This window comes from Agromyces allii (genome assembly GCF_009749385.1).
In the GTDB taxonomy this organism is placed as follows: Bacteria; Actinomycetota; Actinomycetes; order Actinomycetales; family Microbacteriaceae; genus Agromyces; species Agromyces allii.
Window position 1 is genome coordinate 230,687 of record NZ_WBIN01000008.1, and the last position, 55,960, is coordinate 286,646.

Annotated in this window: 53 protein-coding genes (2 of these 53 cut by a window edge); 29 read left to right on the forward strand and 24 right to left on the reverse strand. The window is 72.8% G+C overall.

The genetic code is table 11. The features are described 5' to 3' along the window. Positions 1-415, reverse strand: partial view of an AI-2E family transporter gene (locus GQR16_RS12050; RefSeq protein WP_246200775.1) — the 5' end (the start) only. The gene continues 674 nt to the left of window position 1, outside the view; the window shows 415 of its 1,089 coding nt (coding positions 1-415); the start codon lies at positions 413-415; its stop codon lies off the left edge, out of view. 307 nt (positions 416-722) lie between these two features. Here GQR16_RS12050 and GQR16_RS12055 point away from each other — a divergent pair, with 307 nt between their 5' ends. Then, positions 723-2,114, forward strand: coding sequence for an MDR family MFS transporter (locus tag GQR16_RS12055; protein WP_246200796.1), 1,392 nt, complete (start codon positions 723-725; stop codon positions 2,112-2,114). 7 nt (positions 2,115-2,121) lie between these two features. Here GQR16_RS12055 and GQR16_RS12060 read toward each other — a convergent pair whose 3' ends face one another. Next, on the reverse strand, positions 2,122-2,832 hold the full coding sequence (locus GQR16_RS12060) for an NUDIX hydrolase (RefSeq protein ID WP_170298479.1): 711 nt from the start codon (positions 2,830-2,832) through the stop codon (positions 2,122-2,124). A gap of 258 nt (positions 2,833-3,090) precedes the next feature. Between GQR16_RS12060 and GQR16_RS12065 the strand changes: the two genes are divergently transcribed. Beyond that, positions 3,091-3,924 carry an MBL fold metallo-hydrolase gene (locus GQR16_RS12065; protein WP_157415389.1) on the forward strand — a complete coding sequence of 278 codons (834 nt, stop codon included), beginning with the start codon at positions 3,091-3,093 and terminating at the stop codon, positions 3,922-3,924. 143 nt (positions 3,925-4,067) lie between these two features. Here GQR16_RS12065 and GQR16_RS12070 read toward each other — a convergent pair whose 3' ends face one another. Both GQR16_RS12070 and GQR16_RS12075 read right to left on the reverse strand, forming a co-directional pair. After that, the gene (locus tag GQR16_RS12070) at positions 4,068-4,373 is read right to left on the reverse strand and encodes a DUF1540 domain-containing protein (protein ID WP_157415390.1); all 306 of its coding nucleotides are present in this window, start codon (positions 4,371-4,373) and stop codon (positions 4,068-4,070) included. 360 nt (positions 4,374-4,733) lie between these two features. Further along, entirely contained in the window at positions 4,734-5,141 is a 408-nt protein-coding gene (locus tag GQR16_RS12075) for a DoxX family protein (RefSeq protein WP_157415391.1), read from the reverse strand. Positions 5,142-5,343: 202 nt separating this feature from the next. Between GQR16_RS12075 and GQR16_RS12080 the strand changes: the two genes are divergently transcribed. Beyond that, on the forward strand, positions 5,344-6,429 hold the full coding sequence (locus GQR16_RS12080) for a trans-sulfuration enzyme family protein (protein ID WP_246200777.1): 1,086 nt from the start codon (positions 5,344-5,346) through the stop codon (positions 6,427-6,429). Between the two features lie 30 nt (positions 6,430-6,459). Here GQR16_RS12080 and GQR16_RS12085 read toward each other — a convergent pair whose 3' ends face one another. Continuing rightward, the gene (locus GQR16_RS12085) at positions 6,460-7,722 is read right to left on the reverse strand and encodes an MFS transporter (RefSeq protein ID WP_157415392.1); all 1,263 of its coding nucleotides are present in this window, start codon (positions 7,720-7,722) and stop codon (positions 6,460-6,462) included. A 62-nt stretch (positions 7,723-7,784) separates the two neighbouring features. Continuing rightward, the gene (locus GQR16_RS12090; RefSeq protein WP_157415393.1) at positions 7,785-8,642 is read right to left on the reverse strand and encodes an alpha/beta fold hydrolase; all 858 of its coding nucleotides are present in this window, start codon (positions 8,640-8,642) and stop codon (positions 7,785-7,787) included. Between the two features lie 24 nt (positions 8,643-8,666). Here GQR16_RS12090 and GQR16_RS12095 point away from each other — a divergent pair, with 24 nt between their 5' ends. Then, entirely contained in the window at positions 8,667-9,434 is a 768-nt protein-coding gene (locus GQR16_RS12095) for an EI24 domain-containing protein (RefSeq protein WP_157415394.1), read from the forward strand. A 63-nt stretch (positions 9,435-9,497) separates the two neighbouring features. Here GQR16_RS12095 and GQR16_RS12100 read toward each other — a convergent pair whose 3' ends face one another. The 3 genes from GQR16_RS12100 to GQR16_RS12110 all read right to left on the reverse strand — a co-directional run bounded on the left by GQR16_RS12100 (position 9,498) and on the right by GQR16_RS12110 (position 11,804). Next, a complete protein-coding gene (locus GQR16_RS12100) occupies positions 9,498-10,088 on the reverse strand; it encodes a class I SAM-dependent methyltransferase (protein WP_170298480.1) in 591 nt (196 codons plus the stop codon). An 86-nt stretch (positions 10,089-10,174) separates the two neighbouring features. Beyond that, positions 10,175-11,116 carry a cytochrome b/b6 domain-containing protein gene (locus GQR16_RS12105; RefSeq protein ID WP_157415395.1) on the reverse strand — a complete coding sequence of 314 codons (942 nt, stop codon included), beginning with the start codon at positions 11,114-11,116 and terminating at the stop codon, positions 10,175-10,177. A gap of 106 nt (positions 11,117-11,222) precedes the next feature. Then, positions 11,223-11,804, reverse strand: a complete 582-nt coding sequence (locus GQR16_RS12110) for a TetR/AcrR family transcriptional regulator (RefSeq protein WP_157415396.1) — start codon at positions 11,802-11,804, stop codon at positions 11,223-11,225. A 134-nt stretch (positions 11,805-11,938) separates the two neighbouring features. Here GQR16_RS12110 and GQR16_RS12115 point away from each other — a divergent pair, with 134 nt between their 5' ends. Next, positions 11,939-12,769: an alpha/beta hydrolase gene (locus tag GQR16_RS12115; protein WP_157415397.1), complete on the forward strand. Its 831-nt coding sequence runs from the start codon at positions 11,939-11,941 to the stop codon at positions 12,767-12,769. A gap of 96 nt (positions 12,770-12,865) precedes the next feature. Here the strand turns inward: GQR16_RS12115 and GQR16_RS12120 are convergent, their stop codons facing one another. From GQR16_RS12120 to GQR16_RS12135, 4 genes are all read right to left on the reverse strand, one after another. Beyond that, a complete protein-coding gene (locus tag GQR16_RS12120) occupies positions 12,866-13,420 on the reverse strand; it encodes a hypothetical protein (RefSeq protein ID WP_157415398.1) in 555 nt (184 codons plus the stop codon). 85 nt (positions 13,421-13,505) lie between these two features. Continuing rightward, positions 13,506-14,117, reverse strand: coding sequence for a histidine phosphatase family protein (locus tag GQR16_RS12125; protein ID WP_157415399.1), 612 nt, complete (start codon positions 14,115-14,117; stop codon positions 13,506-13,508). 98 nt (positions 14,118-14,215) lie between these two features. Continuing rightward, positions 14,216-14,656: a VOC family protein gene (locus GQR16_RS12130; protein ID WP_157415400.1), complete on the reverse strand. Its 441-nt coding sequence runs from the start codon at positions 14,654-14,656 to the stop codon at positions 14,216-14,218. Between the two features lie 108 nt (positions 14,657-14,764). Then, positions 14,765-16,294, reverse strand: coding sequence for an ATP-dependent DNA ligase (locus GQR16_RS12135; RefSeq protein WP_157415401.1), 1,530 nt, complete (start codon positions 16,292-16,294; stop codon positions 14,765-14,767). 139 nt (positions 16,295-16,433) lie between these two features. On the opposite strand from GQR16_RS12135, the gene GQR16_RS12140 reads away from it, so the two are divergent. After that, positions 16,434-16,901 (forward strand): heme-degrading domain-containing protein, encoded by a 468-nt coding sequence (locus tag GQR16_RS12140; RefSeq protein ID WP_157415402.1) that lies wholly within the window; start codon positions 16,434-16,436, stop codon positions 16,899-16,901. Between the two features lie 46 nt (positions 16,902-16,947). On the opposite strand, the gene GQR16_RS12145 is transcribed toward GQR16_RS12140, so the two are convergent. Continuing rightward, on the reverse strand, positions 16,948-17,829 hold the full coding sequence (locus tag GQR16_RS12145) for an intradiol ring-cleavage dioxygenase (protein WP_157415403.1): 882 nt from the start codon (positions 17,827-17,829) through the stop codon (positions 16,948-16,950). Between the two features lie 173 nt (positions 17,830-18,002). Between GQR16_RS12145 and GQR16_RS12150 the strand changes: the two genes are divergently transcribed. Genes GQR16_RS12150 through GQR16_RS12160 form a run of 3 tightly spaced genes read left to right on the forward strand, consistent with a single transcriptional unit; the run spans position 18,003 to position 19,417 of the window. After that, positions 18,003-18,620, forward strand: coding sequence for a dihydrofolate reductase family protein (locus GQR16_RS12150; RefSeq protein ID WP_157415404.1), 618 nt, complete (start codon positions 18,003-18,005; stop codon positions 18,618-18,620). Positions 18,621-18,661: 41 nt separating this feature from the next. Then, complete coding sequence (locus GQR16_RS12155; protein ID WP_157415405.1) at positions 18,662-19,087, forward strand: GNAT family N-acetyltransferase; 426 nt, start codon at positions 18,662-18,664, stop codon at positions 19,085-19,087. A 9-nt stretch (positions 19,088-19,096) separates the two neighbouring features. Then, positions 19,097-19,417, forward strand: coding sequence for a hypothetical protein (locus GQR16_RS12160; RefSeq protein WP_157415406.1), 321 nt, complete (start codon positions 19,097-19,099; stop codon positions 19,415-19,417). A gap of 61 nt (positions 19,418-19,478) precedes the next feature. On the opposite strand, the gene GQR16_RS12165 is transcribed toward GQR16_RS12160, so the two are convergent. The 3 genes from GQR16_RS12165 to GQR16_RS12175 are packed head-to-tail and all read right to left on the reverse strand — an operon-like array spanning position 19,479 to position 21,617. Continuing rightward, complete coding sequence (locus GQR16_RS12165; RefSeq protein WP_157415407.1) at positions 19,479-20,081, reverse strand: DUF4232 domain-containing protein; 603 nt, start codon at positions 20,079-20,081, stop codon at positions 19,479-19,481. 29 nt (positions 20,082-20,110) lie between these two features. Continuing rightward, positions 20,111-20,887 carry an SDR family oxidoreductase gene (locus tag GQR16_RS12170; RefSeq protein WP_157415408.1) on the reverse strand — a complete coding sequence of 259 codons (777 nt, stop codon included), beginning with the start codon at positions 20,885-20,887 and terminating at the stop codon, positions 20,111-20,113. Positions 20,888-20,930: 43 nt separating this feature from the next. Continuing rightward, positions 20,931-21,617, reverse strand: coding sequence for an NUDIX hydrolase (locus GQR16_RS12175; protein ID WP_246200779.1), 687 nt, complete (start codon positions 21,615-21,617; stop codon positions 20,931-20,933). A gap of 160 nt (positions 21,618-21,777) precedes the next feature. Between GQR16_RS12175 and GQR16_RS12180 the strand changes: the two genes are divergently transcribed. The 9 genes from GQR16_RS12180 to GQR16_RS12220 all read left to right on the forward strand — a co-directional run bounded on the left by GQR16_RS12180 (position 21,778) and on the right by GQR16_RS12220 (position 35,837). After that, positions 21,778-22,533 carry an endonuclease/exonuclease/phosphatase family protein gene (locus tag GQR16_RS12180; protein ID WP_170298481.1) on the forward strand — a complete coding sequence of 252 codons (756 nt, stop codon included), beginning with the start codon at positions 21,778-21,780 and terminating at the stop codon, positions 22,531-22,533. Positions 22,534-22,744: 211 nt separating this feature from the next. Beyond that, complete coding sequence (locus tag GQR16_RS12185) at positions 22,745-25,777, forward strand: MMPL family transporter (protein WP_246200781.1); 3,033 nt, start codon at positions 22,745-22,747, stop codon at positions 25,775-25,777. Then, positions 25,777-27,807 carry a hypothetical protein gene (locus GQR16_RS12190; RefSeq protein ID WP_157415410.1) on the forward strand — a complete coding sequence of 677 codons (2,031 nt, stop codon included), beginning with the start codon at positions 25,777-25,779 and terminating at the stop codon, positions 27,805-27,807. The genes GQR16_RS12185 and GQR16_RS12190 overlap by 1 nt, the downstream gene beginning before the upstream one ends. Positions 27,808-27,933: 126 nt before the next feature. Further along, on the forward strand, positions 27,934-29,322 hold the full coding sequence (locus GQR16_RS12195; protein WP_170298482.1) for a carboxylesterase family protein: 1,389 nt from the start codon (positions 27,934-27,936) through the stop codon (positions 29,320-29,322). Then, positions 29,319-29,684 carry an iron chaperone gene (locus tag GQR16_RS12200; RefSeq protein ID WP_157415412.1) on the forward strand — a complete coding sequence of 122 codons (366 nt, stop codon included), beginning with the start codon at positions 29,319-29,321 and terminating at the stop codon, positions 29,682-29,684. Before GQR16_RS12195 ends, GQR16_RS12200 begins: the two co-directional genes overlap by 4 nt. A 115-nt stretch (positions 29,685-29,799) precedes the next feature. Continuing rightward, positions 29,800-33,105 (forward strand): Ig-like domain-containing protein, encoded by a 3,306-nt coding sequence (locus GQR16_RS12205; RefSeq protein ID WP_157415413.1) that lies wholly within the window; start codon positions 29,800-29,802, stop codon positions 33,103-33,105. 89 nt (positions 33,106-33,194) lie between these two features. After that, positions 33,195-33,974 (forward strand): DUF2306 domain-containing protein, encoded by a 780-nt coding sequence (locus GQR16_RS12210; protein WP_157415414.1) that lies wholly within the window; start codon positions 33,195-33,197, stop codon positions 33,972-33,974. Positions 33,975-33,978: 4 nt separating this feature from the next. Continuing rightward, positions 33,979-35,196: a sensor histidine kinase gene (locus GQR16_RS12215; protein WP_157415415.1), complete on the forward strand. Its 1,218-nt coding sequence runs from the start codon at positions 33,979-33,981 to the stop codon at positions 35,194-35,196. Beyond that, positions 35,193-35,837, forward strand: a complete 645-nt coding sequence (locus GQR16_RS12220; protein ID WP_157415416.1) for a response regulator transcription factor — start codon at positions 35,193-35,195, stop codon at positions 35,835-35,837. Before GQR16_RS12215 ends, GQR16_RS12220 begins: the two co-directional genes overlap by 4 nt. Before the next feature lie 52 nt (positions 35,838-35,889). Here the strand turns inward: GQR16_RS12220 and GQR16_RS12225 are convergent, their stop codons facing one another. Further along, positions 35,890-36,333, reverse strand: a complete 444-nt coding sequence (locus GQR16_RS12225; RefSeq protein WP_157415417.1) for a VOC family protein — start codon at positions 36,331-36,333, stop codon at positions 35,890-35,892. Positions 36,334-36,369: 36 nt separating this feature from the next. Continuing rightward, positions 36,370-38,853: a hypothetical protein gene (locus GQR16_RS12230; protein WP_157415418.1), complete on the reverse strand. Its 2,484-nt coding sequence runs from the start codon at positions 38,851-38,853 to the stop codon at positions 36,370-36,372. A 207-nt stretch (positions 38,854-39,060) separates the two neighbouring features. Between GQR16_RS12230 and GQR16_RS12235 the strand changes: the two genes are divergently transcribed. Beyond that, the gene (locus GQR16_RS12235; RefSeq protein ID WP_157415419.1) at positions 39,061-39,873 is read left to right on the forward strand and encodes a DUF2306 domain-containing protein; all 813 of its coding nucleotides are present in this window, start codon (positions 39,061-39,063) and stop codon (positions 39,871-39,873) included. A 12-nt stretch (positions 39,874-39,885) separates the two neighbouring features. Here GQR16_RS12235 and GQR16_RS12240 read toward each other — a convergent pair whose 3' ends face one another. Further along, complete coding sequence (locus GQR16_RS12240; protein ID WP_157415420.1) at positions 39,886-41,280, reverse strand: amidase; 1,395 nt, start codon at positions 41,278-41,280, stop codon at positions 39,886-39,888. Positions 41,281-41,347: 67 nt separating this feature from the next. Between GQR16_RS12240 and GQR16_RS12245 the strand changes: the two genes are divergently transcribed. From GQR16_RS12245 to GQR16_RS12275, 7 genes are all read left to right on the forward strand, one after another. Next, positions 41,348-42,016: a TetR/AcrR family transcriptional regulator gene (locus GQR16_RS12245; RefSeq protein ID WP_170298483.1), complete on the forward strand. Its 669-nt coding sequence runs from the start codon at positions 41,348-41,350 to the stop codon at positions 42,014-42,016. A gap of 211 nt (positions 42,017-42,227) precedes the next feature. Further along, on the forward strand, positions 42,228-43,103 hold the full coding sequence (locus GQR16_RS12250; protein ID WP_157415422.1) for a class I SAM-dependent methyltransferase: 876 nt from the start codon (positions 42,228-42,230) through the stop codon (positions 43,101-43,103). Between the two features lie 79 nt (positions 43,104-43,182). Continuing rightward, positions 43,183-43,383: a hypothetical protein gene (locus tag GQR16_RS12255; protein WP_157415423.1), complete on the forward strand. Its 201-nt coding sequence runs from the start codon at positions 43,183-43,185 to the stop codon at positions 43,381-43,383. A gap of 86 nt (positions 43,384-43,469) precedes the next feature. Then, positions 43,470-45,629, forward strand: coding sequence for a LuxR C-terminal-related transcriptional regulator (locus tag GQR16_RS12260; RefSeq protein WP_157415424.1), 2,160 nt, complete (start codon positions 43,470-43,472; stop codon positions 45,627-45,629). Positions 45,630-45,700: 71 nt separating this feature from the next. Continuing rightward, complete coding sequence (locus tag GQR16_RS12265; protein WP_170298484.1) at positions 45,701-47,500, forward strand: alpha/beta fold hydrolase; 1,800 nt, start codon at positions 45,701-45,703, stop codon at positions 47,498-47,500. Between the two features lie 91 nt (positions 47,501-47,591). After that, complete coding sequence (locus GQR16_RS12270; protein WP_157415426.1) at positions 47,592-47,843, forward strand: hypothetical protein; 252 nt, start codon at positions 47,592-47,594, stop codon at positions 47,841-47,843. Positions 47,844-48,027: 184 nt separating this feature from the next. After that, complete coding sequence (locus GQR16_RS12275; RefSeq protein ID WP_157415427.1) at positions 48,028-48,588, forward strand: hypothetical protein; 561 nt, start codon at positions 48,028-48,030, stop codon at positions 48,586-48,588. 30 nt (positions 48,589-48,618) lie between these two features. Here GQR16_RS12275 and GQR16_RS12280 read toward each other — a convergent pair whose 3' ends face one another. Then, positions 48,619-50,181 (reverse strand): carboxylesterase/lipase family protein, encoded by a 1,563-nt coding sequence (locus GQR16_RS12280; RefSeq protein WP_157415428.1) that lies wholly within the window; start codon positions 50,179-50,181, stop codon positions 48,619-48,621. Positions 50,182-50,367: 186 nt separating this feature from the next. Here GQR16_RS12280 and GQR16_RS12285 point away from each other — a divergent pair, with 186 nt between their 5' ends. The 3 genes from GQR16_RS12285 to GQR16_RS12295 all read left to right on the forward strand — a co-directional run bounded on the left by GQR16_RS12285 (position 50,368) and on the right by GQR16_RS12295 (position 53,010). Next, a complete protein-coding gene (locus tag GQR16_RS12285) occupies positions 50,368-50,763 on the forward strand; it encodes a nuclear transport factor 2 family protein (protein ID WP_157415429.1) in 396 nt (131 codons plus the stop codon). 147 nt (positions 50,764-50,910) lie between these two features. Next, entirely contained in the window at positions 50,911-52,236 is a 1,326-nt protein-coding gene (locus GQR16_RS12290; protein ID WP_157415430.1) for an endonuclease/exonuclease/phosphatase family protein, read from the forward strand. Between the two features lie 102 nt (positions 52,237-52,338). After that, a complete protein-coding gene (locus GQR16_RS12295) occupies positions 52,339-53,010 on the forward strand; it encodes a class I SAM-dependent methyltransferase (protein WP_157415431.1) in 672 nt (223 codons plus the stop codon). 37 nt (positions 53,011-53,047) lie between these two features. On the opposite strand, the gene GQR16_RS12300 is transcribed toward GQR16_RS12295, so the two are convergent. The 3 genes in view from GQR16_RS12300 to GQR16_RS12310 are tightly spaced (at most 29 nt apart) and all read right to left on the reverse strand, a layout consistent with a single transcriptional unit that may run on beyond the window. Further along, positions 53,048-54,124: a LacI family DNA-binding transcriptional regulator gene (locus GQR16_RS12300; protein ID WP_157415432.1), complete on the reverse strand. Its 1,077-nt coding sequence runs from the start codon at positions 54,122-54,124 to the stop codon at positions 53,048-53,050. A 29-nt stretch (positions 54,125-54,153) separates the two neighbouring features. Beyond that, a complete protein-coding gene (locus tag GQR16_RS12305) occupies positions 54,154-55,080 on the reverse strand; it encodes a carbohydrate ABC transporter permease (protein WP_157415433.1) in 927 nt (308 codons plus the stop codon). Continuing rightward, positions 55,080-55,960, reverse strand: partial view of a carbohydrate ABC transporter permease gene (locus tag GQR16_RS12310; RefSeq protein ID WP_246200783.1) — the 3' portion only. It continues 58 nt past the right edge of the window; 881 of the gene's 939 nt are visible here — the last part of the coding sequence; its start codon lies beyond the right edge, outside the window — the gene reads right to left on this strand; the stop codon is at positions 55,080-55,082. Before GQR16_RS12310 ends, GQR16_RS12305 begins: the two co-directional genes overlap by 1 nt.

The window sequence follows — 55,960 nt, forward strand, 5'->3', positions numbered from 1 at the left end:
CGATCGCGTGGTCTCCGCCGCCGAGCGCGTTCAGCCAGGCCACGAAGTCGCTGTTGAGCACGTTGTCGCGGATCTCGTCCCAGTTCTCGACGATGATCTTGGTCTGCTCGACGATGATCGGCACGATCGTCGCGATGAGCCCGACGAAGATGCCGATGACGCCGACGAAGACGATGAGGATCGCCGCCCAGCGCGGCAGGCTGCGGCGTTGCAGCCAGCTGACCACCGGGTCGAGGCCGAGTGCCAGGAAGAGCGCGAGCGCGACGTAGAGGAGCACGGTCCCGAGCTGGGAGACGATCCCGCCGAGCAGGATGGCGAGCAGCACGCCGAGCGCGCCGACGAACCCGATGCGGAACGAGCGGATCTTCACCTCAGGGGCGTTCGCCGTGGCATCCGTCGTGATCTGGGTCGCCACCGGCGCTTGGCGTACTCGTGCTCGTCTCCACATGGGAGCGACGCTACGCGTCGGCGCGCCCTCAGGAAAGGGTGCCGCGCCGAAAGCAATCTTACTAACTTGGTTAGCAACTTCGGTGCTAGGATTCCGCGCCGCACGCGCCGGACATCCTCGTCGCGGCGCGGGAAGTCGCGGATGCGGAATGAATCCCGGTCGAGCGCGTTGCTCTTCTGTGTGCCGGCGACCGCGCTCGCACGCGAGGAGGAACGTGACCGACCAGACCGCCGTGGGGTTCCGTTCCGAGCGGGGCCCCGTGCTCATCGCGCTCATGCTGTCGACCGCGCTCGTCGCGATCGAGTCGACGATCCTCGCGACGGCGGTGCCCTCGATCGTCGCCGACCTCGGCGGGTTCTCGCAGTTCCCGTGGCTGTTCTCGATCTTCCTGCTCGCACAGGCCGTCTCGGTGCCCGTCTACGCGAAGCTCGCCGACACGGTCGGCCGCAAGCCGATCATGCTCGTCGGCATCGGCGCGTTCCTCGTGGGCTCGATCCTCGCGGGCTTCGCGTGGGACATGACCTCGCTCATCGTCTTCCGCGCGATCCAGGGGCTCGGTGCCGGCGCCGTGCTGCCCGTGTCGATCACCATCACGGGCGACCTGTACTCCGTGCGCGAGCGGGCCAGGGTGCAGGGCTACATCGCGAGCGTCTGGGCCGCGTCCTCCGTCATCGGCCCCTCGCTCGGCGGGCTGTTCGCCGAGTACGCGTCATGGCGCTGGATCTTCTTCGTGAACATCCCGCTGTGCCTCATCGCGGCCTGGATGCTGATCCGCAACTACCACGAGAAGGTCGAGCGCCAGCGGCACCGCATCGACTTCGGGGGCGCGCTGGTGCTCACCGTCGGGCTCACCCTGCTCATCCTCGCCGTGCTCGAGGGCGGCCAGGCGTGGGCATGGAACTCCTGGCAGAGCATCGGGGCGTTCGCGCTGGCCGCCGCGCTGCTCGCGGTGTTCGTGCTCATCGAACGTCGCGCCGCCGAGCCCGTGCTGCCGCTGTGGCTCTTCTCCCGACGGCTGCTGCTCACGACCTCGCTCATCTCGTTCGGCGTCGGCGCGGTGCTCATCGGACTGACCTCCTACGTGCCGACGTTCCTCGAGATGTCGGCCGGCGCATCCCCGCTCGTCTCGGGCCTCTCGGTCGCGGCGCTGACGCTCGGCTGGCCGATCTCGGCCTCGCAGTCGGGGCGCCTGTTCCTCCGCATCGGGTTCCGCAACACCGCGTTCATCGGGCTCGGCATCGCACTCGTCGGCACGGCCGGCCTCGTCGCCGCGAGTCTCGTGCCCAACCCGATCACGAGCGCGCTCGCCTGCTTCATCGTCGGCCTCGGCCTCGGCCTGGTCGCCTCCCCCACGCTCATCGCCGCGCAGTCCTCGGTCGCATGGTCGGATCGCGGCGTGGTCACGGGCGCGAACATGTTCCTCCGCTCGATGGGCAGCGCCGTCGGCGTCGCCGTGTTCGGCGCCGTCGCGAACGGCATCATCGACCGTTCGGGCCTCGGCGAGCAGTCGGGCGCCGCGATCCAGGCGGCCACCACCGCCGTGTTCATCGGCGTCGTCATCGCGACGGTCGCCACCTTCGCGGGCGCCATCGGCATGCCGCGCGTGCACGTCGACGACGTGGAGCACCGGCCCTCCGAGACATCCGACGCGGTGAACCCGGCCTGATCGCGGGTCAGAACCCGGCGCCCAGCGTGTTCGTGTAGATCCAGGGCAGCCGGTCCATGATGAGCCGGTGGCGCGTGCCGTGCGCGTCGGGGCCCTCGTCGGGCACCGCGTGCGTGCCGTCGTGCTCGGCGTCGGAGTCGAACGCCTCGTCCTCCTGCCAGATGACGGCCGTGCGATCGTCGTTGAACCGCGAGATGTAGGGCGTGATCTCGCCGCTGCCCAGGGCCGCGAGGGCTTCGTCGACGGATGCCGCGTCGGTCAGTCCGTGCACCGTCACCCAGGTCGGCGGCCACAGGGTCATCGCGCCGACCGCGTGCCGTTCGAGCACGTCGATCGGGCGCAACCACTCGGCCTGCAGCACCTCGTCGGGAGCGAGCACGAGCCGGCCCTCGGGAACCCGGGCCGCGAAGAACCACGTGCGGCGGGGCTTGGGCGTGCCGGGCGGCGGGGTCCAGTGCGCGAACGGCACGAGGTCGTGCGGACTCAGCACGAGGCCGACCTCCTCGTGCGTCTCCCTGACGGCCGCCCGCCGAGCCGCGCCTTCGTCGTCGAACGAGCCGCCCGCGGCATCCACCGGTTCGACGACCCCGCCCGGGAACACCCAGGCGCCCGGGAAGCGACCGCTGTGCGGGCGTTCCGCGAGGAGCACCTCGACTCCGCGCTCGCCGTCGCGCAGCAGCACGACCGTGGCCGCGTGCCCCTCATCGGCATCATCCATCAGTGCGTCGAGCTCGCCGGACATGCCCCCCAGAGTAGAACCGTGCGCGCGAAACCGCACCCTGCGACCGGACCCCCGTCCGGGCGGCAGGAGGAGTTCGCGCCCACGGGAGGGCCGATTCCGGGGAACGCTCCTCCCATGGCTCCCTTCCCCTCCCGCGGGTGAGTCCTGCGGCCACGCGAGGCGAGGGCGCCGGATGCCGCGTGCAGGCCGCACCGGCGCGTGCAGGCCGTGCCGGGCCGCGCGTACACTTCGGGCATGGCCGACCCGCTGCCCCACCACGTCCGCCGCGGCATCCGCCCCACGTCCGTCTCGCGACTGGCCACGTGCCTGCTCGCGCCGAACCCCGGACCGATGACGCTCGACGGCACGAACTCGTACGTGCTGCGCGCGCCGGGCGCCGCGGGCGCCGTGGTCGTCGACCCGGGCCCGCTCGACGAGGGGCACCTCGAGCACCTCGCCGCGCTCGGCCCGGTCGAGCTCGTGCTGCTGACCCACCACCACGCCGACCACCGCGACGGGCTCGCACGCTTCGCCGAACTCGTCGGCGCCCCGGCGCGCGCGATCGACCCGGCGTTCTGCATCGGCGGCGAGCCGCTGGTCGACGGCGAGCGGATCGAGGCGGCGGGCCTCGCGATCGAGGTGCTGGCGACGCCCGGCCACACGGCCGACTCGGCGTGCTTCGTGCTCGCCGACGATGCGCCGCACGGTTCGGTGCTCACGGGCGACACGATCCTCGGCCGCGGCACCACGATCATCGCCGACCCCGACGGGGCGCTCGGCCCGTACCTCGACTCGCTCGAGCGCCTGCGCGCGATCGGCCGTTCGTCGAGCGGCCACGTCGCCGTGCTACCGGGCCACGGCCCGGTGCTGCGCGACCTCGGCGAGATCTGCGACGAGTACCTGGCCCATCGCGCCGAACGCCTCGCCCAGGTGCGCGCGGTGCTCGCCGCGCTCGGCGCCGACCCCGCAGACCCGGCCACGGTCGGGCGCGTGGTCGACACGGTCTACGCCGAGACGGATGCCGCGGTCAGGCCGGCCGCCGAGGCATCCGTCCGCGCCCAGCTGGCCTACTTGCGCGAGCACGGCTAGACGCCCCGAGGCGCACCGGCCGATCACCGGGACGGCGCCGCGCACCGGCCTCCGAACACCGCGGAACCCGGCGTGCTCGCGCAGGCCGGGTCCGGGGGTGTTCGTCGGGACGGTTCGGTCGGGTCGCTCGGCGGAGGCGTCGGTCAGGCGACCGCGTAGGTCAGGCAGTCGGCGTCGTCGGACGAGCCCGCACCGATGCGCACCGACGGCGCGGTGCACTCGAGCGAGCTGTTGTGCACGCACTCGGCGCGCTGGCAGGCGCCGACGTGGGTGACGACCTTGTCGAGGCCCCCGCGGGTGCCGAGCGGGATGAACGTGGCGCACTCGGCATCGCCCACCGCACCGCCGATCGTGACGGCCGCGGCGTGGCAGTGCGAGTGGTCGTTGTACGAACAGCCGCTCACCGAACACTCGGCGACGGCGGGCAGTTCATCGAGGGTCATGCTCATGGTGGCCTCCACGTGACTCGGCTGGGTACCGAGATGGTACGCCCGCACCTCCGGGATCCGCCACGAAGAAGTGCCGCTTTTGCGCAGATCACAGGCGGTTTTCTTCTTAGGCGAGGCTCACCTATCCGGATGCCGCGGCTCCCGGGATCGGGCGATTCCGGGCCTTTACCGCGGCGGGCCCGCGCACCAGAATGGGACCACGATCTCGAAGGAGTGCGCCATGTCGACTGAAGCCGTGATCTGGTCGGTGCTCGGAGTCATCGCCGCGGTGGGCGGCATCGGGCTGCTGGCCTCGATCCTCGCCCTGATCCGCGCTCCGCGCTGAGCACGCCTCGCTCCACGCTGAGCACCGATCGTCGCTCAGCCCTTGCGCGGTGACGTCGACCAGATCGCGAGCGCGACGAGCAGCGGCTGGAAGAACAGGCGCACCAACCGCGAACGATCGGTCGTGAGCCCGAACGCGTCGCGGCGCTCGCGCCACTGCGCGAGGTTGCCAGGAAAGACCGCGACGAAGAACGCCGCGACGATCCAGCCGATGCGACGACGCTCCTTGGGCAGCACGATGAGCGCCTTGCCGAGCGCGACCTCGACGACGCCCGAGGCGACGACGACGCCGTCGGCGTCCATCGGCACCCAGGTCGGCACCTGTGCCCGGAACTCCTTGCGCGCCCAGAACAGGTGGCTCACCCCCGCGAACACGAGGCCGCCGGCCAGGAGCCAGCGGGCGATGCTGCGGGGAACCGTGGAGGTGCGTGCGTCTGACGTCATGCTCCGACGCTAGGGCGGCGAGACCCCGCGTGTCACCCCCCTTGCGCCGGGTCGCGCCCGGCCACGTCGGGCCGTCGTCGCCGCGTCCGCCGCTCGTCATCGCGTCGCCCGCGTCGTCGCGGACTCGGTGCCCGGGTTACGCTGGCGGAGCCGCGCACGTCGCTGCCGCGGCATCCCACCCCTGCGCTTTCCGGAGGCCACCGTGCACGATTCGACGACCGCGACGCCCGCGCTGCACCCCGAGACGCGGCTCATCATCGCCGGGCGTCCGCCGCACGTGCCCGACCAGCCGATGAACGTGCCCGTGCACCTCACGTCGACCTACGTCGCGGGCGGCGACCTCGAGTACGCGCGCTACGCGAACCCGTCGTGGACGGCGTTCGAGGAGGCGCTCGGTGGCCTCGAGGGCGGCCGCGCGGTCGCCTTCGCATCGGGCATGGCTGCGATCACCGCGGTGCTCGACCTGGTGCCCGAGGGCGGCACGGTCGTGGCGCCCCGCCACTCGTACACGGGCACGGTGGCGCAGCTCGACCAGCTCGCCGTGAAGGGCCGGCTCTCGGTCGTCTACGTCGACATCAGCGACACCGCGGCCGTCGCCTCCTCGATGGAGGGCGCGGCGCTCGTGTGGATCGAGTCGCCCACCAACCCGGCGCTCGAGCTCGCCGAGATCCCGGCGCTCGTCGCCGCGGCGCACGCGCACGGCGCGCTCGTGGCCGTCGACAACACCTTCGCGACGCCGCTGCTGCAGCGTCCGCTCGAGTCGGGCGCCGACCTCGTCGTGCACTCGGCCACCAAGTACATCTCGGGTCACAGCGACGTGCTCATGGGCGCCGTGGTCGCGGCATCCGACGAGCTCGTGGAGAAGATCACCGCGTACCGCTCGCTGTTCGGCGCGATCCCCGGCCCGTTCGAGACCTACCTCGCACTGCGCGGGCTGCGCACGCTGCCCGTCCGCCTCGAGCGCGCGCAGGCCACGGCCGCCGAGCTCGCCGCGCGCCTGCACGACCACCCTGCACTCGACGAGGTGCGCTACCCCGGCTTCGGCGCGATCATCTCCATCGTCGTGCGCGGCGGCAAGGAGCCCGCCGACCGGCTCGTGCAGGGCACGGCGCTGTGGGTGCACGCGACGAGCCTCGGCGGCGTCGAATCGACCTTCGAGCGCCGCCGCCGCTGGCAGCTCGAGCAGCCGACGATCCCCGACGGCCTCGTGCGCCTCTCGGTCGGCCTCGAGCACGTCGACGACCTGCACCGCGACCTCGTGCAGGCGCTCGACGCGCTCGACGCGTAGCGCGGCGGGAGCCCGGCGACCGGGTCGGGCCTACGACTCCCCCGCACGGCCACGACCGCGGAGCAGTGATGCGGCCGCCGCGCCCACGACGAGCACGGCCGGCATCGACCAGAGCACCGCCTGGTAGTCGGCGAGCACCGGGTCGGCGGGCATCAGCATCGACGGGATCACGGCCAGCAGCCCGCCGACGAGGAAGCACACCCCGTTCACGATGGCTGCGGCGCTGCCGATGTGACTGCCGTCGACGGACTCCCCCGCGACGGTGAACCCGAGCATCTGCACGCCCGAGAACAGGCCGACCGCGAACATGAGGGCGATCGCGACGCCGTGCGAATCGACCGGCAGGTAGATCACGAGGGCGATCGCGGCGGCCTGCAGCAGCAGCCATGCCACGGCGGGCGCCTTGCGGCTGCGCCACCGGTCGGAGACGACGTTCACGAGCGGCGCGCCGACCGCGAGCCCGAGCCACGCGAGCGCGGTGAGCGCGGTCGCGAAATCGGCCGACGCACCCCTGGCCTCCATGATCCGCGGGCCCCACAGGGTGCCGACGGCCAGCATCGTGCCGAACGCGGCACCGGCGAACACGGCCGAGAGCACGACGTCACGCATGCCGAAGCAGTGCCCGAGGTCGCGGAGGATCGCCGTGATCACGTTGATGCGCGGTCGCTCGACCGGGGTCTCCGCGACGATCGGATCGCGCACGATCACGGCGAACAGGATCGCGAGCAGCAGGCCGAAGCTCGCGAAGGCGAGGAGCAGCTGCTGCCAGCTGAGCGCGTCGAGCAGCACGAGGATGACCGGCTGTCCGATCGCGGAGCCGAGGCTCGCCGCCGCCTGCACCAGGCCGAACATCAGCCCGTACCTCGCCGCGGCGAACCACCGGCCGCCGATGTACCCGGCACCGACGAAGCCGAACGACGCTCCGACCGCGAGCACCGCCTGCGCCAGAGCGAGGGTCGCGAAGTCGGTCGTGCCCGCATAGAGGAACGCGCCGACGGCGACGAGCGCCACGGCGACGGCGAGCAGGGGCCGGCTGCCGAAGCGGTCGAGGAGCGCGCCCGAGAAGAACTGCACGAGCGCGAACACCCAGGTGTAGATGGAGGCGGCCAGGCCGATCTGCGCCAGCGTGAGGCCCGCCGACTCCTGGATCGCCGGCGAGACCACGGCGTATCCGGTCTGGATCGCGAACAGCCACACCACGAACGTCGTCGCGAGCACCCAGACGAGCCAGGCCTCGGGGCCGCCGATGCGACTGAGGCGAGGTGCCCGGGCCTGCGCGACCGGATCGCTCATGCACGTATCAAACACCCTCGACGGCCCGGCCGACCGGAGACGCGGCGAGGTGCCCGGCCGACTCAGCGCGCGAGCAGCCAGTCGAGCGCATCGGGCACGACGTCGAGCACCGAGACGTGCCCGTCGTCGAGGCGCATCCACAGGGTCGCGTCGGGCAGGTGCGCGAGCATCCACGACGCGTGGGTCCGCGGCACCACGCGGTCGCCCTCGCCCTGCACGACGAGCACGGGCACGCGCACGTCGGCGAGCTCGAATCCCCATGGCCTCGCGAAGGCGACGTCGTCGTCGATGAGGCCGTCGTCGCCCCACTCGGCGGCGCGCGCGACATCCGCCCCGAGATCCGACCACGCGCCGTCGAGCGCCGCGAAGTCGACGGGCAGGAACTGCTCGGGGTCGAACTCGTCGGTCTGCGCGAAGCGCTCCCGTGCGGCGCGGCCCTCGCGTGCGGCGTGCAGCGCTCCGGGCGCGCGCATGCCCGCGAACCAGTCGAAGCGGTCGGTGAACGGCGCGATGCCGGCGAGGGTCGCGACGCCGAGCACGCGATCCGGATGCCGCGCCGCGCCCGCGAGCGCATGGGGCCCGCCGCCCGACGCGCCCATCGCGTGGAACGTGTCGACGCCGAACGCGTCGGCCACCGCCACGGCATCGTCGGCCGCCGAGACGACGTCGCGGCCGGGCCGCGGCGACGAGCCTCCGTACGAGGGTCGGGCGTACGAGATCACGCGGATGCCGCGCGCGGCCGCCGCGGCGACCACGGGCGCGAGCGGGGCCCCGGTCTGCGGCGAGCCGTGGTGCCACATGAGCACCGGGCCGCCCGCGGCATCCGCTCGCCCGTCGGAACCGCCGGGCGCGACCCCGCCCGTGTCGTGGGCGCGCAGCACGCGGCCGTCGGGCAGGTTCACGTCGATCGAGGTCGGCACCGGGCCAGCATAGGCTGATCGACGATGATCGAACGGTTCCTGCTCGGGGTGCGCACGCTGCTGCGCGGCTTCGGATTCTGGCGCCGGCAGCCCGGTGCGATGCTGCTCGGGCTCGTGCCCGCCGCGATCGTCTGGGTCGTCGTGCTCATCGGGCTCGTGGCGCTCGGCGTGAGCCTGCCGAGCATCACCGTGTGGGCGACGCCGTTCGCCGCCGGATGGGTCGAGCCGTGGGCCTCGCTCACGCGCACGGCCATCGGCGCCCTGCTGCTCGGCGGCGCGATCGTGCTCGCCGCCGTGACCTTCACGGGGCTCACCCTGCTCGTCGGCGACCCGTTCTACGAGCGCATCTGGTTGGCCGTCGAGCAGGACCTGGGCGGCGAACCCACGGGCCGCGGCATCGGGTTCTGGCGTTCGGCCGGCGATGCGGTCGCGTTCATCGCGCTCGGCGTGCTCGTGTCGATCGGGGTGGGCCTCAGCGGCTTCATCCCCGTCATCGGCGGCGTGCTCGCGCCCGTGCTCGGCGTGGTGCTCTCGGGGCGTCTGCTCGCTTGGGAGCTCACCGGCCGCGCGTTCGAGTCGCGCGGCATCCCCGCCGACGAGCGCCGGGCGCTGCTGCGCTCGCACCGCGCGCGCCTGCTCGGTTTCGGCGTGGCCACCCAGCTCTGCTTCATGGTGCCGCTCGGCGCGGTCTTCACGATGCCCGCGGCCGTCGCCGGAGCCACGATGCTCGCACGCGGCGTGCTCGACGACGCGGCGGCGACGGCCGCGGCTGCGCATCCGCCGGTCGAGTAGCGAAGCGTATCGAGACCAGCCGCCTTCGCCCGCACGATGAGCCTCGAGACGGTGCCGGGGCGCCTACTCGACCGGCGAGGGCGCGACGCCCTCGTAGAGCAGCACGGGCACCGGACCGAACGGTATCGAGCGCACGCGAAGGCGACGCACCTCGACGCCGGTGAACCCGGCCGCCTCGAGCTCGGGCTCGGGGTCGCGGTTCCAGTGGCATCCGTGATCGAGCCACGTCGTCACGGGCGTCGCCACGTTCTGCACGAGGCGCTTGAGCGTGCCGCGCGGGGCCGCGACGTGATCGACGAACACGACCCGGCCGCCCGGCACCAGCACGCGGCGAACCTCGGCGACGGCGGCCGCGACATCCGTCACCGAGCAGAGCACGTAGGTGCCGACGACCGCGTCGACCGAGCCGTCGGGCAGCGGGATGCGCTCGGCCGTCGCATCGAGCGGGGTCGTCGTGTGACGCCACTCGCGCGCCCGCTGCGCCAGCTCGGCGCGACGCCCGGCGTCGGGCTCGAGACCGGTCCACGAGACCTCGGGATGGAATGCGCCGAAGTTCTCGCCGTCGCCCGCGCCGATCTCGAGCACGCGGCCGCGCACGCGACCGATGAGCTCGCGCTCGAGGTCGTCGAGGTCGTCGTTGCTGATGGGCTCCACGTGCGGCACGATACCCGCACGCACCGACGGCGGCACCGAGACCGGCGCCTGCACCGGTGCCCAGGCCGACGGCCAGGGCGAACGCCTCAGCCGCGGACCGTGCCGCCCTTGGCTGCGATGCGCTTCAGGAGCGGCGGCTTCGCGAGCACCCAGGCGACCGCCATCACGATGACCGAGAACGCGAACACCGCGAACCCGAGCCAGTCGTCGGCGTCGCGGGCGGTGTACATCTGGTTGAGCTTGCGCACGGCTCCGGTGGTGAGCACGAGCACGACGTGCACGAACACGAACCCGAGGAAGAAGATCATCGTCGGGTAGTGCAGGCGGCGCGCCAGCTTCTCGGGGAACGCCCGCACGAGCGCCCCCTCCGGCGGCCAGACCGACGAGAGGCGCAGGCCCGTGAGGATCGCGAGCGGCGACGCGATGAACACGATCGCGAAGTACGCGATCTGCTGGAGCGAGTTGTAGACGACCCAGGAGTTCTCGGTCGGCCAGTCGAGCGACGCGTACTGCAGTGCGGCCGAGATCGCGTTCGGCACGACCGCCCAGTCGGTGGGCACGATGCGCAGCCACTGGCCGGTCGCGAAGAGCAGCACGACGTAGACGACGCCGTTCAGCACCCAGAGCGCGTCGAGCCAGAGGTGGAACCAGAGGAAGATGCCGAGGCGGCGCGGCGCGCGCTTCGTGCGCGGCCAGCGCGTGTTGTCACGCGTGAAGAACCCGGGAGGCCGCTGCTTCGAGCGGAGCTGGAACCCCGTGCGCACGACGAGCAGGAGGAAGAACGAGTTCAGGAAGTGCTGCCAGCCGAGCCAGGCCGGGATGCCGACGGGCGTGCCCGCGGGCGGTTCGACGATGCCCGGGTAGGTCTCGATGAAGTCTGCACCGCCGGGCGTGCCGCGCAGCCAGCGCGCGACGAGCACGACGACGACCACGGCGGCCACCGAGATCAGCGCGGTCCAGCCGACGAGGCGTCGTCGTTCGCGCACCCAGTCCGCGACGCGGGAGGCCTTCGAGGTGGTCTCGGTCATCGCGCGGTGGAGTCCTTCCGAAGGGGTGGGATGCCTCGACGATAGCGCCGCGACCTGAGCGGCGCGAAGTCGACGCGAAACAGGGTGCCACAGATCAGGAGCGCGTTCAGGCCGCGAGCCCCGCGGCCTGTCGCGCCGCGCCGACGAAGGCGGGACGCACGCGCTCCCAGCCGTCGAGGTAGCCGCCCACCATGGCGGCGTCGCGGAGCAGCACGAGCTGGCCGGCCGCGACCTCGGGGTCGCTCGAGCCGGCGCCGGTGAGCAGCGCCTCGAGCGTGCCCCTGAACCAGGCGCGGTGCTCCCCCACGGCGACGCGCACGCCGCTGTCGGCCTCGGGGTACTCGGCGGCCGCGTTGATGAAGGGGCAGCCGCGCGTGTGCAGTCTGGCGACGTCGTCGGCCAGGCCCTCGATCACGAGTTCGAGGAGCTGCCCGGGGTCGTCGGTCGCCTCGCCCGCGCGGTCGAACGCGTCTCGGATCGTCGCGTCCTCAACCCCGAGGTAGGCCTCGACGAGGTCCTCCTTGCTCGGGAAGTGCCGGTAGAACGTGGCGCGCGTGACGCCGGCCTCGCCGATGATGCGGTCGACGCCGACGGCGTGGATGCCCTCGCGGTAGAAGAGCTCGGAGGCAGTGGCGAGCAGCTTCTCGCGGGCGACGGAGGTGCCGGTAGCGGTCGTTCGTATTGCCATGTTGTAAATGATAGAACGATCTTTCTCTTTTTGCTTGACACGGGCTGTGAATCTGGTCTACCTTGAGATCCATCAAGAAGTAGACCAATCGTTCTACTTACATCGCAGTCAGTTCGAATTCAGGAGAAGGCATCATGACCACCACCGACAAAACCCCGATCGTCCTCGTCCACGGCCTCTGGATGACCCCCAAGAGCTGGGACACCTGGGCCGAGTACTTCGAAGCCCGCGGTCACCGCGTGATCCGCCCGGGATGGCCCGGCATCGACGACCGCGACGTCGCCGACATCCGCTCGAACCCCGACGCGCTGAAGGGCATCGGCCTGTTCGAGATCGCCGACCACTACGAGCGCATCATCCGCGAACTGCCCGTCAAGCCGATCATCATGGGCCACTCGTTCGGCGGCGTGCTCATCCAGATGCTCGCCGACCGCGACCTCGGCTCCGCCTACGTCGCCGTCACGCCCGGCCAGACCGCCGGCATCACGACGCTGCCGCCGTCGACGCTCCGCACCGGCTTCCCGATCCTCTCCAACCCGTTCGGCAAGAACGGCGCCAAGCCGATCTCGAAGGCCCACTTCCACTTCACGTTCGGCAACGACCTCAGCCGCGAGGCGTCCGACGCGCTCTGGGAGCAGTACGCCGTGAACTCCTACAACCGGGTGTTCTTCGAGGGCGTCGCGGCCGCGTTCAACGAGAAGGGCGGCGTCACGCACGTGAACTACGGCAAGACCGACCGCGCTCCCCTGCTCATCATCACGGGCGAGATCGACCACGTCGTGCCGCCGGCCATCGGCAAGGCGATCCTCAAGAAGTACCGCGACTCGGGCAGCCCCTCGCTCGTCGAGTACAAGGAGTACGCCGGCCGCACCCACCGCATCGTCAGCCAGGACGGCTGGCAGGAGGTCGCCGCAGACGCCCTCGCCTGGGCCGAGGCGCACGACACCAACGCCGCCACCGTGTGAGCGGATGCCGCGTCGCACCGCTCGCACCGAACCACACGATGCCCGCACCGGCCGCGCCGGGGCGGGCATCGGCGCGTCGCCGGAGATTGCTGGCGCTCAGGCGCCCTCGGCCGACTGGTCGGCTGACGGGAGCCCGACCAGGTCGGGCACCGACATCGGCACGCGCGGCAGCCACGCCTGCACCTCGGGCCACGCCCGCCCCGTCGGCAGCCGCCGCAGCAGGGCGGCGAGCGAGGCATCGGCCGACGGCCACGGGATGACCCGGGTCGGCGACTCCGCGGCGAGCACGCCCAACCACCAGTGCTTCCACGTCACGGGCAGCACCTCGGGGTGCAGCACCACGTAGTAGTCGGGCACGCTGATCTCACGCCGGCCCGCGGCATCCATCGCCCGTTCGATCTCGAGCTCGAGCACGCCGAACGTCGACTGGTCGTCGAAGAACTCGACCCACGCCGCGGCGACATGGCCGAGCGGATCGTGGTCGTGCACCACGTACGGCGCCGACGTCGACGCCGACCAGCGGGCGACCTCGTCATCGGTCGCATCGGCCAGGCTCGCGGCCTGCACGTTCGCGAACCGCTCGATCGAGCGGATGGCCTGCGACGCCTCGTCGCCGACCACGACCAGGGTCGTGCTGCCCGGTGGCTCCATTTTCGGAGTCTACGTCTGCGCCCCGGCCGTGACACCACCGGCGCGCGATCCGACTCCGAACCGAAACACGGCCGACGCAGGAGGGCTACGCGGCGCGCTCGGCCTCTGCGGCACGGCGCTCGATCGCGACCGCGGCCTCGAGGTACGGAACGCCGCCGATCGAGCGCACATGCCACGCGGCGTTCGCGTACTGCACGACCGAGGACGACAGGTTCTCGAACCGCGGGTAGTGCCGCGGTTCGTGACCGGAGATGGCCGCAAGCGTCTGCCGGATGAACCCGCCATGGGCGACGACGAGCACGTGCCGGCCCTCGTGGTCGGCGGCGATGCGGTGCAGCCCGCGCATGCCGCGCGCCGAGACCTCGTGGTCGGGCTCCTTGCCGGGGATCACCCGGTCGGGCCAGTGCGTCGCGACCTCGCTCCAGCTGATGCCCTCGGCCTCGCCGTACTCCTGCTCGAGCAGTTCGTCGTAGGTGCCCGTGATCGGCAGGTCGAGCGCGTCGGCGAGGATCTCGGCGGTCTCGCGGGCACGGCCGAGCGGCGAGCTCACGACGGCCTCCCAGTAGCCTCCGGCGTAGGCGGATGCCGCGGCTCGCGCCTGCGCACGGCCAACGGCGTTCAGCGGGATGTCGGTGCGTCCCTGCAGTCGTCCGGCGAAGTTCCAATCGGTCTGACCGTGGCGGATGAGGGCGAGCATCGTTCCAGCATATGAGCGTGCGGCTGAGCGGATCCTGCGCACGGGCGCGCGCCCGGAGGTCGTTGCACGACCGTGACCCGGCTCGCCGAACCGGGTGCTCAGTCGGAGCCGCCGCCCATCGTGTTCGTGCCGTCGGAGAGGATCGGCGAGATGAGCCCGAACACGTTGTGGTCGGGGTCGAGCAGGTAACCGACGCGTCCGATGCCCTGCATGTCGTCGAGCGGGAGCGCCTCGATCGCGCCGAGCTCGAGGCCCTTCGCGAAGACCGCGTCGATGTCCTCGACGCCGATCACGATGTCGGCGCCGGTGACGGGTGCGCCCACCTCGGGTTGCGGCCCCATGCGCTGCGTGAGCCCGCCGTTGATGCCGAGGCCCGGTTCGCCGGCGGCGTTGCCGATGGCGCCCTCGCCCGTGTCGATCGACCAGTACGGGATGTCGCCGAACTGGGTGAATCGCCACCCGAGCAGTTCGGAGTAGAAGTCGATGAGCTTCTGCGGCTCCGACGCGTGGATCTCGAAGTGCACGACGAGGCTGGCCATGATCTCCCCCAGTGTCCGGTCGGGCGCGGCCCCCGCCGCCGCCCGATACGCGCAGGGTACGCCCGACGCGCCCCGGCGGCCACCCGCCGCGGCGGCCACCCGCTGCGGCTACCCGCGGAGGAGTGCGCGCAGCGTCTGGATGGTGTCGGCCTCGGCGGCGGGCTTGTCGTCGCGGTAGCGCTTGACGCGCGCGAAGCGCAGCGCGATGCCGCCCGGGTAGCGGCTCGACCGCTGCACGCCGTCGATCGCGATCTCGACCACCGTGACGGGTTCGACGAACACCGTGCTCGCGGTGCGCCGGGTCTCGATCTCGGGGAACCGCTCGGTCTGCCATCGCAGCAGTTCGTCGGTGAGCCCCTTGAACGTCTTGCCGACCATGACGAAGGAGCCCGGCTCGCCGAACTCGCCGACCGGATCGAGCGCCCCGAGGTGCAGGTTCGAGAGCAGGCCCGTGCGCCGACCCGAACCCCATTCGCACGCGAGCACGACGAGGTCGTAGGTGAGCACGGGCTTGACCTTGATCCAGCTCGCGCCCCGGCGGCCGGCGGCGTAGGGCGCGTCGATCGCCTTCACGACGACGCCCTCCTGACCGGCGGCGAGCGCCTCGCGCGACACCCGCTCGGCGACCTCGGGCTCGGCCGTGATCTCGCCGGGGATGCGGTGCTCGGGGGCGATGCGCGCGAGCTCGGCGATGCGCGTCGAGAGCGGCTCGTCGAGCAGGTCGCGTCCGTCGACGTGCAGCACGTCGAAGAACCACGGATGCAGCAGGGTCTCGCGCGCGGCATCGGCGCCGAAGCGCGACATGGTCTCTTGGAACGGTCGCGGCCCGCCGTCTTCGTCGAGCGCGAGCGTCTCGCCGTCGAGGATCACGTCGCGCACGGGCAGCGCGCGCACGACGTCGACGACCTCGGGCAACCGATGCGTCACGTCGGCGAGGTTGCGCGTGAACACGCGGACGTCGTCGCCCCGGCGGTGCACCTGGATGCGCGCGCCGTCGAGCTTGTACTCGACCGACGCCTCGCCCGTGGTCTCGACGGCCGCCGCGGCGCTCGGCGCGGTCGCCGCGAGCATGGGCTGCACCGGTCGCCCGACCACGAGTCCGACGGCCTCGAGGTCGTCGATCGTGCCCGTGAGGGCGAGCAGCGCCGTGGCGCCGAGGTCGCCCTGGAGCATGGCCGCCCGTCGCACGCTCGCGGCCGGGCGGTCGGCGGCCTTCGCGACCGCGTCGGCGAGCACGCCCTCGAGCGCGCCCGTGCGCATCTCGCCGAGCAGCGCCCTGGCGATGAACTCCTGCTCGTCGGCCGTCGCCGCCGCGAGCAGGTCGTGCAGCTCGCGGGTGCGGTCGAGGCTCGATCCGGTTCCGGATGCCGCGGCCAGCCGTTCGAACGCGGCGTCGAGGTCGCCGATGGTCAGCGTGGCCTCGGCCGCCGGTTCGACCGACGCCGTGGCCGACGCGACGCCGCGCCACCCGACGCCGAGCCGCCCCTGACGCGGCTTGCCCACGAGCAGGCCCACCGCGGGCTCGACCTCGTCGGGCTCGAGCCGCGCCAGCACTGCGGCGAGCGCCTCGATCTTCGCCAGCCGCGAGCGGGTCGCGGTGACGGTCTGGGCGGTGGTGACGAGCTCGGCGAGCAGCACGGGGTCAGTCTCGCACCGACCGCCGACGTCGGCAGCGGCCACGGACGGCGGCGCCCCGCCGGACGACGTTCACCGACATCCACTCGCCCGACGAGCGCCGCCGCCACTACTCTGGGCGAACCCGATCTGAGGAGTCGACATGTCCGATCTTCCCGTCTTCAGCGTCGCCGACCTCGAAGCCCAACCGCAGCTCGACGTCGACTCGTTCGTCAACGACGACGCCGTCGACCTCGGGGTCACCGCGATCGAGGTGATCCGCCAGCGGCGGCTCAACCTCGCGGTGCGCATCGTGCTGCGCGGCGACGTCGTGTTCCAGGCGAAGCTGCGCGAGACCGGGCGCGACAACGACGAGTGGCTGGCGGGCAAGGCCGCGGTCGTCGAGCGCTTCGGCGAGCCGTCGCTGCTCGTACGGCGGCGTCACGAGGAGGCCGGCACGCCGTTCGGCGAGCGCAACGACGTCGACCACGACGTGTACCGGGCGCACGGCGGCTCGCTGCCGATCCGGGTCGACGGCGAGCTCGTCGGCACGATCACGGTCTCGGGCGAGCCCGACGTCATCGACCACGAGGTCGCGACCGAGGCCGTGCGCCGCTTCCGCGCCCGCTGAGCCCCGGCGCCCGCCACCGGCATCCGCCCCTCGGAGCCGGCGGGGCTCACACCCCGATCGTGAGCGCCGCCGTGTACCCGGCCGCCGCCGAGCCCGACATGTTCGCGATCTGGTGGATGCCGCCGTCGTCGCTGAACACGTTGTCGGTCGACAGGCTGACCTGCGAGGCGTTGCGCACGCTCTGCTCGTATCCCGCGGTCGCGTACACGGCGTCGTTCGCCTCCTGCGGCAGGGCGATCTGCGAGGTCTTCACGATGGGACCGCTCGCGACGGCCGTCGCGACATCCGAGTAGACCTCGAAGTGGATGTGCGGCCAACGCCCCGTGTAGCAGGCCGGGTAGATCGAGGTGAAGGTCACCGTGCCGTTCGCGTCGGTCTCCTGCACGCCGCGCAGGTAGTTCTCGCTCTCGAGCCCGTTCGAGTAGAGCGAGTAGCCGCCGTCGCGGTCGCAGTGCCAGAGGTACACGCCCGCGCCGACGAGTGCGCTGCCCGTCGCGGCATCCCGCACCGTGAGCGCGATCGTGAGCGGCACGCCCTGCGCCACGGTCGACGACGACCCGAACGACGAGCGGATGTCGCTGCGCACGATGCCCGAGTCGTCGAGCACGTTGACGCCGTTCGAGCCGTCGCCGGGGTACGGGCCGCCGGTCTCGTCGGGCACTTCGTCGAGCGGGCCGGTCGCCGCGGCGCTGGCGCTCGGTGTGGGCGTCGGGGTCGCGGATGCCGATGCCGAAGCGCTCGGCGAGGCGGTCGCCGTCGGCTCGGGGTCGGCCGAGCACGCTGCGAGCAGCGCCGTGAGTCCGACGCCGCCGAAGATTCCGAGCGCGCGCCGGCGGTCGACGAGCGTGCGGATGTCGTAGACGAGACCGCGGTGGTCCTCGTCGATCTCGTCGCCGTGCTCGTCGATCCAGCGGGGGTCGGTCGCCATGTCGTGCTCCTTCCGGCTTGCCCGGGCCGGATGCCAGGGGCGGAATGCCTGCGTGGCGCCCAGTGTGACGCGGACGTCCTGCAACCCCCTGTGGATGTCCGATGGGATTCCTATGATGGTCGCGCCGGACGCCGCACGTGCGGCCGGCCATCCGCATTGCGAGGGAGCACACCATGGGAACCGTCTCGGTCGACCTGTTCATCACGCTCGACGGCGTCTACCAGGGGCCGGGCGGCCCCCAAGAAGACGTCGCGGGCGGGTTCGACGTCGGCGGGTGGCAGGGCGCCTTCCTCGACGAGGAGGCCGGCGGGGCGATCATGGCCGGCATCGAGGGCATGGACGCGCTGCTGCTCGGCCGCCGCACCTACGACATCTTCGCCGGGTACTGGCCGCACCAGGGCGACGACCCGATCGCCGTGAAGTTCAACGCGATGCCGAAGTTCGTCGTGTCGCGCACGCTCACCTCGGCGGGGTGGGAGGGCACCACGGCCTTGGCGGAGGTCGCGGAGGTGCGTTCGCTCAAGGACCGGTTCGACGACATCCACGTGATCGGCAGCGGCGACCTCGTGCGTTCGCTGCTCGAGGCGGGGCTCGTCGACCGGCTGAACCTGTACCTCTACCCGGTCGCCCTGGGCAAGGGCAAGCGACTGTTCGACGGCGAGGGCGACGGCTTCGTGCCGACCGCGTTCGCGCTGGCCGAGCCGCCGCGCGCGTTCCCGAGCGGCGCGATGCTGCTCGTCTACACGCCCGCGGGCCCGGCGGTCACGGGATTCGACATGTCGGCGCAGTAGCGCGGCGAGCGCCGCGACCCCGCGTGCCCGATGATGGGGTGATGCGCCCCGGATTCCGCTTCTCGACCGACCGCGACGACCTCGACCGCGAGCGCGTGCACCACTGGCTCTCGACCGACGCCTACTGGGCGCTCGGCCGCCCGCGCGAGCGGCAGGACGCCGCGATCGACGCGTCGCGCAACTACGGCGTCTACGACGAGGCGTCGGGTGCACAGGTCGCATACGCGCGCGTCATCACCGACGGCGTGACGTTCGCGTGGCTCTGCGACGTGTACGTGGATCCGTCGGTGCGCGGGCACGGCGTCGGGGTCGCGCTCATCGAGGGCGTGGTCGCCGACCTCGAGCCGCTCGGGCTGCGCCGCACGATGCTCGCGACGGCCGACGCGCACGGCCTCTATGCGAAGTTCGGCTTCGAGCCGCTCGCCGAGCCCGGTCGGTGGATGGCGCGCCTCGCACCGACGGAGTAGCGTCGCCCCATGGACGATCGCGAGCGGGGGCTCGAGCGGCTCGACGCCGTCACCGACGAACTCCGAGGGCATCCGGATGTCGCGGTGGGCCGCATGTTCGGATCCGAGGGCTACTCGGTGCGCGGCAAGCTCTTCGCCTTCGTCTCCACCGACGGCCGGCTCGTCGTGAAGCTGCCCGAGGCGCGCATCGAGGAGCTGCGGCTCGACAACATGGTCATGCGCGGCCGCCCGATGCGGGAGTGGGCCGTCGTGCCCTATGCCGACGGCGCCGAGCGGTGGGCGACGATCGCCGTCGAGGCGCACGCCTACCTCGACGAGATCACGCCGTAACGCCGGTCGAACCGGCCTGCGCCCGCGCGCGGCGGGCTGTGGGCGTCGGCGTCGGCGGGCCTCAGCCCGCCTCGACCGCCATCACGTCCATCCACACCGTGCTGTTCGAGCACGCCGGAACCGTCGCCGACACGTCGAACGCGGTGAAGCTGTGCGGCGGGTACACCCGGTAGGCCGTGCCCTCGGCGACCGTGCACGAGCCGGCGAGCGGGCCGCCGTCGGTGCCGATGTTCACCGCCGAGAGCGCCGCGAACGCCGTGCCGCCCGCGGCGATGGTGATCGTCGGCGGGGAGGCGGGCTCCGACTGATCGGCCGGTTCGCCGAGCTGGGCGCCGCTCGCGTCGAGCACCGACACGCCGGGCGCTCCGCGGAGCTCGCACGAGGTCGAGCCGGTGTTCGTGAAGACGACCTGGGAGTTCGTGTGCCCGGCGCTGCCGCCGTCGGGTGCCGTGCGCACCGTCACCTCGAGCACGTCGTCGGCGCACTGCCCGGCCGGCGCGTTCGGGTCGACCGAGGCGGTCGAGGTCGGTGTCGGGGATGCCGACGGCGATGACGCCGGTGACGCCGTCGGCGACGGGCTCGGCGAGGTTCCGGCGCCCGCGCAACCGGTGAGCAGCAGTCCGACCGCGAGCGAGCATGCGGCGACGATCATCGAGGTTCGCATGGGCGCCACGGTACGGCGCGGCGGGTCGATCAGGGCAGAGGCCGGGCCGGGTTGCCCGGGATCGCGACCTGCTCGGCGAGCCACGCGTCGAACGTCTGCGTCGCGAGCACGGCGTCGGATCCTGGCAGCGTGTCACCGCGGCGCATGGCCGCGAACTGCTTGCCGGGCAGCGAGACGGCGAGCACGGGGCCCCGCAGACCTCGGGCCTTCGCCAGACGCCGGACCATGTCGGACACGTCCTCGCGCTGCGGACCGGCGAAGTCGGGGCCGCGTCCGACGGGGCCCTGCTCGGCGAGCTGCACGAGCCGCTGCCCGACCTCGCGGGCGGCGACCGGCTGCGAGGCGAGTCTCGGCGCCAGGTGGAGGCCCGCGAACGAGAGCATGCCGAGCATCTGCTCGGCGAACTCGTGGAACTGCGACGCGCGCAGGATCGTGAACGGCACGGCACCCGCCTCGACCGCGCGCTCCTGGGCGAGCTTGCCCGCGTAGTACCCGTAGGGCGCGCGGTCGATGCCGACGATCGAGAGCGTCACGTGGTGGCCGACGCCGGCAGCCTGTTCGGCCGCGAGGAGCGTCTGGGTCGTCGTCGTGAAGAACTCCGTCGCCGCGTCGGCCGACCTCGCGTTCGCGTTCGCGGTGTCGATCACGGCATCCACGCCGTCGAGTGCGGCCGCGACGCCCGTGCCCGCGATCAGGTCGACGCCGTTCGAGCGCGTGAGCACGACGACCTCGTGCCCCCGCTCGCGGGCGGCGTCGACGACGTGGCGTCCGACGGTTCCGGTTCCTCCGGCGACGGCGATCCTCATGCGTGCACTCCGTTCGGTTGCCGAGCCCGCGCGACTCGGCGGATCAGCGGTTCAGGTCGTCGCGTTCGACGATGCGGTCGGGGTTCCACGGCTCGCTCCAGCCGAGCTCGTCGAACATGCGGTCGAGCACGAGCGCGGTGAAGCCCCAGACCACGCGCCCGCCGACCGTGAACGCCGGACCCCGGTAGACGCGGCCCTCGAAGGCCATCTGCGTGTTGCCGCGGTTCGCGGGGTCGAGGAGGTCGGCGACCGGCACCCGGAACACCTCGACGGACTCGTCGTGGTCGACGGCGGCGACCTGCGACGGCTTCGCCCACCACGCGGGAACCGGGGTCACGAGGTGGTTGCTCACGGGAACCGGCAGCGGCGCGAGGGTGCCGAGCGGCTCGACGTCGGCGGGGTCGACGCCGGTCTCCTCGGCGGCCTCGCGCAGCGCGCCCGCGATCGGTCCGTCGTCGGATGCCTCGATGCGCCCTCCGGGGAACGCGATCTGACCCGGGTGGCTGCCGAGCGTCGCTGCACGACGCAGCAGCAGCACGTCGAGCTCCCGCGCGACGGCGGGGGCGCCGACCCGGGCCGGCAGGTCGTCGAGCACCCCGAAGAGCACGAGCACGGCGGCCGGACGGCGGCTCGCGGCATCCGCACCCCATCGCGGGAAGTCGGCGTGCCAGGTGAGGCCGCGTTCGCAGAGGGCGACGAGCTCGGCCCTGGCGCCCGCGGGGTCGCTCACGAACCGCACCCGTCGTCGTGGAACAGCATGTCTGCCATCCTGCCACCGCCCGGCGACGCGCACGCCCGGCATGCGCACTCAGGCCGCTCCACGTGAACGCCCGGCGAACTCGCAGCGCAACCCCCAGCCGAATCACACCGCGGAGTCCTATTCTGATCGGATGCTGGTCATCAGCTACAACCTCCGAAAGCATCGCGCGATCTCCGAACTCGCGGCGCTCGATTCGCGCTACTCGCCCGACCTCGTGTGCCTCCAGGAGTGCGACACCCAAGACCTCGCCGAGCACGTCGGGCGCCTGCGCCTCGCGCACTCCACGGTGGGCAACCGCCTCGGCCTCGCGGTGTACTACCGCCCCGACCGCATCGAGGTGCGCGACCTGCGCACGGTCGCGCTCAAGAAGTCGCTGCACGATCGCATCGCGAAACCCGCGCACGAGCGGCTGCTCGGCGCCCGCGTGTTCGACCGCGTGCACGGGCGCGAGGCGATCGTCGCGTCGTTCCACGCGGCCCCGCTCACGGCGCTGAACTCGCTGCGCCGCCACCAGATCAAGGCCGCGCTCGGCGAGCTGCAACTGCTCGGGCCGAACCTGCCGACCCTCATGGTCGGCGACTACAACTACCCGATCTTCAAGGACAACCTGGCCGAGAAGGTTCGCGAGGCGGGCTACGACCTGACCCTCAGCGACAGCCGCACCTACACGCGCTACAAGTTCTTCCGCGGGCACTTCGACCTCGCGACCTCGGCGGGCTTCGACATCCGCAAGGTCGAGACCCTCCCCCGCGGGTCGAGCGACCACCTGCCGATCCTCGTCGACACCGAGTACGCGGATGTCACGGCCGCCGCCGCGTCCGTCGAGGCGCCGGTCGACGGCGCCCCCATCTTCAGCATCGAAGACGACACCCCGCACGTCGCCTGAGCCGGTCTGGGCGTGCGGCCGCGGCATCCGCGCCATCCGCCGCGCAGTGAGAAACCCCCTGAACCGGTGCTTGCCCCGGCATCCGCGCGAGCCCTAGCCTGAGCACAATCGCCCCACGGAGGCACCTCCCCCGCGCGGCGGCCGAAACGACTGGCAGATGTCCTCCGCGTTGTACGCACTGGGTCGGTGGGCCTTCCGAGCACGGGGGCGAATGCTCGTGCTCTGGATCGGCGTGCTCGCGGTCTGCTTCACGGGCGCCGCGCTCATCGGCCAGGGCACCGACAACACGTACAGCATCCCGGGCACCGAGTCTCAAGATGCGCTCGACGCGCTCGCCCGCACCTTTCCGCAGGTGAGCGGTGCGACGGCGCAGCTCATCGCAGTCGCGCCCGACGGCGGCGACGTGACCGACCCCGCGTTCCAGCAGGCCGTCGAGGCCACGATCGCCGACATCGAGGCGATCCCGCAGGTCGAGGGCGCGAGCTCGCCCTACGCGACCCCCGGCTCGGCGGACCTCGCCCCCGACGACTCGGCCGCGCTCGTGCCGATCCAGCTGAGCGTCGCGTCGACCTCGGTCACGCCCGAGACGGCCGACGCACTGCAGGCCGCGGGGGCCGACCTCGAGCAGGCGCTGCCCGACGGCTCCCAGGTCGCGGTCGGCGGGCAGCTCTTCGCCCAGACCTCGACGGGCATCAGCATCACCGAGCTGCTCGGCATCCTCGTCGCCTACCTCGTGCTGCTCATCGCGTTCGCGTCGTTCACCGCGGCCGGCATCCCGCTCGTCACGGCGCTGCTCGGCGTCGGCGTCTCGCTCGCGATCGTCTTCGTCGGCACCGGGTTCCTCACGATCACCTCGACGACGCCCCTGCTCGCGCTCATGCTCGGCCTCGCGGTGGGCATCGACTACGGCCTGTTCATCGTGTCGCGCCACCGCGACCAGCTGAAACAAGGCCTCGACGTCGAGGAGTCCGCCGCGCGCGCCGTCGCGACCTCGGGCTCGGCGGTCGTGTTCGCGGCCATGACCGTGATCATCGCGCTGCTCGGGCTCGCGGTCGCGGGCATCCCGTTCCTCACGACGATGGGCGTCGCCGCCGCACTCGCGGTCGCCACGGCGGTCGCGCTCTCGCTCACGCTCACGCCCGCCCTGCTCGGGTTCGCCGGCTGGCGAGTGGTCGCGAAGCGGTATCGGCCGGGTCATCCGGGGGCGGATGTCACGGGCGGGCCGGATGTCACGGGCGGGCCGGATGTCACGGGCGGGCCGGATGCGGAGGAGACGGCCGACCCCGGTGGCGACGAGCCGGTCGGCGACGGGCCGGTCGGCGACGGGCGCACGGCGGACTCCGGCACCGCGGCATCCGACGCCGGACCCCGGAATGCGGACTCCGACTCCGACGACGCCCTGCCGACGCGCGAGGCCGCGCCCGCGGCATCCGTCCCCCGTGGATTCTTCGGCGGCTGGGTGCGCGGCGTGACGAGGTGGCCGATCGTGACGGTCGTGCTCATCGTCGGGCTGCTCGCGCTCGCGACCGTGCCCGCGGCGAACCTGCGCCTCGCGCTGCCCGACGCCGGGTCGCTCGACGAGTCCGAGCCGGGGCGGGTGACCTACGATCTCATCGCCGAGCACTTCGGGCCGGGGTTCAACGGGCCGCTCATCGTCACCGGGCTCATCATCGAGTCGACCGACCCGGTCGGGCTCATGGACGACCTCGGTGCGACGCTCGAGGCCGTGCCGGGCGTCGCCTCGGTTCCGCTGACGACGCCGAACCCGACCGGCGACACGGGCATCGTGCAGGTGATCCCCGAGGGGTCGCCCGACTCCGAGCAGACGAAGCAGCTCGTGTCGACGCTCCGCGGCATGCACGACGAGCTCGAGGCGGAGTACGGCGTGAGCCTCTCGGTCACCGGGTACACCGCCGCGGGCATCGACATCTCCGATCGCCTCGCGGGGGCGCTCGCACCGTTCGGCCTGCTCGTGGTCGGGCTCTCGCTCGTGCTGCTCGCGATGGTGTTCCGCTCGATCGTCGTGCCCGTGACGGCCGCGCTCGGGTACGTGCTCTCGATCGGCGCCGCGTTCGGACTCACGAGCCTCGTCTTCGTCGACGGCTTCGCGGCCGACCTGCTCGGCGTCGCCGACGTCGGCCAGGTCATCAGCTTCATGCCGATCATCCTCATGGGCGTGTTGTTCGGCCTCGCGATGGACTACGAGGTGTTCCTCGTCAGCCGCATGCGCGAGGACTACGTGCACCAGGAGGGTGCGGAGCCCGACACCGTCGGCGCCGTGCACCGCGGATTCGTCGCATCGGCCCGGGTCGTCACGGCCGCCGCGATCATCATGTTCTCGGTGTTCGTCGCGTTCGTGCCCGACGGCGACGCCTCGATCCAGCCGATCGCGTTCGGCCTCGCGGTGGGCGTGGTGATCGACGCGTTCCTCGTGCGCATGACGCTCATCCCGGCCGTGCTCGTGCTCTTCGGGCGGCACGCCTGGTGGATGCCCGCGTGGCTCGACCGCGCACTGCCCGGCTTCGACATCGAGGGCGAGGGCCTGACCGCGGAGTTCGCGCTGGCCGACTGGCCCGAGGGCGGCGAGCGGCTCGTGATCGCGGCCGAGGGGCTGCGCGTCGGTGGGAAGGCCGACGAGTCGGGCGACGAGGCCGAGGAGGTCGAGATCCTCGACGAGGAGGAGGCGGAGACCCCTGGCGGGCCCGATGACACGAGCGGTTCGGATGCCGCGGCCGCGCGTCGGGGGTTCGACGCTCGCCTCGAGGCGGGCGACGCGCTCGTGATCTTCGGCGGCACCGCCGACGAACGGCGCGACGTGCTGCTCGCGCTCGGGGCCCGGCGCCCCGTCGCCGCCGGGCTCGTGAAGGTGTGCGGGCTCGTGCTGCCGCCGCGCACGGCCACCGTGCGCGGCGGGACGGCCGTCGCCCTGCTCACCGGATCCGCAGACGCGGTCGCGCTCGTGCGCACGGCCCTCTGGAACACGCGCGACCTCGTGCTCGTCGACGGGCTCGACGAGGTCGGAGACCCCGACGTGCGGCGGCACATCGCCGCGCTGCTCGCCGAGGCGCACGGACACGCGAGCCGCCACGGCGAACAGCCGCTGTCGATCGTCGTCTCGTCGCAGGACCCCGACGGTGCCGGCGACGTGCTGCCGGCCGCCTGCGCGGTGCACGCGGCATCCGTCGCCGGGCGCTCGGTCGACGACGACGCCCGGGCGCTCGCCGCCGAACGGGGTGCGCGCTGATGGCCGGGCGGTTCGGCGCGACCGCCGGTCGGGAGCGAATCACCCGGCTCGGCATCGCCGGGGTGCTCGCCGCACCGCTCCTCATCGGCGGGGTGCTGACCTGGGCGCTCACCCAACCGACGAGCTCGCTCGACCGGGTCACGGCCGCGATCGTCAACGACGACGTGCCCGTCACGGTGAACGGGTCGACCGTGCCGCTCGGGCGGCAGTTCGCGGCCGGGCTCATCGCGGGCGGGTCGGCGGATGCGTCGGGCTCGTCGGATGCGTCGTCCGGCACCGGGGCATCGACGGCGACCGCGACGCCCACGCCTGCGCCGACGCCGACGGCCGACCCGAGCGCGAGTCCGGGCGCGACCGCCTCACCCACCGGCACGCCCACTCTGACGCCGACCCCCGACCCGGCCGCCGCGATCCCGATCGACACCTCGAACGGCGGCAACTTCTCGTGGGTGCTCACGAACGACGACGACGCCGCGGCGGGTCTGCGGTCGGGGCGGTACGCGGCGGTCGTCACGATCCCGGCGTCGTTCTCGGCCGCGGCGACCTCGATGGGCGGCCCCGCGGCGCAGGCGCGGCAGGCGATGATCGAGATCGCGACGACGCCCGCCTCCGCGTACCTCGACCCCGCGCTCACCGACGTCGTCACGCAGACCGCGGTCGCCTCGCTCAACCGGCAATTGACCTCGCAGTACCTCGGCAACGTCTACGACGGGTTCAACGAGATCCAGTCGCAGATCGCCGGCGCCGCCGACGGCGCCACGCAGGTCGCCGACGGCGCCGCCTCGGTGAGCTCGGGCGCCGATCAGCTCGCGAGCGGTGCCGCGCAGCTCGCGGCCGGCCTCGGGTCGCTCGACACGGGCGCCGCGGCGCTCGACGCCGGACTCGGCGAGCTCGACGCCGCCTCGCAGTCGCTGCCGGCGGACTCGGCCGCGATCGCCACGGGCGCAGCCGCGGTCGCGGATGCCACGGCCGCCGCGTCGTCGGCGCTGAACGCCGCGACCACGCAGCTCGCCGCGGTCGTCGCGGAGATCTGCCGGATCCCCCCTGGGCGCCTCTGCGAGCAGGCGCAGGGCGCGCTCACCCGCCTGCAGGATGCCGGGGGCAAGGTCGACGCGCTCGCGTCAGGAGCCGGGCAGGTCGCCACGGGGTCGGCCGAACTCGCCGACGGACTGTCGGTGCTCGTCGACGGCCTCGACGAGACCGCCGCGGGCGCCGATCAGGTCGCCGCCGGCGCCGCGCAGGCCGACCAGGGCGGGGCGTCGCTGAGCACGGGTGCCCAGTCGCTCGCGTCGGGCGCCGACCAGCTCGACGCGGGGGCCGCCCAACTGTCCGACGGCCTGTCGAGCGCGGCGGAGCAGCTCCCGACGTACAGCGCGAGCGACATCGCGACGCTCTCGTCGGTCGTGTCGCTGCCGGTGCTCGCCGATCAGGACTCCGCGCAGCGCGGCGTCACCTCGGCGCCGCTGTTCGCGGTCGTCGCGCTCTGGTTCGGCGCGATGCTGCTCGCGCTCGCACGCACGGCGGTTCCCCGCAGCCGCCTGCTGACGGCCGCGTCGTCGACCTCGATCGCCGGTCGCAGCCTCTGGCCCGCCCTCGCGCTCGGCGCCGCCCAGGGGCTCGTGGTCGCGGTCGTCGTGCTGGCCGCAGTGCCGCTCGGGCCCGCCGAGTGGGTGTGGTTCACCGCTGCGGGCCTCGCCGTCGGGGCGGTCTTCGCCGTGGTCAACCAGGGGCTGGCGGCCGCGTTCGGCGGTGTCGGCCGCCTCGTCGCCCTCGCGATCGGCCTCGTCGCACTCGTCGCGGGCCTCACCTCGACCGTGCCGAACGCGTTCACGCGCCTCGCGGATGCCGCGCCGACCGCCTCGGCCCGCACGATGCTGCTCGCGACGCTCACCGGCGACGCCGCGGGCGGCTGGCTCGCGCTGCTCCCGCTCGCGCTGTTCGGCCTGCTCGGCGCGGCGCTCGTGCTGGCCGGCGTCGTCGCCCGGCGCGGCGGCCCGAGGCCGGCGGCGGATCGGCGCGACGCGGTCTGAGCAGCGGCGGTCGCGCCATCGGCCGGCCGCAGGCATCCGCCCACCGGGATGTCGGCGTGCCGACCCATGGCCGCTTCGTCGCGCCGATGCTGGCCGCGGAGCCGCCCACTGCGGCAGAATCGTGCGATGACCGACCTCTCCGAGCGGGCGCCCGACCGGCTCCCCGACCTCGCCACCGTCGAGACCCCGTGGGGTGCGTTCCTGGCCGTCGAGGACGACGGCGTGCAGCGCATCCGCAACATCCGGTACGCGCGGGCCGATCGGTTCGCGCCGGCCGAGCCCGTTGTGCCCGACCCCGCGTCATCCGCCGATCTGCAGTTCACGACGATCGCGTGCCCGCAGCCGCCCAGCCCGAGTGCCGCGGTGCTCGGCGAGCCGCTCCAAGGCGCGAGGTTCGACGAGGACTGCCTGCGCCTCACCGTGACGCGACCCGCCGGCGCCGAGGGCCCGCTGCCCGTGCTCGTCTGGATCCACGGCGGCGCGCACGTCTCGAACGCGGGCGACCTCGCGGGTTTCGACGCCTCCGCGATCGCGCGCGAGCACGGCGTCATCGTCGTCGCGCCGACGTTCCGCCTCGGACTGCTCGGGTTCCTGGGCGACGCGGCGGCCGGCGACGGCGCCGCGGGTCGCCCCGCCAACCTCGGCCTGCTCGACGTCGTCACGGCGCTCCGTTGGGTGCGCGAGCATGTCGCGGGCTTCGGCGGCGACCCCGAGCAGGTCACGGTGTTCGGGCAGTCGTCCGGCGCCGACGCGCTCGTGCACGTGCTCGCCGCCGACGGCGCCGACGGGCTCATCACGCGCGTCATCCTGCAGAGCGCGCCCTTCGGCATCCGCACCGATCGCGACGAGATGTACGGCAAGATGCGCGCGGCCGTCGGCGAGATCGCGGCGGATGCCACGACCGACGAGATCGGCGCCGTGCAACTCGTCGCGAAACAGGCGGGGTCGGGCTTCGGCCTGCGCTCGGGCATGAGCTTCGGGCCCGAGTACGCGCGAGCGCCGCTGCCCGCGGAGGCCGCCGTCGAGGCCGCCTGGAAGCGCCGGGCACCCGGCCTCGAGGTGCTCGTCACGTGGACCACCGAGGAGACGATGTTCTACCTCGGCACCGTGCCGAAGCTCGAACGGCTGTTCCGGGTGCCCGTGATCGGCGCGATCGCGCGTCGCGTGCTCGTCGGCGCCACGACGAGGTCGGTGTACTCCCGCGAGGGGCGCCGGTTCGCGAAGCTGATGGCCGGCGCCGGGGCCTCGGTGCAGGTCGGCGTCTTCGACGGACGCCCCGACGGGAGCCCGCTCGGCGCCGCGCACGCGATCGAGCTGCCGCTGCTCTTCCCGAACGAGGAGGCCTGGTCGCGCGCGGCGCTGCTCGCGCCCCACGGCGCTGCGACGCTCGCACCGGCCGGCGCCGCCCTGCGATCGGCCTGGGTCGAGTTCGCCCGCACCGGGCGCATCGGCGAGAAGCGCATCCCCGTCGGCGCCGGCTGGCGCGGCGGCCTGACCCTGGAGGAGATCTCGTGAACGCCACGCCCGCCAAGCCCACCACCGTCGACGAGTACCTCGCCACGTTCGAGGGGGAACCCGCCGAGCGTCTCGCCGCCGTGCGCGCGGCGATCCACGAGGTGCTGCCCGACGCCGAGGAGAAGCTCCGGTACGACATCCCGGCCGTGGCGATCCAGGGCCGCTACTGGTTGCACTTCGCCGGGTGGAAGAAGCACATCGGGCTCTACCCCGTTCCGCACACCGAGGGCGAGCTCGAGGAGCGCATCGCACCGTGGCGCGCGGCCAAGGACACCGTGAACCTGCCCTACTCCAAGCCCCTGCCGCTCGACCTCGTGCGCGACATCGCCCGACTCGTGGTCGACCTGCGCGGCGGCGACTGACCCAACGCGGCACGGCGGCGACCGACCTGCGCACGGCGCGGCCCGGCATCCGCTCGCCCTTGTGGCAGGCCGCTCGACCGATTACCCTCACGGGGCTGGGTGGAGCGGGGGCTGCATGGGTGTGCGCACGGGGCGACGTGGAACGTCTCCTCGCCGTGGCCTGGCCGCCGCACTGGCGGCCGTCGCAACCGCCGTGGTGCTCGCGACGTCGGGGCTGACTCCGGCGAGCGCGGCCGAGGTCGACACGTGGGGCACGTTCGGCGTCTCGGCGGCGCCGTTCACGGGCAGCGTCGCGATGCCCGGCAACTTTCCGGCGACGACGTTCACGTCGACCTCGAGTGCGGCGACGGTCATCAGCGGCGCCTCGACCTGGCAGGCCGCGAGCACGCCCGTCGGCTCGGTCTTCGGTTCCAGCCGAGACCGGACGTACCTCACCCAGCGTCCGGCGGCGAACAACGCCGCGTCGCCCGCCGTCACCGTCTACACGTTCGCGACGCCGACGCCGTCGTCGGGCTGGGCGTTCGTGCTCGGCGACATCGATGCCGACGAGGTGACGCTCTCGGCCACGGGCCCGGGCGGCGCGCCGGTCGCCGTCGCCGATCTCGGCTACCAGGAGTCCTACAACTCGTGCCATCGCGCGGGCGGACCATCATGCGATGCGGCGAACCTGAACGACCGGCCGTCGTGGCGTGACGACGGCGCGACGGGCCTCCTCCTCGGCAACGCACGAGCGGCCGACACCGACGGCGCGACCGCCTGGTTCGCGCCGAGCGTGCCGATCGCCTCGCTCACGATGTCGTACCGGTGGCGCAGCGGGTTCCCGATCTACCAGACCTGGTTCGTCGCGAAGACGTTCTCGGCCGGCGGCACGGTCACGCTCGACGACGCACCGCTCGCGGGCGCGACGGTCACGGTGTACGACGACGCGGGCACGGTCGTCGGCACGGCCGTATCGGGGGCGTCCGGCGCGTGGAGCCTGCCGTTGCTGATCGCCACCGGGCCGTACCGCGCCGTGGTAGCGCCGCCGGCGGGCATCGCGGCGCTGGCCGACCGCACGTTCTCGCTCACCGAATCGGATGCCGACGCCGTCGACTTCCCGTTCGTCACCCCGCCCGCACCGCTCGCCGAGGTCGACGCCGCATCGACGCTGCAGGGCATCGCGGTGAGCCACCCGCTGCTCGACAACGACCTGCCCGGATCCGAGGCGTTCCCGCTCGTGACGGACAGCGTGCGATTCACGGTGCCGCCGGGTGCCCCGGCGGGCACCGTGCTCTCGCCCGACGGCCGACAGCTCAGCATTCCGGGTGAGGGCGTGTGGTCGGTCGATCCCGACGGCGTGGCGACGTTCGCGCCCGAGCCGGCGTTCACGGGCCTGACCACCGCCGTCCCGTATTCGGTCGCCGACAGTCGGGGCGGCGTCGCCACGTCGACCGTCACGATCGAGGTCGCCGCGGTCACTCCGCTGGCCACCGACGACCCGAGGGCGACGCCGATGGGGCAACCCGAGCGGTTCCGCCCGTGGGCCAACGACGTCGCGGGCGACCCGTCGGTGCCGCTCGTGCTCGAGTCGCTGGCGTTCGTGCTGCCGTCCGACGCGCCGCCCGGCTCGACGCTCGCGCCCGACGGCAAGACGCTCGTCATCCCGGGTGAGGGCACGTATGCGATCGGCGACGACTTCTGGGTGACGTTCACGCCCGACCCCGCGTTCTCGGGCGTCGCGACGACCGTGCCGTACACCGTGGCCGACACGAACGGCACCGTCGCGACCGCGGACATCGTCATCACGGTCAGCGCGGCGAATGAGCCGATCGGCACGATCGACGAGATCTTCACGCTGCAGGGCACGACGGCGTCCGGCCCGATCACGGCGAACGACGCGCCCTCGTCGGCCACGGCGACGTTCCTGCCCGACTCGATCCAGTTCTCGCTCCCGCCCTCGGCCCCGCCCGGCTCGAGCGTGTCCGACGACGGCCGCACGCTCGTGATCGGCGGCGAGGGCACGTACACGCTCGACCCCGGCACCGACTTCACGGTCTTCACGCCCGACCCGGCCTTCGTCGGCACCACGACGCCCGCACCGTACTCGGTGCTCGACTCGGAGGGCCGCACGGCGACCGCGACGATCGTCGTGCACGTGACGCCGGTGACGCCGAGCCTCCGACCTGACGCCGCGACCACCGATCAGGGCACGCCCCTCCGGCTGCAGCCGCTCGCCAACGACGAACCGGGCACGGCCGCCGTGCCGCTCCGCCCGGAGTCCGTCGCCCTGCAACTGCCTCCGGGCGCGCCCGCAGGTTCCTCGCTCTCGCCCGACGGCGTGCTCACGATCGCCGGCGAGGGCACCTACACGGTGACCGCATCGGGCGAGGTCGAGTTCGCGCCCATCCCCTCGTTCACCGGCGACGCGACGCCCGTGCCCTACACCGTGACCGACGCGAACGGCACCGTCGCGGCATCCGTCATCTCGATCGCGGTCACTCCCGTCGTGCCGAACCCGTCGCCGGATGCCGCGGTCACGCCGCAGGCGACGGCGACCTCGGTCGACGTGCTCGGCAACGACCTGCCCGGGGTGGATGCGGTCGCGCTCGACCCCGCGAGCGTGCGCCTGCAGGTGCCCTCCGGCGCCCCCGCCGGCACGACGCTCGGCGCCGACGGGCGATCGCTCGTCGTGCCCGGCGAGGGCGCGTACACGGTCGATCCCGTGTCGGGCGTGGTCGGGTTCGTCCCCGTGGCGACGTTCGTCGGCGAGGCCACGCCCGTGCCGTACAACGTCACGGATGCGAACGGCACGTCGGCGAGCGCCGTGCTCGTGATCTCGGTCACCCCGGTCACGCCGGTGGCCGGCGTCGACAACGTCTCGGCACCGTTCGGCTCGCCGACGGTCATCGACGTGCTGGGCAACGACGTCGACGGCAACGAGGCCGACGGAGGCGCCCCTGCTCCCCTCGTGCCCGGATCGGTTCGCCTCGAACTCCCGGTCGGCGTCGACCCCGGAGCCCTCTCGGACGACGGCCGCACGCTCTCGCTCGACGGGGTCGGCACCTTCGTCGTCGACCCCGACAGCGGAGCCGTGACCTTCACCCCCGCCGAGGGCTTCTCGGGGCTGACGCCGGTCGTGCCGTACACGGTGCTCGACGCGAACGGCACGCTCGCGCGGTCGAGCATCCTCGTGGATGTCGCACCGGCACCGGTCGTGCCGCCGAGTGAGCCGCCCGTCGAACCGCCCGCCGAGCCGCCGGCGCCCGGCGTCGTTCCGGGCAACCCGGCTGCGCCCGCGGGATCGACCTCCGGCGAAGCGGGCGGGCTGCCCGCGACGGGCGCCTGGGCGCTCACCGCACTCCCCGCCGCGGTGCTGCTGCTCGCCGGAGGCGTGCTGGCGCTCAGCACCCGCCGCCTGCGGCACGCCCGGCCGCGCCGCTGATCGCACGTGCCCCGCATCGGCCGATCGGCCGAGCCAGGTCGAGCCGACGGGACGATGCGACCGCGCCCCCCGTTCGCGAGCATCGACGTATGACCGAGATCCAGCGCAGCCGACCTGCCGGCACCGGGCGCACGAGTCGCCCCGCCCGTGCTCCACGCCGAGGCCGCCGCCCCGAGTGGCTCGCGCCGGCGGGCCTCATCGCCCTGACGCTCGTGCCCATGGCGGCGGGGTCGAGCCGGCTCGCGCAGCTCGGCAGCGGCGCCGAGGTCACGGCCGAGAACGCCCGCTTCTTCGACTCCCCCGTTCCCGTGATCGCGCACATCATCGGGTCCACGGTGTTCCTGCTCGTGGGGGCGCTGCAGTTCGCGCCCTCGCTGCGGCGGCGACGCTGGCACCGCCTGGCGGGGCGCGTGGTGGCTCCCGCAGGACTCCTGTCGGCGGCATCCGGACTCTGGATGGCGGTCGCCTACGACCTGCCCGACAACAGCGGACTCGCGCTCATGCTGATCCGCGTGGTGCTCGCCCCCGCGATGGCGGCGGCGATCGTCGTGGCGCTCCTCGCGATCCGCCGCGGCGACGTGCGCACCCACAGCGCCTGGATGACGCGCGCCTACGCGATCGGCCTCGGCGCCGGCACGCAGGTGCTCACGATCATGCCCTGGGCGCTGCTCGTCGGCGAGCCCGACGAGTTCGCGTACACGGTGCTGATGGCGCTCGGCTGGGCGATCAACCTCGCGGTCGCCGAGCTGGTCATCCGCAGGCGCGCGCGGAGCGGCATGTTCGGCCCCGGCCCCGACTCAGGGCCGCGCTCGCGCACGCGTGCGGCGCTCGACCTGCCTTCGGCGACGGATGCCGCGCACCTATCATGAGGGCATGACGAGCCCGCTGCGGTCGCTGTGGAGCGCGCCGGCCGCGGTTCCGCCACCGCCTCGGCGCGTGTGGCGCGACTGGGCGCTCGTGGGCGTGCTGGTTCCGCTCGTCGTCGTCGAGGCCGCGCTGCGCCCAGAGGTGCCGTGGCGCTGGGCCTGGGGGGTCGCCCTCCTCGCGCTCGTGCCGACGCTGCTCTGGCGGCGCACGCGCCCCTTCACCATGCTGGCCATCGCGTTCGGCGCCGGAACGGCGTTCGGCCTCGCGACCGGCGACGATCCGCAGCTGTTCACCACCGCCTACTTCCTCGTGCTCGTCTACGCGGTCATGCGCTGGGGGTCCGGCCGGGCGATGCTCGGCGGCGGTGCACTCGTGCTCGGCGGCTGGGCGCTCAGCCTGGCGACCGGCGCCCCGAGCATCGCCGACCTGATCGGCAGCGCGGCCGTCGTCGTCACGACCTGGTCGCTCGGCCTGGCGTTCCGCTGGCGCGCGGGGGCCAGGGCGCGCGAGCTCGACCGCATGCGCCTGCTCGAGCGCGAGCAGCTCGCGCGCGACCTGCACGACACGGTCGCCCACCACGTCTCGGCCATCGCGATCCAGGCCCAGGCCGGGTTGGCGGTCGCCGACCGGGATCCGGATGCCGCCGCGCACGTCCTGCGCACCATCGAGCTCGAGGCGTCCCGAACGCTCGACGAGATGCGCTCGATGGTGCGCGTGCTGCGCCGCGACGGCGGACCGGGCCGAACGGGCGACGCGGGCGACCCGGGCGTCGACGCCGCGGAGCGGAGCCCGGCACCGTCGGCCGGCGACGTGCGGCGACTCGCGGCATCCGCGACCGGGCCGGGCGATCTCGACGTCGAGGTGACCGTCGCCGGGGATCTCGAGGCGCTGCCGCCCGCGGTCGGCGCGGCCGTGTTCCGGCTCGCGCAGGAGGCCGTGACGAACGCCCGCCGGCACGCGCCCGGCGCGACCCGCGTCGACGTCGACGTGCGGGTCGACGGATCGGGCGTGCAGCTCGAGGTGCGCGACGACGGCCGGCCCGTGGCATCCGCCCGCCCCGGATACGGCATCACGGGCATGATCGAACGTGCCTCGCTGCTCGGCGGCACGTGCACCGCCGGTCCGGTCGCCCCCGCGCCCGGCGGCGACGCCGACGACGCGACGAACGGTTGGCGGGTCTCCGCCGTGCTGCCGCGCGAAGCCTGGACGGAGACGACGACATGACCGTGCGCGTGCTCATCGCCGACGACCAGGAGCTCGTGCGAACGGGCCTGCGCATGATCCTCGACGCGCAGCCCGACATCGAGGTGGTCGGCGAGGCGATCGACGGCCGCGAGGCCGTCGCCATGGCGCGGTCGCTGCGCCCCGACGTGTGCCTCTTCGACATCCGGATGCCGGTGGCCGACGGCATCACGGCGACGCGCGAGCTCGCGGGGCCCGGCGTGGCCGACCCGATGCCCGTCGTGGTGATCACGACGTTCGACCTCGACGAGTACGTCTACGCGGCACTGCGCGCGGGTGCCCGGGGATTCCTCCTGAAGAACGCCGGGGCCACGCTGCTGCGCGAGGCGGTCCACGCCGCCGCCCGGGGCGACGCGCTCATCGACCCGAACGTGACCGTGCGGCTCATCGAGACGTTCGCGGGCACGGCGCCCGAACCGCGGACGCCGCCGTCGAGCCCGCTCACCGACCGCGAGCTGGAGGTCGCCGGCGCGGTCGCCCGCGGCCTCGGCAACGTCGAGATCGGCCGCGAGCTGCACATCTCGCTCAGCACCGTGAAGACCCACATCGCGAGCATCATGGCCAAGATCGGCGCCCGCAATCGCGTCGAGCTGGCGATCTGGGCGACCGACGCCCGTCGCTAGCGCTCCTGCGCCTCGGCCCGACCGCCTCGCGCAGACCGCCTCGGCGGTGCGATCAGCCGTCCAACTCCTGGAAGAGCGTCAGCTGCAGGCCCGCCGGGCCGCGCAGGCGGGCGTTGACCGAACGCCACGGCGTCTCGCGGGGCTCGGCGATCAGCTCGGCGCCGGCCTCGACGAGGTCGGCCGTCGCCGCCGCGCTGTCGTCGACCTCGAGCGCGACGCGGAGCCGGTCGCTGCGCTGCCCCTCGGCCTCGACGCGGTCGATGAACCGCACCTGCGCCGGATTCGACAGCTCGAGCGTCGCGCGGCCGGCGTCGAGGATCACGACCCGTGCACCCTCGTCGCCGTCGTAGGCCTCCTGCTCCGTCATGCCGAGCACGTCGCGGTAGAACGCGAGCGCCTGCTCGAAGTCCTCGGCCTCGACGACGAGCCGGAGCTGCCGCACGCCCGGCCCCCTGCTCGCGCCGGAGGAGTTCGGGTTCTCATCTTCGATCGCCATGCACTCAGTGTGCTCCCGGCGCCCGCCCTCCGGTCGCTACTCGACCGGCGCGGGAGCAACGGCAGCGGTGACGGCACCGTCGGCGCCCTCGGCCGCGGCCCGCTCCTCCGCGAGGCGTTCGCACATCGCGGAGAGGAACTGCCCGACCCGGTTGCGCTCATCGGTCGTCGGAACCCAGAAGACGGCGCCCGCGACCTCTGCTGCGACCTCGGCGGCATCCTGCTGCATGCGGACGAGCAGGCAGCGCACCGAGCAGGCCGCGTCGTCGATGAGGTACCGCGCGGCGCGCAGCCGTTGCGCGGGCTCGAGGCCACCGGCATCCGTCTGCTCCGTCACGCGGAGCATCGTCGACGCGTCGAGCAGCATGCCGAACTCGTCGCCGCGCATCTCGGTCGACTCGAGCAGGGTGTCGAGGCCGGATGCCGCGGCCAGCCCGTCGGGTTGGAGGATCCCCTGCCCGGCGAGCGCTCCGCGCACGTGGCGGAAGCGCGAGATCTCCCATGCCGATCCGATCGGCCGCAGCACGAGCGCCCGCATGAGGTCCTCGGTCCCGAGCAGCTTCAGCTCGGGGTCCCAGGCCGACATGTCGCGATACTGGTCGACGAGTCGGGCCGCCTCCACCCTGCGGGCCGCCTCCTTCACGACGCGCGTGTGCACGTCGCCCTGCGCGGTGCGCGAGCGTCGGGCGAGGTAGCACGCGTACGAGTAGCGGATCTCGATCTCACCCGACGCCTTGGTCTCGGCGAGCCAGGGTTCGACGATCTCGACCGGCTCGCGCGTCGGCCCCGGCCGCCGCGGCGGGCGTGCGAGACGGGGCCCCACCGCGACCGGCTCCGGCGTCGGCACGGCGTCGGCGGCGCCCTGATCGGCGTCGCGGTCCGGCGGGGGGTCCGCGGCGGCGACGAGCGACTCCTGGCCCGGCTGCCCCTCGTGGAAGATGACGTAGCAGAGCGCCGCCCTCGCACGCATGCGCAGCAGGACCTCTGCGTGGTCGCGGTCGCGTCGCACCCGGCGATCCCAGTCGTCGCGCGCGGCTGGGCGATCACGACGCACCGACGCCCGCAGCATGCGGCCGACCGCCTCGCGCCGGCTGAGCTCGGACTGCTTCGCGGTCTCGACGTCGAGCAGCCGCACGAGACGGTCCGCGGCTCGGCGGATGCGGGCGCGACGCTCGTCGTCCGCGGCATCCGGGGTGCTGTCGAGGTCGACGAGCGCGGCCCAGTTGCGCGCCGCCGACATGTAGAGCACGAGCGTGCGCAGCAGCATCAGGCGCGGCTCGCCGCGGAACGCGCCGCCCTCGACCGGTTCGCGCAGCACGTACTCGTGCCAGTCGCGCGGCGGTGCGCCGAACACGAGCTCGGTGTCGCAGACCCACGCGGCCTGGTTGACGACGGGCTCGAGCCGGTCCATGAGCTGCTCGAGCGCGACGCGGTCGCGCGAGTCCTCGAACTCGGCCTGCACCCGGTTGTACTCGACGAGCAGGCTGCGCGGCTCGACCTCGACGGCCCGGTTCAGGTAGTGGTCGCGCTCGGCGCGGTTCTCGGCCATCTGCGCGACGCCGAGGTATCCGAGCGAGCGCCAGTTCGTCGCCCGGTAGAACCCGCGCACGTCGGGGTAGCGCTCCGCCATGGTCATCGCCGTGTACGCGGCCGCCAGTGCGAGCAGCTTCCGATGCTGGTCGGATGCCGCGGCATCCGCTGCCGAGACGAACCCCCGCGCGTCGAGGGCGAGGTGCACCTCGCCGATGAGCACGCCGTTTCGGCGCAGCGTCGCGATCGCCGAGGCCCCGTCGACCATGGTCACCTGCAGCAGCCACGGCGAGGAGTTGAAGAGCACCTGCACGAGCCATGCGGCCACCGACGCGAGGCCGTTGCCGCTGCGGTCGGCGACGGTGATGAACTCGCTGAAGTCCGGGGAGTCCTGCCGGTCGACGCGGTGGCCGGGGTCGTCGGCGTTGAGGTCGCGCATCTGGAGGAGCGCGTCGATCGACCAGGCCCCGTTGGTGGAGCCGTCGGGCGAGATCACGTGCGCGTCGATCCGCGACCGCGTCGCAAGACCGGGCGCGAGCACGCAGACGGCGAGCCACGCGAGGCCGCCGCCCACGAGCACCCACACGAGCAGGGTGTCCTTCGCGAACACCGTCACGAGCACCGTCGCGATCGGGGCCACGAAGAGGAGCGTCCAGCCGATGGTGCGCAGGCGATGTCCCGTCGCGCGGGTCAGTCGCAGATCACGGACCCATGGCAGCAGCGTCACGATGCGCGCCGCCACGGCGAGACCGAGCCACCAGGCGGCGATCGCGATGCCCGTGTCGGCGAGCGGAGCGAGGTTGCCGTCGACGAAGCCCTCCCATCGGGTGCCGATCGACGAGGCCCAGTCGCTCATGCCGCCGGCGTCGGCCGCGCCGCCCGCGGCGCTCGGGCTCGCGCACCCGCTCAACGCCACGGCGAGCGCGCCGAGGATCGCGATGGTCGCTGCCGACCTTCGGTTCCGAGCTGGGGCGAGGATGCGCTGGTTCATGGTGGGTCCGCCTACGGCCGACCCTCGCGCGCGAGCGCGGGAGCCGCGTCGGTGCGGACCCTGAACGGCGTGGGGGCTGTCCCTGACCTGCGGCCGGCCGGGGTACGAGGTCGCCCGCATGGCGCGATCCCCCGGCGCGCGATCCCCCGGCCCGACCCGGGGGTTGACCCGATATCCGCACCGGCCGCGCACTCGTACCGTGCGACCATGACCACCACGAGCACCGGCGCATCGCAGCCGCCCGCGGCATCCGACCCGACCGGCACCGTCGATCCCACCGCCCCTGCCCCCGCCCCTGCCCCTGCAGCGCAGCCCGCGGCCCGTCTCGGCACCCGCATCGCCTGGGTCTGGGTGCTGCTGTCGTCGCTCGCGATCGCCGCGTTCGCGGTGACGCCGTACCTCACGGCCTCGCTGCGCTCGCTCGCCGAGTCGCCGTCCGGCGGACTCGCAGGCAACTACGCCGAGCAGCCGTGGCCGATCCAGCTCGCGCTCTACGCCCACATCGTCGGCGGCGGACTCGCGCTCGTGCTCGGGCCGCTGCAGTTCTGGCGCAGCCTCCGCACGCGGCATCCGCGCGTGCACCGCTGGACGGGCCGCACCTACCTCACCGCCGTCGGCATCGGCGGGCTCGCCGCGCTCGTGATCGCGCCGGTGAACGATGCTGGCCTCGTGGGCCTGTTCGGGTTCGGCGGGCTCGGCGTCGTGTGGCTCCTCACCGGCACGCTCGCCTACCGCGCGATCCGGCGAGGGGATGTCGCGAGCCACCGCGCGTGGATGATGCGCAACTTCGCCCTCACCTACGCGGCCGTGACCCTGCGCATCTGGATCCCCCTGCTCATCGTGGCGCAGCTGCCGTTCACGAGCGGCGCCTTCGACTTCGACGCCGTGTTCGCGAACGCCTACGCCGCGGTGCCGTTCCTCTGCTGGCTGCCGAACCTCCTGGTGGCCGAGTGGCTCATCGCTCGTCGCGGGCGGCCGGCATTCCGGCCGGCAGCGGTCGCGCTGCCTGCCGCGGGCTGAACGCCGCCCGGACTACACGGCCGGCCACCACGCCTCGTCGGTCCAGAGCCCGAGCTCCTGCTCGAGCGCGGCCCCGACCCGGAAGACCACGGCGTCGTCGTAGGTGCGCCCGACGATCTGCACGCCCGTCGGCACGCCGTTGGGCGCGCGTCCCGACGGCACGGCGAGCACGGGCACCCGGCCGATGACGTTGAACGGCAGGGTCATGAGCTTCGAGAACACCGCCGCGCTGTCGATGCACGGTTCGTCGGCGGCGAGCCCGGTGGTCGCGATCGTCGGGCAGATCAGCACGTCGTAGTCGGTCATGAGCTCGGCGAAGGGTCGGTAGAACGCCGACTCGGCTTCGAGGCCCGACACGTAGTCGCCGCCGGTCGCCGCCGACGCGGCGAAGGCGCGCGTGTACGGCATGAGCTGGTCGGCGCGCGCCGGGTCGCCCTCGGCGATCGCCTCGATGAACGGTCCCATGACGGCGCCGAAATGCGGCCACGCGGTGGCGAGCGTGCGCTCGGGCCCCCACGGCAGCTCGACGAGGTCGACGACGGCGCCGGCCGCGACGAGTGCGGCGCCGACGGCCCGCGTGTTCGCCTCGATGGCCGGGTCGACGTCGTAGCCGCCGAGGTCGAGGCAGAGGGCGATGCGGATGCCGCTGAGCGACCCGATCTCACCCGACACCGCCGAGACCTCTCGCAGTGACGCCGCGTCGCCGACCCACGGGCCCGAGATGACGTTCTGGAGCAGCGCGACATCCGCGACGCTGCGGCCCATCGGACCGTCGGCGCAGTACGTGTCGGAGTTGAACGGCGCCATGCCCGGCACCCGGCCGAAGGGCGGCTTGAAGCCGACGACGCCGCAGAACGACGCCGGGATGCGGATCGAGCCGCCGATGTCGGAGCCCGTGGCGAGCAGCGTCGATCCGGCCGCGAGCACGGCGCCCGAGCCGCCCGACGAGCCGCCGGGCGTGAAGTCGGGGTTCCACGGGTTGCGCGTCACGCCCCAGAGCTTCGAGTGCGTCACGGGTGCGCAGCAGTACTCGGGGGTCGTGGTGCGGGCGTGCACGACCGCGCCGGCCGCCTGGATGCGCTCGACGATCGGGTGCGTCTCGGTCGCGACGTTGCCTCGTTCGAGCAGGCATCCGTCTTCGAGCAGGTGACCGGCGATCGGCTGCTCGTCCTTCAGCATCAGCGGGACGCCCTCGAGCGCGCCGACGGCGCGACCCGCGGCGAACCGGGCTTCGGATGCCGCGGCGCGCGCCCGCGCATCGTCGACCCACTGCTCGGTGATGGCGTTGATCTTCGGCTCGGTCGCCGCGGTGCGGGCGAGCACCGATTCGAGCAGGTCGACGGGCGAGAGCTCGCGGCGTCGGAGGAGCTCGGATGCGCGGGTGGCGGTGAGTCGGAACAGATCCATGGGTGCCCTTTCAGACATGCGTACGCCGTACGGTTCCGTACAGTGTACGGACGATACTCTTGCACGCATGGCGTCACGTCAAGAGGCATCCGCAGACCGATCCGCAGCCACCCAGGCCGCGGCCCGACCGACGATGACGCGCACCGACGTCACCACGGCCGCGATCGCCCTGGCCGAGCGCGACGGCCTCGACGCGCTCACGATGCGCCGCCTCGCCGCCGAGCTCGGCTGCGCGCCGATGAGCCTCTACACGCACGTGCGCAATCGCGACGACCTCGTCGACGCCATCGTCGCCCGACTCATCGAGCGGCTCGGACTGCACGAGGTTGCGGGCGAATCGTGGCAGGAGTCCGTGCGGCGGACCCTCCGGGCATATCGCGAGCTCGCGGTCGCCCTGCCCCGCTCGTTCGAGCTGCTCGCACTCGCGCCCTACGACACGACCCCGGTCGCGCCGCACCTCGCCACCGTGATCGCCGGCCTCGAGCGCAGCGGGCTCCGACCCGAGCAGGCGCGCCAGATCCTCGGCATCGTCGACGCCTACGCCACCGGGTTCCTCGTGGTCTGGGCGCGCAGCCGACCCGAGGGCCGGGCCGCAGCGCGGGGCGCCGCGGCATCCGGTGCGCCCGATGCACCCGAAGCGGGCGATCTCGCGGGCATGCGCGAGCTCGCGACGTTCGACCACGGTCTCGAAGCCCTCATCGCGGGTCTCGACGCGACGCTGGTGCAGCCCGCCTGATTTCGATGCCGGTCGAGGGCGGGTCGCTGCAGCCTCGAATCCCGGCCCGCCGCTCCCTGTCCTCGAAAGGGTCCGCTCCTCGACCGGCGGGAGCCTCCGTGCAGATCTCCGTGCACGGCACGGATGCGGCACCGTGCGCCCGCCGCGACACTCGCTCCATCAGTCACCACGGCCGCGTCGCTTCGACGGGCCACCGACCAAGGAGCACCGCATGACCAGCACCACCCCGACCACTGCAACCCCGATCACCGCAACCGACGCGGATCGCGAACTCAAGGCCAAGCACCGCAGCATGTGGGCGTCGGGCGACTACCCGACGCTCGCCTCCGACCTCATCTGGAGCCTCGGGCCGCGCGTCGTCGCCGCGACGGGCGTGCACGAGGGCGACCGCGTGCTCGACATCGCGGCCGGCAGCGGCAACGCCTCGATCCCGGCCGCCGAGGCCGGCGCAGAGGTCGTCGCGAGCGACCTCGCCCCCGAGCTCTTCACCGTCGGGCGCCGCAAGGCCGCCGAGGCCGGCGTCGAGGTCGAATGGCGCGAGGCCGACGCCGAGGACCTCCCCTTCGAGGATGCCGCGTTCGACACCGCGATCTCGACCGTCGGGATCATGTTCGCCCCGCACCACGAGGCCGCGACCGACGAACTGCTTCGCGTCGTGCACCCCGGCGGACGCATCGGCATCCTGAGCTGGACGCCCGAGGGCTTCATCGGCCGCATGTTCGGGGTCATGAAGCCGTACGCCCCGCCGCTGCCCGAGGGCGCGACGCCCGCCCCGCGATGGGGCGACGAGGCGCACGTGCGCTCGCTGTTCGCGGGAGAGAGCGGCGAACAGGCCCGTGTCACCGACGTCGTGGCCGTGAAGGACACGGTCGAGATCGACCGGTTCGCGAGCGGCGCCGAGTTCCGCGACTACTTCAAGACCAACTACGGCCCGACGATCGCGGTCTACAACCGCATCGCCGGCGACCCCGAGGCCGTACGGGCGCTCGACGAGGCGCTCGCCGCGCACGGCGACGAGGAACTCCGGGCGGGCGCGACCGGCGCCATGCACTGGGAGTACCTGCTCGTCACCGCGACCCGCTGCTGAGCGGGCGCCGCCCGCGCGACGCGCAACACCGCAACATCTGCAACATCCGCAACACGATTCGATGAAGAAGGAGCCACCCGTGAACCTCAGCGATCACTTCTGGGTGCACGAGATCCAGTCGGCCGGCGAGGCGGCCATGATGCGCGACCTCGAACGGCGCCGCATCGCCCTCGAGCGAGCCGCGGAGATCACCGCCGCGAACGTCGTCGAGGCACGGGGGGCGGATGCCGCGGCTCCGGCCGCGACCAGGGCTGGCGCCCCTGCGGCCGCCGTCGCCTGACGGCCGCATCCCCGGAACGGACGGGCGGCATCAGTGCGAGGGATCGCACTGGTGCCGCCCGTCCGTGTCGGTCCTAGAATGTCGCCGTGTCGAACCCGCGTCTGACACCGCGCGAACGAGCCGTGCTCGCCGCCATCGAGCGGCGCTTGAACAACCCAGAGATCGCCTCCGAGATGTTCATCTCGGTCCGCACGGTCGAGAGCCACATCGCGAGCCTGCGTCGCAAGCTCGACGCCGAGACGCGCGCAGAGCTCGTCGCCGCGTCGATCGGCCTGCGCGAGACCTCCGTGACGGTGCCCGAGAACGCGTTCGTCGGGCGCGAGGCCGACCTCGGCCGGCTGGGCGAGGCGGTCGACGCGCACCACTGGGTGACGGTGACCGGTCCGGGCGGGGTCGGCAAGACCCGGCTCGCACTCGAGTTCGCCCGCACGTCCGGCGGTGTGCCCGTGGTCGTCGAGCTCGAACATGCGGAACCCGTCGACGTCGTCGCCCGCATCTCGCGGTCGCTCGACCTGGAGTCGGCCACGGGCGTCGATGCGCTCGGCGCCGTCGCGACCTCGCTCGGAACCCGCCCGTACCTGCTCGTGCTCGACAACGTCGACCGCGTGGGCGCCGCCGTCGGCGAGGTGGTCGCGCGCGCGACCGTGCTCGCGCCGGCGCTCCGCGTGCTCACGACCTCGCGCACGCCCATCGGCGATGCGGCCGAGACGGTGGTCTCGCTCGCCCCGCTCGCGGCCGACGGCCCGCACTCCTCCGCCGTCGCGATGTTCTTCGAACGCCTCGGGCCCGGCGCGGTCGCGTCACCGCCGACCCGCGCCGAGCGCGCGCAGGCCGCACGCATCTGCGCACGACTCGACGGCCTCCCGCTGGCGATCGAGCTCGCGGCATCCGTCGCCCGCCATCTCTCGCTCGCCGAACTCGCCGAACGCCTCGAACGCGACTTCGCGACCCTCGACCGCGCCGCGCCCGGCGGACGCCACCGCACGCTCGAGACCGCCTTCGAGTGGAGCTGGGACCTGCTCGACGCCGACGAGCAGGACGTGCTGCGCCGCCTCGCCGCGCTGCCCCGGACCTTCGACATGGACCTCGCGCTCGCGGTCACGCACCCGGGCGCCGACGGCACCGTGATCCGGTTGCTCGACCAGTCGCTCATCGTCGCGACCGGCGGCACGCCTCGGCGGTTCCGCCTGCTCGAGGTGCTGCGCGACTTCGTGCGAGCCCGCACCGACGAGGACGTCAGTCGCGAGGTGCTCGAACGGCACGCCGTGTTCATCGAGGCGATCGTCGTGCCCTTCGCCCGGCGCGCGCGGCTCGACGACAGCCTCGAGGCGATGCACGCGTCGGAGATCCTCTGCCCCGAGGTCAACGCGGCCGTGCGCTGGGCGCGGGCCACGCGGCATCCGACCGCCCTGAGCCTCGCGTCGTCGCTCGGCATCGGCGTCGAGCAGTACGGCTCAGACGTCGACAGCGTGCGCACCCTCGCCGCCGTCGCGCACGACGCCGACGTGATCGCCGACGCGACGCCGCAGCAGCTGCTGGCGCTCGGCGTGGCCCTCACGTTCCTCGACCTCGACGCCGTCGCCGAGCTCGCCGAGCGCGCCCTCGCCGTCGCCGTCGACGACCGCGACCGGCTCGCGGCACTGCACCTGGCCGGCATGGCCGACGCCTACCTCGAGCGTCAGGATGCCGCGCTCGAACGCCTCGCCGAGGCCGAGGCGCTCGCCGAACGCCTCGGCGACCACTGGGAGCTCGCCGCCGCGCGGCAGATGCGCGGCGTCGCCCTGCGCGCCACCTCGCCCGAACGGGCGATGGCCGACTTCGCGGCGGCCATGCACGACTACGGACGCGCGGGCGACGCGATGCACGTGAACAACGCCCGCTACATGATCGCCCTGACCGCCGCCGAGGCGGGCCTCGACCTCGACCGCGCCGCCGAGCTCGCCGCCGAATGCGTCGACTACGCCCGCGCCTCGCACAACGAGCACGAGCTCGCGCACGCGGCCCTCGTGCAGCAGCTCATCGGCCGGGCGGATGCCGCGCTCGAACTCGACGAGCTCGTGCACGAGTTCCGGCGATTCGGCGACGCCCGCTGCTGGATCCGCATCCTCCAGGTGCAGGCCGAGCAGGCGCCCTCGGAGCCCGGGCGCCGGACGCTCCTGCTCGAGGCGCTCGACCTCGCGCGCGGCGTGCACGACGAGCACCGCGAGTCGGCGATCCTCGCGAGTCTCGCGCTCGCGACGCACTGACGCCCTGCGCTAGCGTGAGCGCAGCGGTGAACTGAGGAATCGTCACCGGCATGGCCCGAGAGGAGTCCGGCATGACGAGCGACGACATCCGCGACGTGCGGAACGGCCTGCTGGTGTTCATCCCCGGATTGCCGCCGCGCACGCGCGCCCGCCCGCCGTGGGACGAACTCATCCGGCGCCTCCGCCGCGACCTCGCCCCGAACTGGCGGGTCGTCGTCTTCGAGCACGGCCTCACCGCCACCTCGCGCGTCGACCTCGACTCGGTCGTGCGCTCGCTCGCGGCGCAGATCCGCGACTGGGCGGGCGAGCTCTCCGAGGACATCGAACCGCCAGACGGCATCCTCCTCGCCGGGCACAGCTTCGGCGGCGTGCTCGCCCGGGCGGCGTACCTGCACGACGCGTCGGATGCCACGGGGCCGGTCGACACCTCGGCCGCTCGCACCGCCTCGCAGGCCGCATTCGGCCGCGCCGCGGCATCCGACGCTCGAAACGACCCGGAGGTCGCGAGCGCCGAGCCGCCCGCGTCGGCGCACCGCTGGCCGTCGCTCGTGCGCCGGATCGTGCTGCTCGGCAGCCCGAACTCGGGGTACCGCCGCGAGGCGCCCGGCAACCCGCTGTCGTGGCGCCTCGCCTACGAGATCGCGACCCCGTTCGCCGACTTCACGATCGAGAAGGTGCAGGCCGGCGGGTACTGGATCACCGACCTGCGACTGCGCTGGCTCGACGCGTTCCAGACCGAGGCCGAGCGTCCGACGGTCGTGCAGGTGCTCGGCACCGAGGACTCGCTCGTCACGCACGAGGACATCCTCGACCAGCGGTTCATGCCGGGCACCCAGGTCTACGAGATCCCGGGCGCCGACCACCCCGGGCTCATCCGCCTCGACACCGCACCCGATCCCGATCGACGATACGAGCAGGTGCGCACGGCGATCGTCGGTCGCGACGACGAACGGCGCAGGCAGGCGACACCCCGCGAAGACGGCCCGACCGCGTTCATCCTGCACGGCATCCGCGCATCGGCACTGCGGAGCTGGGTGCAGGACCTCGGCACGAAGGTCGGGACACTCGATCCGAAGGCGATGATCGTGAGCCCCGACACCGGCTACTTCACCGCCATGGAGTTCGCGCTTCCCGGCACGCGAAGGCGCAAGGTGCACGAGTTCCTCAAGATCTACGGCGACGCCTACGCGAGTCGCCACCCAGACGAGTTCGTGTTCGCCGGGCACTCGAACGGCACGTACATGATGGCGCAGTCGCTCGGACGGGTGCCGTCGATGCGGTTCGAGCGCATCTACCTCGCGGGCACCGTGCTGCCCCGTCGATTCGACTGGGACGGCCTGTTCCGCAATCGGCAGGTCGGGCGGTGGACGAACGGCAGCTGGACCAAGGGGCACGTGCGCAGCGACCGCGGCGTGACCGACGTGCCCGTCGGCGTGCTGTGCTCGCTGCTCCGCGGCCTCGGCAGCGTCGACATCGGCACCGCCGGGCTCTCGGGCTTCGAGAACACGGCCCCGTGGCCGATCGATCAGGCCCGCACGGTCAAGGGCGGGCACGGTGCCGCGCTCGCGACCGACGAGCAGTTGGACCGCATCGCCGAGTTCGTCGCGAAGGGGACGAGTTCGACCCCCTACACCGACGATTCCGAGGGCCCGCCACGGCGGTGGAACGAGGAGTTCGAGGCGTCGGCCCCCTTCGACTGGCTCAGCCGCTTCGTCGGCCTGCCGCCGATCGCGTGGGGTGCGGTCATCGGGGTCGGTGCACTCGGCGCGACGGGCCTCGTGCGGCTCGGGCGGGCCAAGGGCGCCAAGGTCGCCGTCGGCACCGGGGTCGGTGCGGCGACCGCGATCTGGGCGCTGCTGCGCTCGATCTGACGACGGATGCCGCGGGCGCGCGCCCGGTGATCGTGCCCGGTGATCGTGCCCGGTGATTGTGCCCGAACGCCGACGAGAGGATCCTGAGACCATGAGCGACCGTGAGCAGTTCCTGGTGTGGGTGCAGAGCGAGTTCGTGCGAGCCGAGCGCGCCATGTACGACGGAGACGACGGGCCGCGTCGCGCGGTCTGGTCCGAGCACGAGCCCGTCAGCGTGCTCGGCGCCTGGCGCAACGCCACCGACCGTGCCGAGCTCGTCGAGGCGTTCGACCTCGCCCGCGGCGTGCACGACGAGCACCGCGAGTCGGCGATCCTCGCGAGTCTCACGGTCGCGACGCCCTGACTGCAGCCGACCCGAACCGACGAGGGCCGGCTTCGCGTCGCTCCATGCCGTACGGATGCCGGCCGGATCAGCAGACCCGGCGTCATCGGCGGTCTGCCAAGTGGGCAGTCCTCCCCGTCGACGCCCGCCGCAGGCCGCAGCTAACCTGACCGCCGTGCCGGGCCTCCGGCCGAGAGGAGTTCCCTTGTCCACGAACGCCGCATCGCCCCGCCGCCGCATCGCCGGCACCGCCTCCGCGATCGCCGCGTCGATCGCGCTCGTGCTCGGCACGCCGTCGATCGCCCAGGCCGCCCCGCTTGCGCAGGGCCTCTACAAGGCGCCATGGGAGGTCTGCGTCTTCCAGGTCGATGCGGCCTCCAACGGCGGCGGCACGAGCTACGTCTCGGCCGACCGGTGGAAGGCGCTCGGCTACCCGGCGGTCACCACGAGCCAGCAGTTCGCCCGCGAGAAGTCGTACATCTACAAGAACTCGACGTCGTCGCACGAGATCTTCGCCGACACGTCCCGGTTCTCGAGCACCCCGTGCGGCGCGCACAAGCTGACCTTCGCCGAATGGCAGGCGATGGGATCACCGGCCCCGGTGGCGATGAACGCACAGTTCTACAAGCTCAACGGCAGCGCGACGATCTACGGCCGCATGTTCACGCTGGGCTCGACGTACGTGCCGACGCTGCGCGCGATCACGTACGCCGAGTGGACCGAACTCGGGTTCCCGACGCCGCAGGTCGTCTCGACCCTCCCCTGACCTCGCGGGCGCCGCACGACCAGCGGCGAGTCACCCGGCGAGCGCCGGCATGAACGCATCCCACGCGCGACGGCGCTCCGCCCGCGGATCGGATTCGATGCGATCCGAGGCGTCGATCACGAGCGTCGAGCGGGTGGTCTCGTCGTAACGGGGCCAGGCCGGCCCGGGGTCGCCGTGCTCGACGAAGTGCAGCCAGCGATGCCGCATCCGCTCGCCCGCGGCCGCGTACTCCTCGTAACCGCCGAGCGAGGTGATGACGCGGGCGAGGGGTACGTCGGTGCGGTCGAAGAGGGCGAACATCTCGACGCCGTGGGTCGCGTCGAGTCCGACGAGCTTGAGCAGTCGCGGCGCGAAGTCGAACCGGTACGACCAGACGGGCGCATACCGCGATCCCGTGTCGGCCACCCGCGTGCTCGGGTACCAGAAGCCGTAGTCGCCGCCGAAGTCCGCCGCTGAACGCCGGGCCGGAAGGTCGGGCCACACGTCGCGCATCACCTGCCGCGCATGCCCGGGGGCTCGGGCGAAGAGGTCGGCGATGCGACTCGGCGTGCGCGGCAGGATGTCGACGCGGCCCCGGAAGATCGACCCCTCGCGGTCGTTCGTGCCGATGACGAGCGGCACGCGGTGCGCACGGCCCTCGCGGAAGGCGACGAACGGCCGCTCGGGCACGACCGTGCCATCGATGACCGGGGCGAAGCAGAACGCTCCGGGGTAGAGGTCGGGAGTTCGCACCTGCAGGGCGACGGATGCCGCGACGAGGTCGTCTGCGTCGGCGCCCGCCAGGAGCCGCTCCGGCGGCGCGGCGACGCGTTCCGGTGCGACCTCCCGCACGGCCTCACGCAGGAGCGCGAGGTACTCGGCGGCCCATCGCGCCGAGAGCTCCCGCGGGTAGACCGCGTCGGGCGGCGGGCTCTGCGCGATGGCCCCGGAGAAGAGTCCGCGCACCGACGGCATCGTCATGAGCGTGGTGATCGCGTTGCCCCCGGCCGACTCGCCGAAGATCGTGACCCGCGTCGGATCCCCGCCGAACGCAGCGATGTTCCGGCGCACCCAGCGAAGGACCGCGACCTGGTCGCGCAGCCCGAGGTTGGCGTCGAATGCTCGGCGCCCGGTGCTGTACCGGGTGAAGTCGAGGTAGCCGAGCGCGCCGAGGCGGTAGTTGAAGCTCACGTAGACGACCCGCCCACTGCGCACGAAGCTCTCGCCCTGGCCCGAGAAGTCGCGCGAGGAGCCCGCGCTGTAGCCGCCGCCGTGCACGAACACCATGACCGGCAGTGCGGGCGCGCCCGCCTCGCGCTCGAGGGCCGACACGTTCACCGTCAGGCAGTCCTCGTCGGTCTTCGCGAGCACGGTCGCCGGGCGCGCCAATCGCACGACCCGGGCCTGCGGGGCGATCGCGCCGAACTCGCCCGCCGCGCGGACGCCTCCCCATGCCCGCACCGGAACCGGCGCCCGGAACCGGAGCGGGCCGGTCGGCGGGGCCGCGTACGGCATGCCGCGCCACGCGAGCAGCTCGCCCTCGCGCACCCCGCGCACGACGCCCCCGGTGACGCGGACCTCGAGTCCGTCGCCCGTGCGGATGCCTGCGGTCATGCCCCTACGCGGCTCACCACCCCATTCAAGGCCCGCGACCGGGGAACCGCCAGTGGTGAAGAGTCGAGGGGAGCGGGGCGGGGCCTCGCGAGGCGGCGCCCGATCCGAGACCGGATGCCGCGAGCCGGCGCCGGGCGTTCGAACCCGGTGATTGTGCCCGAACGCCGACGAGAGGATCCTGAGACCATGAGCGACCGTGAGCAGTTCCTGGTGTGGGTGCAGAGCGAGTTCGTGCGAGCCGAGCGCGCCATGTACGACGGAGACGACGGGCCGCGTCGCGCGGTCTGGTCCGAGCACGAGCCCGTCAGCGTGCTCGGCGCCTGGCGCAACGCCACCGACCGTGCCGAGCTCGTCGAGGCGTTCGAGGTGCTCTCGGCGAGCTTCTCGCACTGCACCGACTACGCGTTCGACCTGATCTCGTTCGACGTCATCGGCGACCTCGCCTACACCGTCGGCTACGAGCGCGTCTCCACGTCGATCAACGGCGAGGCGCGCACCTTCACGCTGCGCGCGACCCAGGTCTACCGGCGCGAGTCCGACGGCTGGCACGTGGTGCACCGGCACGCCGACCACGCCGGCTGACCGACGACGCCCGCCTCGGCGGCACGCGGGTCCGGGACATCGCGATGAACTCCGCGGGAACGACCGATGAATCCCCCCGAATGGGGGCCAGAAGCTCTACCGTGGTGGTGCACCCGATCTCGCATCCTCCGACGAAGGAGCTTCCGCATGACCACGAGACGACGCACCACGATCACCCTCACCGCCGCGGCGGTCGGCACCGTCGCCGCCCTCGCCCTCGGAGGCGTTCCGGCCCTCGCGGCGCCGGCCGCGACATCCGGCCTCCCATCGAACGACTCCTCCGGCGACCGGCACTCGCGCATCGCCGAACTGCTCCAGCGCGGCTCGACCGACCTGCGCATCGCCACCTACAACCTCTCGCTGAACCGCGCGACGGCGGGCGAGCTCGAAGCCGACCTCTCGACGGGCGACGACGTGCAGGCGCAGACGGTCGCCGAGGTCATCCAGCGCGCGAACCCCGACATCGTGCTGCTGAACGAGTTCGACTACGTGCCCGACGGCCGTGCGGCCGACCTGTTCCGCCAGAACTACCTCCAGGTGCCGCAGGGCGGGGCCGAGCCCGTCGAGTATCCGTACGCGTTCGTCGCGCCGTCGAACACGGGCGTGCCGAGCGGCTTCGACCTGAACAACGACGGCACCGTGGGCGGGGGCGACGACGCGCTCGGCTTCGGCCTGTTCGAGGGCCAGTACGGCATGGTCGTGCTCTCGAAGTTCCCGATCGTGACCTCGCGGGTGCGCACCTTCCAGAACTTCCTGTGGAAGGACATGCCGGGTGCGCTGCTGCCCGACGACCCGGCCACCCCCGCGGCGAACGACTGGTACACGCCCGAGGAGCTCCAGGTCGTGCGACTGTCAAGCAAGTCGCACTGGGACGTGCCGGTCAAGGTCGGCCGCTCGACGGTGCACGTGCTGGCGTCGCATCCGACTCCCCCGACCTTCGACGGCGCCGAAGACCGCAACGGCAAGCGCAACCACGACGAGATCCGGTTCTGGTCGGACTACGTCTCGCCCGGCAAGGCGAAGTACATCGTCGACGACCAGGGGCGCCGCGGCGGCCTCGGCATCACGCAGCCGTTCGTGATCCTGGGCGACCAGAACGCCGACCCGCTCGACGGCGACTCGGTCGACTCGGCGATCGACCAGCTGCTCGACAACCGGCGCATCACCGACCCGCTGCCGACCTCCGAGGGGGCCCTCGAGGCATCGGCGCTGCAGGGCGGAGCGAACGCGGCCCACGAGGGCGACCCGCGCTACGACACCGCCGACTTCGCCGATACGGCGCCCGGCAACCTGCGCGCCGACTACGTGCTGCCGTCGCGCGTGCTGTTGAAGGTGCAGGATGCCGGTGTCTTCTGGCCGGTGCAGGCCGACCCGCTGTCGCGGCTCACCGGGGTCTACCCGTTCCCGAGCAGCGACCACCGCCTCACATGGGTCGACCTCCGCGTGCCCGGCTGGACCGGCTGGATCAGCTGATCGCATCGGGCCGAACGCACGCCGGCTTGCCGAACCGGCAACCCGGCGTGCGCTCGGCCGCTCCGGTTCGTACGCTCGTCACGACGAAGGGAACGTCCGCGAATGAGTCGAGACGAGCACAACCACGAGCACGAGCACGGCGCAGGCGCCGCTGCCCCCGCTGAGATGTTCGAGCCCGATGCGTGGGACGAGCGCTACTCGGGCGACGCGCAGGTCTGGAGCGGGCGGCCGAACGCGCAGCTCGTGGCCGAGGCATCCGCCCTCTCCCCCGGAAGCGCGCTCGACGTGGGCTGCGGCGAGGGCGGCGACGTGATCTGGCTCGCGCAGCAGGGGTGGCACGTAACCGGCGCGGACTTCTCGGCGAACGGCCTCGCCCGCGCGGCGCGGCACGCCGAGGAGGCGGGCGTCGCCGACCGCACGGACTGGTGGCAGGTCGACGCGCGCACCTTCGACCCCGCGGGCCGGCAGTTCGACCTCGTGACGACGCACTTCCTGCACCCGCCGGAGGCGGGCATGGTCGAGGTCGCCCGACGCCTGGCGCAGGCCGTCGCTCCCGGAGGGCATCTCCTCGTCGTCGGGCATGCCCCGTCGCCGATCTTCACGCACCTGTCCGCGAGCCACCGCGACGCGATGTTCCTCGCCGAGGATCTGCTGCCCGCGCTTCCCGCCGACTTCGAGGCGGTCGTCGTCGAGCAGCGCCCGCGCTCCGCCGTGCGCGACGGCGCGACCGTCGACATCGAGGACGCCACGCTCCTCGCACGCCGCGCTCGCTGACGTTGACGCTGACGCGCCTCAGGTCGGCCGACCGAGGTCAGGCTCCGCGCGCCTCACGGCCCGCGTCGTCGGCCTCGGCCGCCTGCGCGACGCCGGCTCCGGCGCGCAGCCGTTCGGGGTTCGGGGCGGCCGTGCTCTCGCGGAGGATGATCCGCGGTCGCTCCGACGAGTAGAGGCGATCGCTGGTGTCGTCGATGACGTGCAGCAGCAGTTGGAATCCACGGCGGCCGAGGCCGGCGAAGTCCTGCTCGGCCGTCGTGAGCGGCGGCGACCACATCTCGGCGAGCGGGTGGTCGTCGAACCCCGCCACCGAGACATCGTCGGGCACCCGCAGGCCCGCGTCGGCGAGCCCGCGCATCACGCCCATCGCGATCTCGTCGTTGCCGCAGAACACGGCGGTCACGCTCGGGTCCTCGGCGAGGCGCCGACCGATCTCGAGTCCGGTGCGCGGCTCCCAGCCCGCATCGTGCGTCTCGGGCACGGGGGCGCCGGCCTTGCGGAGCGCGCGTCGCCACCCGGTCGTGCGGCCGTCTTCGCGTCGCGAGGGCGGAACGCGCACGTGGTGCACGGTGCGGTGGCCGAGGCCGAGCAGCAGGGTGGTGAGCTCCTCGGCGGCGCGCGCCTCGTCGAGCACCGCCTGGGGCACGCCGACGTCCCGCACGCCCGAGAGGGCGACGACCGGGATGTCCGCGGGCAGGCGCTTCAACGCCGCGACCCCGGGCGGATCGAACTTCAGGATCACGACACCCGCGATCGACTGCGTCATGGTCGCCGTGATCGCGCGGTCGACCTCCTCGTCGTCGGCGGTCTCGACGACCGTGATCATGACCGTGTAGCCCGCGGCGCGTGCCGCGACCTCCACGCCGCGGATCGTCTCGGCGTACCCGTACCTGGAGGTGTCGCCCGCGATGACGGCGATCACCTGGGAACGTCGCGACGCGAGGGTGCGGGCGGCGGCGCTCGGCCGGAAGTTGAGTTCCGCGATCGCCGCCTCGACGCGCTCGACCTTGGCCGGGCTCACGCGGGCCGCCCCCGTCAGCACCCGGGAGACGGTGGGCACCGACACACCGGCCCGCGCCGCGACATCCGCGATCGTGGCGTTCTTGGTGTTCATGCGTGACCCGTTCGTTCGTGGCCCCGGCGTCACTTCACGGCACCGCCGGTGATGCCGGAGATGATCTTGCGCTGGGCGATCATGAAGGTGATCAGCAGCGGCAGGCTCATCAGGATGATGTAGGCGAAGATCAGGTGCCAGTTCTGAAGATAGAGCCCCGAGCTCGCGACCTGGTAGAGGTTGAGCGGCAGCGTGTCGAGTCGGCCCCCGACGACGAAGAGCGCGTAGAAGACGTCGTTCCAGATGTAGAGGCAGATCAGGATCGTCGCCGTGGCGAGCACGGGCATGAGCAGCGGCAGGATGATCGTGACGAACACGCGCACGGGCGAGGCCCCGTCGACGCGCGCGGCCTCTTCGAGCTCGGGCGGGATGGTGCGCACGAACCCGGTGACGAAGAAGATCACCGTCGACAGGTACATGCCCATGTACACGCAGATCATGCCGATCGGCGTGCCCGCGAGGCCGAGCTGGCGGAGCAGGAGCACGATCGTGACCACCGCGGGCGGCAGCACGATGCCGCTGATCGCGAGCGCGTAGACGATCGCGAGGGCCCGGCTCGAGCGCCGCGCGAGCACCCAGGCCGCCATGGCGCCGAGCACGAGCACGCCGAGCACCGACGGCACCATGACGAGCAGGCTGCCGAAGAACGCCGGCAGCATCTTGCCGTCGGTGAACACGGTGGCGAAGTTGTCGAACAGCTGCCACTCGGTCGGCAGGCTGAGGTTGGGGTTGAGCGCCTCTGCCTGGTTCTTCGACGCGGTCACGATGACGAGCCAGAACGGGATGCCGAGCAGGAGCACGGCCGTGAGGACGGCGACGACCGGCTGCACGATGCGACCGAGGTGCAGACGCCGGCCCCGGCCTTCGGGGAGGTCGGTGCGAGTGCGGCGCGCGCTGCGGGGTCCGTCGCCGCCGCGGGTGACGATCGCGCGGGTCGAGTCGGTGGTCAGGGTCATCAGAGGACGTCCTCTCGCTTGCGAAGCGTGCGGATGACGGGGAACGCGAGCACCGCGACGAGCAGGAAGAGCACCAGGCTCATCGTCGTCGCCTGCGCGAACAGTCCCTGTCCGAACGTTCTGAAGATGAAGATGTTGAGCAGTTCGGTCGTGCCGCCGGGCCCGCCGGCGGTCGTCGCCTGCACGATGTCGAAGCCGTTCATCGAGCCGAGCAGGGCCGTCGCGACGTTGAACGTGACCGCGGGGGCGAGCAGCGGGAACCGGATGCTGCGGAAGGTGGTCCACCAGCTCGCGCCGTCGAGGCGGGCGGCCTCCAGGATGTCGCCGTCGATGGTCTTGAGGCCCGCGAGGTAGATGAGCATCGACAGGCCCATCCACTTCCAGGCGTGCACGAGCGCGACCACGACGATGGTCCAGGTGGTGCTGCCGAGCCAGGCGATGTCGACGGGCTGGCCGATGATCGAACCGATGATCGAGTTGACCGCGCCGTCGGGCTTCAGCATGGCCTGGAAGATGTAGCCGACGGCGAGCGCCGACATGATGACCGGGATGAAGAACGCGACGCGGAGGCCCCGGTTCAGCGGGGTGTCGCGCTCGAGCAGGAGCGCGAGGGCCAGGCCGAACACGTTCTGGAAGACGGCGACGAGCACCGCGTAGACCAGCGTCACCCAGAGCGCGCCGAGCAGCTGGCCGCTCGAGAACAGCGAGACGAAGTTGTCCCAGCCGACGAAGTTGATCCCCGACTTGAAGCTCGACCAGTCGGTGAACGCGTAGACGAAGTTGAAGACGGTCGGGATGAAGAAGAACACCACCAGCACGACCAGGGCGGGGATGAGGAACCAGAGCGGGTGATCCTGCTTGGCGCGGGGGCTCGCCGCGA

What these genes read in the sequence shown, in the direction of transcription:
- GQR16_RS12055 (WP_246200796.1), top strand. Translation starts at nt 723, where the DNA reads ATGCTGTCGACCGCGCTCGTCGCGATCGAGTCGACGATCCTCGCGACG.
- GQR16_RS12060 (WP_170298479.1), bottom strand. Translation starts at nt 2,832, where the DNA reads ATGGATGATGCCGATGAGGGGCACGCGGCCACGGTCGTGCTGCTGCGC.
- GQR16_RS12065 (WP_157415389.1), top strand. Translation starts at nt 3,091, where the DNA reads ATGGCCGACCCGCTGCCCCACCACGTCCGCCGCGGCATCCGCCCCACG.
- GQR16_RS12070 (WP_157415390.1), bottom strand. Translation starts at nt 4,373, where the DNA reads ATGAGCATGACCCTCGATGAACTGCCCGCCGTCGCCGAGTGTTCGGTG.
- GQR16_RS12075 (WP_157415391.1), bottom strand. Translation starts at nt 5,141, where the DNA reads ATGACGTCAGACGCACGCACCTCCACGGTTCCCCGCAGCATCGCCCGC.
- GQR16_RS12085 (WP_157415392.1), bottom strand. Translation starts at nt 7,722, where the DNA reads ATGAGCGATCCGGTCGCGCAGGCCCGGGCACCTCGCCTCAGTCGCATC.
- GQR16_RS12095 (WP_157415394.1), top strand. Translation starts at nt 8,667, where the DNA reads ATGATCGAACGGTTCCTGCTCGGGGTGCGCACGCTGCTGCGCGGCTTC.
- GQR16_RS12105 (WP_157415395.1), bottom strand. Translation starts at nt 11,116, where the DNA reads ATGACCGAGACCACCTCGAAGGCCTCCCGCGTCGCGGACTGGGTGCGC.
- GQR16_RS12110 (WP_157415396.1), bottom strand. Translation starts at nt 11,804, where the DNA reads ATGGCAATACGAACGACCGCTACCGGCACCTCCGTCGCCCGCGAGAAG.
- GQR16_RS12115 (WP_157415397.1), top strand. Translation starts at nt 11,939, where the DNA reads ATGACCACCACCGACAAAACCCCGATCGTCCTCGTCCACGGCCTCTGG.
- GQR16_RS12120 (WP_157415398.1), bottom strand. Translation starts at nt 13,420, where the DNA reads ATGGAGCCACCGGGCAGCACGACCCTGGTCGTGGTCGGCGACGAGGCG.
- GQR16_RS12125 (WP_157415399.1), bottom strand. Translation starts at nt 14,117, where the DNA reads ATGCTCGCCCTCATCCGCCACGGTCAGACCGATTGGAACTTCGCCGGA.
- GQR16_RS12130 (WP_157415400.1), bottom strand. Translation starts at nt 14,656, where the DNA reads ATGGCCAGCCTCGTCGTGCACTTCGAGATCCACGCGTCGGAGCCGCAG.
- GQR16_RS12140 (WP_157415402.1), top strand. Translation starts at nt 16,434, where the DNA reads ATGTCCGATCTTCCCGTCTTCAGCGTCGCCGACCTCGAAGCCCAACCG.
- GQR16_RS12145 (WP_157415403.1), bottom strand. Translation starts at nt 17,829, where the DNA reads ATGGCGACCGACCCCCGCTGGATCGACGAGCACGGCGACGAGATCGAC.
- GQR16_RS12150 (WP_157415404.1), top strand. Translation starts at nt 18,003, where the DNA reads ATGGGAACCGTCTCGGTCGACCTGTTCATCACGCTCGACGGCGTCTAC.
- GQR16_RS12155 (WP_157415405.1), top strand. Translation starts at nt 18,662, where the DNA reads ATGCGCCCCGGATTCCGCTTCTCGACCGACCGCGACGACCTCGACCGC.
- GQR16_RS12160 (WP_157415406.1), top strand. Translation starts at nt 19,097, where the DNA reads ATGGACGATCGCGAGCGGGGGCTCGAGCGGCTCGACGCCGTCACCGAC.
- GQR16_RS12165 (WP_157415407.1), bottom strand. Translation starts at nt 20,081, where the DNA reads ATGCGAACCTCGATGATCGTCGCCGCATGCTCGCTCGCGGTCGGACTG.
- GQR16_RS12170 (WP_157415408.1), bottom strand. Translation starts at nt 20,887, where the DNA reads ATGAGGATCGCCGTCGCCGGAGGAACCGGAACCGTCGGACGCCACGTC.
- GQR16_RS12180 (WP_170298481.1), top strand. Translation starts at nt 21,778, where the DNA reads ATGCTGGTCATCAGCTACAACCTCCGAAAGCATCGCGCGATCTCCGAA.
- GQR16_RS12185 (WP_246200781.1), top strand. Translation starts at nt 22,745, where the DNA reads ATGCTCGTGCTCTGGATCGGCGTGCTCGCGGTCTGCTTCACGGGCGCC.
- GQR16_RS12190 (WP_157415410.1), top strand. Translation starts at nt 25,777, where the DNA reads ATGGCCGGGCGGTTCGGCGCGACCGCCGGTCGGGAGCGAATCACCCGG.
- GQR16_RS12195 (WP_170298482.1), top strand. Translation starts at nt 27,934, where the DNA reads ATGACCGACCTCTCCGAGCGGGCGCCCGACCGGCTCCCCGACCTCGCC.
- GQR16_RS12205 (WP_157415413.1), top strand. Translation starts at nt 29,800, where the DNA reads ATGGGTGTGCGCACGGGGCGACGTGGAACGTCTCCTCGCCGTGGCCTG.
- GQR16_RS12210 (WP_157415414.1), top strand. Translation starts at nt 33,195, where the DNA reads ATGACCGAGATCCAGCGCAGCCGACCTGCCGGCACCGGGCGCACGAGT.
- GQR16_RS12215 (WP_157415415.1), top strand. Translation starts at nt 33,979, where the DNA reads ATGACGAGCCCGCTGCGGTCGCTGTGGAGCGCGCCGGCCGCGGTTCCG.
- GQR16_RS12220 (WP_157415416.1), top strand. Translation starts at nt 35,193, where the DNA reads ATGACCGTGCGCGTGCTCATCGCCGACGACCAGGAGCTCGTGCGAACG.
- GQR16_RS12225 (WP_157415417.1), bottom strand. Translation starts at nt 36,333, where the DNA reads ATGGCGATCGAAGATGAGAACCCGAACTCCTCCGGCGCGAGCAGGGGG.
- GQR16_RS12230 (WP_157415418.1), bottom strand. Translation starts at nt 38,853, where the DNA reads ATGAACCAGCGCATCCTCGCCCCAGCTCGGAACCGAAGGTCGGCAGCG.
- GQR16_RS12235 (WP_157415419.1), top strand. Translation starts at nt 39,061, where the DNA reads ATGACCACCACGAGCACCGGCGCATCGCAGCCGCCCGCGGCATCCGAC.
- GQR16_RS12240 (WP_157415420.1), bottom strand. Translation starts at nt 41,280, where the DNA reads ATGGATCTGTTCCGACTCACCGCCACCCGCGCATCCGAGCTCCTCCGA.
- GQR16_RS12245 (WP_170298483.1), top strand. Translation starts at nt 41,348, where the DNA reads ATGGCGTCACGTCAAGAGGCATCCGCAGACCGATCCGCAGCCACCCAG.
- GQR16_RS12250 (WP_157415422.1), top strand. Translation starts at nt 42,228, where the DNA reads ATGACCAGCACCACCCCGACCACTGCAACCCCGATCACCGCAACCGAC.
- GQR16_RS12265 (WP_170298484.1), top strand. Translation starts at nt 45,701, where the DNA reads ATGACGAGCGACGACATCCGCGACGTGCGGAACGGCCTGCTGGTGTTC.
- GQR16_RS12270 (WP_157415426.1), top strand. Translation starts at nt 47,592, where the DNA reads ATGAGCGACCGTGAGCAGTTCCTGGTGTGGGTGCAGAGCGAGTTCGTG.
- GQR16_RS12280 (WP_157415428.1), bottom strand. Translation starts at nt 50,181, where the DNA reads ATGACCGCAGGCATCCGCACGGGCGACGGACTCGAGGTCCGCGTCACC.
- GQR16_RS12285 (WP_157415429.1), top strand. Translation starts at nt 50,368, where the DNA reads ATGAGCGACCGTGAGCAGTTCCTGGTGTGGGTGCAGAGCGAGTTCGTG.
- GQR16_RS12290 (WP_157415430.1), top strand. Translation starts at nt 50,911, where the DNA reads ATGACCACGAGACGACGCACCACGATCACCCTCACCGCCGCGGCGGTC.
- GQR16_RS12295 (WP_157415431.1), top strand. Translation starts at nt 52,339, where the DNA reads ATGAGTCGAGACGAGCACAACCACGAGCACGAGCACGGCGCAGGCGCC.
- GQR16_RS12300 (WP_157415432.1), bottom strand. Translation starts at nt 54,124, where the DNA reads ATGAACACCAAGAACGCCACGATCGCGGATGTCGCGGCGCGGGCCGGT.
- GQR16_RS12305 (WP_157415433.1), bottom strand. Translation starts at nt 55,080, where the DNA reads ATGACCCTGACCACCGACTCGACCCGCGCGATCGTCACCCGCGGCGGC.